This window comes from Streptomyces sp. NPDC043176 (assembly GCF_056436715.1).
The window spans coordinates 113,936-162,862 of sequence record NZ_JBWKCA010000019.1; the positions used below are offsets into that span (position 1 = coordinate 113,936).

A 48,927-nucleotide genomic window follows, 5' to 3' on the forward strand; every position below is an offset into this window, starting at 1 on the left:
TGTACTCGTCGGCCTCGAAGGCGTCGAGTCCCGGGCCGCCGAGGACCACGCGCACCATGTGCGGCGTGATCCGCTCGGTGCGCACCACGCGTGCTTGGGTGGCCTTGGGTGCCTTGCGGGGCTGGTCTGCCACGAGGGTCTCTCCTGACTCTGCGAACTTAGGTATGCCTAAGCTAGCACCTCGGGACGACGCGCCCCAGTGGGTATCCGGCCCCGTCAGCGCTCCAGGACTGGGAGCAGCCGTCCCACCGCGCCGCCGAGCCCCCAGCGCTTCACCAGCGCGTCCAGGGCCGCCGGGTCGCGGGGAGCCGAGGGCAGCGCCGGGTCGAAGTCGGGCAGCGGTACGTCCCCGGCGACCCGGACGACCGTCGGAGCCACGTCCAGATACGCGGCCGCCTCGACGATCCCGCGCCGCTTGGCCGGCGTCAGCTTCGACGTCCGGTCCTCCGCCGCCGCCCGCACCCCGGCGAGGTCGCCGTACTCCGTGACGAGCTGCGCCGCCGTCTTCTCGCCGATGCCCTTCACGCCCGGCAGCCCGTCGCTCGCGTCCCCGCGCAGCGCCGCGAAGTCCGCGTACTGGTCGGGGCGTACGCCGTACTTCGCGCGGATCATCTCCGCGTCCACCAGGTCGCAGTCCCCGACGCCCTTGCGGGGGTACAGCACCCGCACCCCGCGGGCGTCGTCGACCAGCTGGAAGAGGTCCCGGTCGCCCGTGACGATGTCGACGGGGCCCGAGGCCCGCCCCGCCAGCGTCCCGATGACGTCGTCCGCCTCGTACCCCGCGGCCCCGACCCGGGCGACGCCGAGCGCGGCGAGGACCTCCTCGATCACCGGCACCTGCGGGGACAGGGTGTCGGGGATCTCCTCCTCGTCCGGGCCGGTCTCCGTCACGACCGCCACCCGGTGCGCCTTGTACGACGGGATGAGGTCCACCCGCCACTGCGGCCGCCAGTCCTCGTCCCAGCAGGCCACCAGGTCGTCGGGGCGGTGGTCCTGGACGAGCCGGGTGATGAAGTCGAGCAGCCCGCGGACGGCGTTCACCGGCGTGCCGTCCGGCGCGCGGACCGAGTCCGGAACGCCGAAGTAGGCGCGGAAGTACAGGCTGGCGGTGTCGAGGAGCATCAAACGTCGGGTCACCCGACCGATCATGCCGCACACCACCGACAGACCCCCCGGTGACCGACGGGCGCGTCCTCCGGCGGTACGTCCCGAGCCGTGTCGTGACCCGTGTCACCTTTGCGTTTGCACCCGGTGGGGCCGGGCAGGCGGCAGCCCGGAGCGGACCCGGTACGGGATTCAACAAAGAAGTCCTCGTACGCGACGGGCCGCGGGCCGATCCCGCCCGCTCCACGGCCCGGCCGCGCGGGGGTGGCGGGGCCGTTCTTCATCGCTACCCGTGAGGTGTATGTGTCCAGGCTCCAGGCCGACCACCTGTACAAGGTGTTCGGCAGACGACCCGACGAGGCCGTCCGCAGGCTCGCCGACGGCGCCGACCGTGAGGAACTGCGGGCCGAGGGCACGACGGCGGCCGTCGTCGACGCGGGCTTCACCGTCGAACCCGGCCAGATCTTCGTCGTGATGGGCCTGTCCGGATCCGGGAAGTCCACTCTCCTGCGCATGCTCAACGGCCTGCTCGAACCCACCGCAGGCCGGGTCCTCTTCGACGGCCGCGACCTCACCGCGCTCTCCCCCCGCGAGCTCCGCGACGTCCGCGCCCGCAAGATCAGCATGGTCTTCCAGCACTTCGCGCTGTTCCCGCACCGAAACGTCCTGGAGAACGCCGCGTACGGCCTGGAGGTGCAGGGCGTCCCGCGCGCCGAGCGCGAGACCCGCGCCGCCGAGGCGCTCGAACTCTGCGGCCTCGGCGGCTGGGAGAAGTCCTGGCCCGACGAGCTCTCCGGCGGCATGCAGCAGCGCGTCGGCCTGGCCCGCGCGCTCGCCACCGACGCCGACCTGCTCCTCATGGACGAGTCGTTCAGCGCGCTCGACCCGCTGATCCGCCGTGACATGCAGGACCAGCTCCTCGTCCTCCAGCAGCGCCTGAAGAAGACCATCGTCTTCATCACCCACGACCTCAACGAGGCCATGCGCCTCGGCGACCGGATCGCCGTCATGCGCAACGGCCGGATCGTCCAGCTCGGCACCGCGGAGGACATCCTCGTCCGCCCCGCCGACGACTACGTCGCCTCCTTCATCCAGGACGTCGACCGCTCCCGGGTGCTCACCGCCTCCGCCGTCATGACGGACGGCGCCCCCGCGGCCGACTGTCCCGACGACTGCGCCTGCCGGGCCGTCGGACCCGACACGCTCGTCGCGGACCTGTGCGCCGTCGCCGCCCTGGCCCCGCACCCGGTGGCCGTCGAGGACTCCGACGGCACCGTCCTCGGAGTCGTACCGCCGGAACGCCTCCTCGCCGTCATGGGCGGTGGCGTTGCGACGGACGCCCCGTCGACCGGGGTGCGGGAGGTGGCCGCCCGTGCCTAGGCTCCCCCTCGGCGAGTGGGTCGACAGCTCGGTCGACTGGCTCCAGGCGCAGTTCTCCTGGCTCTTCGACGCCGTCAGCACCGGCGTCACCGGCCTGTACGACGGCATCGACACCGTCCTGTCCGCTCCTCAGCCGCTGCTGCTCGCCGGCATCCTCGCCGTCGTCGCCTGGTGGCTGCGCGGCCTCGCCGCCGCCGTCCTGGCGTTCGCCGGGTTCTGCCTCGTCGACTCGGTGCAGCTGTGGGACGAGGCCATGGCGACGCTCTCGCTCGTCCTCGTCTCGACCCTCGTGACCCTGGTGATCGCCGTACCGCTCGGCATCTGGGCGGCCCGCTCGAAGACGGTCAGCGCCGTGCTGCGGCCCGTCCTGGACTTCATGCAGACCATGCCGGCGATGGTCTACCTCATCCCCGGCATCATCTTCTTCGGCGTCGGTGTCGTCCCCGGCATCATCGCCACGATCGTCTTCGCGCTGCCGCCCGGCGTCCGGATGACCGAGCTCGGCATCCGTCAGGTCGACGGCGAACTCGTCGAGGCAGCCGAGGCCTTCGGCACCACTCCGCGCGACACCCTGCTGCGCGTGCAGCTGCCGCTCGCCCTGCCGACGATCATGGCCGGCGTCAACCAGGTCATCATGCTCGGCCTGTCCATGGTCGTCATCGCGGGCATGGTCGGCGGCGGCGGACTCGGCGGCGCGGTCTACCGGGCCATCGGCAACGTCGACATCGGCCTCGGTTTCGAGGCCGGCGTCTCCATCGTCGTGCTCGCCATGTACCTGGACCGGATGACCGGCGCGCTCGGCCGCCAGGTCTCCCCGCTGGGCCGCCGCGCCGCGGCCAAGGCCCGCGCCGCGCTGGGCGCGAAGCGGCCCGGGGCCAAGCTGTGGGCGCACCGCCCGCAGCCCGTCACCGCCCTGGTCGGCGTCGTCGTCCTCGCCCTCGTCGCGGGCGGCACGGGCTTCCTCGGCGGCTCCGGCGGCGCGGCCTCCGCCTCCGGCCCGAACGGCGGCCAGGGCAAGAAGATCAGCATCGGCTACATCCCCTGGGACGAGGGCATCGCCTCCACGTACCTCTGGAAGGAACTCCTGGAGCGGCGCGGCTACGAGGTCGACACCAGGCAGCTGGAGGCCGGGGCCCTCTACACCGGCCTGGCCGGCGGCCAGCTCGACTTCCAGACCGACGCCTGGCTGCCCGTCACGCACGAGCAGTACTGGGCCAAGTACCGGAACAAGCTGGAGGACCTCGGCTCCTGGTACGGCCCCACCTCGCTGGAGCTGGCCGTCCCCTCGTACGTGAAGGGCGTCGACTCGCTCGCCGACCTCAAGGGCAAGGCCGGGCAGTTCAAGGGCCGCATCGTCGGCATCGAGCCCAGCGCCGGAATGATGGGCATCCTCAAGGACAAGGTCCTGGACGACTACGGCCTGAAGGGCGAGTACCAGGTCGTCGACGGCTCCACGCCCGGCATGCTCGCCGAGCTGAAGCGCGCGTACGACCGCAAGGAACCGGTCGTCGTCACCCTCTGGTCGCCGCACTGGGCCTACTCCCAGCACGACCTGAGGAAGCTCGCCGACCCCAAGGGCTCCTGGGGCGAGGGCGACGGCGTCCACACCCTCGCCCGCAAGGGATTCGCCGCCGAGAACCCCGAGGTCGGTGCCTGGCTGAGGAACTTCGAGCTGACCGAGAAGCAGCTCACGGACCTCGAGGCCGTGATCCAGGAGACCGGCAAGGGCAAGGAGCAGCAGGCCGTCCGCACCTGGCTGGACCGCAACCCCGGCCTGGCGGACAAGCTCGCCCCGAGGTAGCCGTCGGAACCCGTCCCGAGGACGGTTCGTGACTCCTGTCCGAAAAGGGGTGGTCGCCGAGTGTGCTCGGCGACCACCCCTTTTCCACACGACGAGAAACCCCGCCCCAAAGCTGCGTAAGGTTCAGGTAACCGACCGGTACACCGGTCCGAGGACCGTGACGGGTACGAGGGAGGGAGCCGACATGGACGAGAAGGAATCACCCCGTGTGGGCGCGGCCGTCAAGAGGCGCCGCAGAGCGCTCCAGCTCACCCTGGCCGTCGTCTCCTCCCGCAGCGGCCTCTCCGTGCCCTTCCTCAGCCAGGTCGAGAACGACCGCGCGAGACCGAGCCGCCGCTCCCTGGAACTCGTCGCCGAGGCCCTGGAGACGACGGCCGGCGAGCTCCTCGCCGCCGCCGAGGCCTCCCGCACCGTCGACGTCGTGCGGTTCGGGGACCGCGCCGAGGACCCCGCACTGCCCTCCGGCATCCGGCAGCTCGTCCGGGGCCGCCACCAGCTGCACGCCCTGGAGTTCACCGGCGAGCAGGACGCCGGACGCGAGTTCCAGCACCGCAACGACGAGCTGCTGTACGTGGCCGACGGCGCCGCCGAGGTCGAGGCCGAGGGCCGCGCGTACCGGCTCGGCCGCGGTGACACCCTCTACCTCTCCGGCGGGGTACGGCACCGCTGGCGGGCCACGGAACCCGGCACGCGGCTGCTCGTCGTCGCCGTCGCCGAGCACGTCGAGGCCGAGGAGGAGTGAGCGCCCCCGACGACGACGCGGCGAACGTGCCTGCCGGCCCCCGCGGCCCCGGCCTGATCGGCAGGACGCCCCCGAGGGTCGTCTCCCTCGTCCCGTCCCTGACCGAGGCGGTCGCCGTCACCCTGCCCGGCGTCCTCGTCGGCGCGACGGACTGGTGCAGCCACCCCGCGGACCTCGACGTCGTGCGGATCGGCGGCACCAAGAACCCCGACGTCGCCGCGATCGCGGCACTCCGGCCCGACCTCGTCCTCGCCAACGAGGAGGAGAACCGGGCACCCGACCTCGCCGCGCTGCGGGCCGCCGGCATCGAGGTGCTCGTCACCGAGATCCGCACCCTCGACCAGGGACTGCGGGAGCTGGCGCGGGTCCTCGCCGCGTGCGGCGCGCCCCGCCGGCCCGGCTGGCTCGACGACGCCGAGGCCGCCTGGGAGGCCGTGACACCGGTGGGACCCGCACCGGACGGGGCGCCGCTGACCGCCGTCGTGCCCATCTGGCGCCGCCCGTGGATGGTGGTGGGACGCGACACCTTCGCCGGCGACCTGCTCGCCCGGCTCGGCGTCCGCAACCTGTACGGCGACCACCCCGAGCGCTATCCGCGGATCCCGCTCGACGAACTGCGGGCCACCGCCCCCGACCTCGTCGTCCTGCCCGACGAGCCCTACCGCTTCACGCCCGACGACGGCCCCGAGGCCTTCCCCGGGACCGCCGCCGCGCTCGTCGAGGGGCGCCTGCTCACCTGGTACGGGCCGTCACTGGCCGAGGCCCCGCGGGCGCTGGCCCGGGACCTGCGAGCAGCGTTCCGCTGATCAGCCCGCGCGCGGTGTGGAATCCGGCCACCAGCCAGGCCGCGACGAGGAACGCGTACAGGCCGATCGCGAGCCACCGGAAGGCGGCGAGGCCGGTGTGCTGGGCGAGCCCCCCGGCGCCGGTGACACAGGTGCCGACCGGGAAGGTGAACGCCCAGAAGGTCATCGCGAAGCCCATGCCCTTGCGCCGGGCCCGCAGCACCATCGCCCCCGCCAGCGCCAGCCACAGCAGCGCGAAGCCCATCACGGGGACCCCGTAGAGGACGGCGAAGGCGGCGAAGCCGTGGGCGTAGGGCTCGGGCAGCACGCCCGGGGCCGCGTCGGCGAACTTGTTCGCCGCGGTCGTCGACTGCCCCAGCGGGCCGAGGACCAGGAAGAGGGTCGGGGTCAGCGCGAGCGGCAGCGGGCCGCCGGTGACCAGCCGCCCGAAGACCAGGGGCAGCATCACCAGGGTCGCGAGCAGACTGACGCCGAACATCGCGTAACAGGCGATCAGCAGCGTCTGCTGGGCCTGCCCGGCGGGCAGATGGGGTACGAGGAGCGGGCCGAGGGCGGCCGAGACCATGGGCGCGACGACCGGAAGCAGCCACACCGGGGACGCGCTCTCGATCCGGTGGTGCACCACCATCAGGTACGGGACGGCCACCGCGGCCACCAGGCCGACCACCGTGCCCACGGTGAACAGGACGGTGTCGAGGGCGAGCGCCGCCGGGAGCCCGATCCAGTCCAGGCCCACGGTCACGGCCCCGCCGCCGACCGCGAGCAGTGCCATCGAGAGGCACCCGTAGAACGGCGCCACGGCCGGGTCCAGGAGGTGGGCGCGGGCCTGGTCCGGATGCCGGGCCCAGTGCAGTGCGCGGGCCGCGAGCAGGGCGGTCAGCATCGCCAGCGACAGCACCCACACCGCCGTGCAGGCCGTACGGAGACCCGGGACGCCCACCGGCAGCGTCGCGCCCGCGGTGGCGACGATCGCCGTTCCCATCACGGAGGCGTACCAGTTGGGTCCGAGGTGACGGACGGAGCGGGCCGGAGCGGTCGGCCGGGCGCCGGGGGTGGTGGCGAGGAGGGCCGGACGGGGGGCCGAGCGTGGTGTTGCGAGGCTTGCCATGCCTCCACCGTCGTCCCCTTCCGCCGCCCCCACCAGGGATCATGCGGCTATGACGTCATAAGCTGGCTTTATGAGCAGGGAGACGCGCGGCCCGCGAGAGGCCGACGGGGGACGCGGGACACACGGACGCCAGGGCGCACGTGAGCCCCACGGGGAGCAGGGTGTGCGCGGGGCCCAGGGGGAGCAGGGTGTGCGCGGGGCACAGACGGAGCACGGTGGTGAGCCGCGGGGGCATCTCTCCCACCGGGTGCCGGACCTGGGCGCGCTCGAACTGCTCCTCGCCGTCGCCCGGCACGGCAGCCTGGGCGCGGCGGCTCGCGAGGTGGGGATCACCCAGCCCGCCGCGAGCAGCCGGATCCGTTCCATGGAACGGCAGCTCGGGGTGGCCCTCGTCGACCGCTCGCCACGCGGCTCGCGACTCACCGACGCGGGCGCGCTCGTGACCGACTGGGCCCGGCGGATCGTGGAGGCGGCGGAGGCCTTCGACGTGGGCGCGCAGGCGCTGCGCGGACGCCGGGACTCGCGGCTCAGGGTGGCCGCCTCCATGACGATCGCCGAGTACCTGCTGCCGGGCTGGCTGATCGCGCTCCGCACCCAGCGCCCGGACACCGCCGTGTCGCTCCAGGCCGGGAACTCCGCCGCCGTAGCCGAACGGCTCTTCGCGGGCGACGCCGACGTCGGCTTCGTCGAGGGCCTCGCCGTGCCGGACGGCCTCGACGGGGTGGTCGTCGCGCGCGACCGGCTCGTCCTCGTCGTCGCCCCCTCGCACCCCTGGGCCCGCCGCCGGGGCGCCCTCGACCCGGCCGAACTCGCCGCGACCCCGCTCGTCCTGCGGGAACGCGGTTCCGGCACCCGGCAGGTCCTCGACGCGGCGCTCTCCGGCCACGGCGGCCTCGCCCAGCCGCTGCTCGAACTCGCCTCCACCACCGCGGTCAAGGCCGCGGCGGTGAGCGGAGCGGGCCCCGCCGTGCTCAGCGAGCTCGCGATCACCGAGGAACTGGCCTCGCGCCGCCTCGTCGCCATCCCGGTGGACGGCGTCCTCCTCCGCCGCGACCTCCGCGCGGTGTGGCCCGCCGGCCACCGCCCGACGGGCCCGGCGCGCGACCTGCTGTCGCTGACACGGGGCTGACCCCCCCGTCGTGGGCAGGCGTTCCGCGGGCGCGGAACACCTGCCCCCGCACCGGGCGTGCGGCCGTGCGGTCAGAGATCCGCAGCCCGGAACGTGATCCGGCCGTCCACGACGGTGAGGCGGACGGGGACGTCCGGAAGGTCCGTCGACGGCGTCGTGAGCGGGTCGGCGGCGAGGACCGTCAGGTCCGCGCGGCAGCCGGGGGCGAGGCGGCCCGCCTCGTGCTCCTCACCGGCGGCGTAGGCCGGCGCCGTCGTCATGCCGCGCAGCGCCTCGAGGGGGGTGAGGGCCTGCTCGGGCCCGTGCGGCGCCTGGGCGAGGTCGCGGCTGGGGCGGCGGTGACGGGCGCCGGCCATCACGCCGAGCGGGGGGAACGGGGCGATCGGCCAGTCGGAGCCGAGGACCACGGTGGCACCGGAGTCCGCGAGGTCGCGGCACCGCCAGGCACGCGAGGCGCGCTCCTCGCCGAGGCGGCGCGACCAGTTGTCGGTGTGGTCGGCGCGGGTGAAGTCGCAGCAGTGGGTGGGCTGCATCGACGCGAGGACGCCGAGTGCGGCGAAGCGGCGGAGCGTGTCGTCCGGCACCGTCTCGATGTGTTCGACCCGGTGCCGCACCGCGTCCAGGCGGCCACCGGTGGCCCGTGCCTTCTCGACGGAGTCCAGGACGTGCCGGACGGCCGCGTCGCCGATGGCGTGGGTCGCGGTGGCCACGCCGGCCCGGTGCAGCTCGCCCACGATGCGGGTGTACGCGGCGGGGTCCGGCCAGAACGCGTGCGTCGACTCCCCGTGGCAGTCGGGGCGCTCCAGCCACGCCGTGCCGTTGTCGACGGTCCCGTCCATGAAGAGCTTCACGCCCGCCACCCGCCACAGCGCCCCGCCCGTGCCCTGCTGCTCGATCAGGCCGCGCACGCCGTCCGCGTCGGTGCCCGGCTGGCACCAGGGCGCGACCCGCAGCCGCAGCGGAAGGTCGCCGGCCGCGTCGAGCTCCCCGTACAGCGCGAGGCTCTCGCCGTTCGCGTCCATCGCGTGCCCACCGGTCAGTCCGGCCGCCGCCATGGAACGCAGCGCCGCCGCGAGCCGCTCACGGCTCTCCTCGCGCGTCGGCCGCGGCGCGACCCGCTCGACGAGCTCGCAGGCGGCGTCCTCCTGGAGGAGACCGGTCGGGCGCCCCGCCGCGTCGCAGACGACCTCGGCCGACGCCTGGTCGAAGGAGCGCGGCCCGTCGATCCCGGCGAGTTCGAGCGCGCGGCGGCTGGCCAGGGCCGAGTGGGCGTCGAAGAGCAGCAGGAACGCGGGGATCCCGTCCAGCACGGAGTCGAACGGGGCGATCCCCACCGGCAGGCCGCCGAAGACGTTCGGGTCGAGGCCCCAGCCGAACAGCCACTCGTCGCGCCCGAGGGACCGGGCCTCCCGCGCGAGCGCCGCCCGTACGTCGTCGAGGCCGGCGCAGTACGACAGGTCGAGCCCGTGCGTCAGTTCCGCGCCCGAGACCGGGTGCACGTGCCCGTCGACGAGCCCGGGTGTGACCACGGCCCCCTTGAGGTCGACGACCGTCGTGGCGGGACCGGCCGTCGCCCTGATCTCCCGGTCGTCGCCCAGGGCCGCGATCCGGCCGTCGTCGGAGACGGCGAGCGCCGTCTCCGGCAGGAACGCCCCCGTCCCGGGGTCGAGCAGCCGGGCGGAGAGCAGGACGAGTCGGGTGCGCACGGGGGACTCCAGGGGTGCGGAAACGGGGGAGGGAGGGAGGGAGGGAGGTGAAGGGCGGGAGGGGGAGTGAGGTGAAGGGGGAGGCGGCGGGCCCGGTCGGCGCCGGTTCACACCAAGGTGGAAGGGGATCCGGGGCGCCGACCGGGCCTACGGGCACCGCGTACCGCGAGGATCCGACGGGCCCACGGGTCACGCGGGATCTGCCGGCTGCCGGGCCGCCCGGGCCCTCGGGCCACGTGGGATCCGTCGGCTGCCGAGCCGCCCGGGCCCTCGGGTCACACGGGATCTGCCGGCTGCCGGGACGCCGGCCCCTCGGGTCAAGCGGGATCCGGCGGCTCGGCGGCCGGCGTCGGCTCCGTGAGGGGTGGGGCCTCGGTGAGGGTTCCGTACGGCAGGCCGAGGACGCGTTCCGCCGTGGTGACGGCCATGCGGGTCACGGCCTCGGGGCGGTTGCTGCGGTCGGTGTTGGCGTGGGCGCCGAGGCCGTCGAGGACCACGAGGATCTGGATGGCGGCGGCGCGGGGGTCGTCGGTGCGGAACTCGCCGCTGTCGACGCCCTCCTGGATGACCGCCTGGAGGCGGTCGTCGGAGGCGAGCTCCTGCTCGGCGACGCGGTCGCGGAGGACGGGCCGGTAGCGGCTGAGGTGGCGCGCGTTGATCCACAGACGGCTGATGTCGTCGTACGCGTCGCCGGCGGAGAGGGCGAAGTAGCGGGCGAGGTACTGCGTGGGGGTGCCGTGCGGCCGCTCGGCGGGCAGCAGGGCCTCGAGCTCGCCGGTGGAGGCCACGCTGAAGGCCTCGGCCACCAGGTCCTCCGCCGAGGGGAAGTAGTGGCTGATCAGGCCGGGCCGCACGGCGAGCTCGTCGGCGATCCGGCGGAGGGTGACGCACTCGAGCCCCTCCGTCAGGGCGACGCGGGCCGCGGTCTCCACGATCTCGGCCCGCCGGGCTTCCGGGGATTTCCGGATTCGCTTGCGCTGGACGCTTGACGACATACCCGGGATGTTATTGAGTGTGCGACCAATAAGCAACCAGGTGGGCACCACACGCATCCGGAGGGCCGCATGGCTTCCACGATTCCCGACCCGCTCCCACGCTCCCAGGGCGCCGGGGACACCCCGTCGGCCACCGACCGGCCCGGCCGCATCGAGGCCCACGGCATCGACCGCATCCCCGACGACGAACGCCACGGACACCCCCGCGAGCTCTTCTCCGTGTGGGCCGCGGCCAACGTCAACTACCTCAGCCTCGTCATCGGCGGCGCCCTCGTCCTGATGGGCCTCACCCTGTGGCAGGCCGTCGCCGTGATCGTCGTCGGCAACCTGTTCTGGCTGCTCACCGGCCTCCTCGCCACCTCGGGACCGGCGGCGGGCGCGCCCAGCGAGGTGATCACCCGCGCCCTGTACGGCGTCATCGGCAACCGCGTGAACAACGCGGTCGGCGGCTGGCTCGTCTCCGTCTGCTACTTCGCCCTCAACCTCGCCGCCGCGGCCACCGCCGCCTTCGCGCTCGTCGAGAAGGCCGGCGTCACGGCGAACACCCCCGTCCAAGTGGCCGTCATCGTGGGCATCGCCGCGGTCACCCTGGCCATCAGCGTCTACGGACACGCCCTGATCATCAGGCTGTACCTGCCGATCACGCTGATCCTGGCCGGCGTGTTCACGGTCGTCGCGTTCGCCGTCCTCCGGCACGCCGACTTCTCGTACGCCCCCGCCACGAGGCCCGAAGGCGCCGAGCTCTGGGGCCTCCTGCTCGCGGGCACCACGATGATCGCCTCGGGCCCGCTGTCGTACACCACGAGCGCCGACTTCTCCCGCTACCTGCCCCGGACGTCCTCGAAGAAGGCGATCACCGGCTGGACCGCCCTCGGGGCCTTCCTGCCCAGCGTCGTCGTCTGCTCCCTCGGCGCGTTCGCGGCCACCGCCGTCGACATGACCGACCCGCAGACCGCGCTCCAGGCCATCCTCCCCGGCTGGTTCACCCCCGTCTTCCTGCTGGCCCTGGTCCTCGGCACGATCTCCATCAACGCCCTGACCGCCTACAGCGCGGGCCTCGCCCTCCAGGCCGTCGGCCTCCGCATCCGCCGGACCGTCAGCGTCCTCTTCGACGGCGCGGTCGCCATCGCCCTGACCCTCTACGGCCTGCTGGTCTCCGACTTCCTGGACACCGTCAGCAACGCCCTCCAGGTGATCGTGGTCCTGATCGGTCCCCTGACGGCCGTCTACGCCACCGACATCGCGCTGCGCCGCGGCCGCTACGACGGGATCGCGCTCTCGGACGAGACCCCCGGCAGCCCGTTCTGGTACACCGCCGGCGTCAACCCGGCCGGCGCCCTCGCCGTCGCCCTGGGCGTCGCGGCGGCCTCCCTCTGCGTCAACACCCTCTACACGGGCCCGATCGCCGCCGCCCTCGACGGCGTCGACCTCTCCCTCCCCGTCGGCATGGTCGTCTCCGCGGTCCTCTACGCCGTCCTCATGCGCAACGACCCCACCGCCCTCGCCGCCCGGACGCGGGCGTGACCGGCCGAACGGTCCCCCGGATCACCGGGACCCCTCGCGGCGCCGAGGTCTGCTGCCACGCCCCCGCCCAGGGGGCCTCGGCAGCCGATGGGCCACGATCGCCGTCGGCCCGGCGGAGCCGCGCCTCCTCGCTCACGGCGGCGGCCCCTGCACCGCCGGCCCGTCGACCCGGACGCCGCTCACCGCTACCCCTTAGGGGGTAGCGGTGCCGATCAGGCCGGGCTCGCGGGGCTGATCGACAAGGCGTGCCCTGGCCCCTCCCCGCCGGGCGTCCGCCGCCTCCACGAGCCCCCGCATCACCCGCGGGTCCTCGCCCATCTCCGGGTGCCACTGCACGCCGAGGGCCCAAACCGGGGCGGCCAGTTCGACCGCCTCCACGGTGCCGTCCTCCGCGTGGGCGGAGACGGCGAGACCGGTTCCGAGCCGGTCGACGGCCTGGTGGTGATAGGTCGGGACCTCGGCGAGCTCGGGCACGAGGGAGGCGTACAGGGTGCCCGGCACGGGCTTGACCGCGTGCCTGCCGATCACGCCGACGGCCTCGACGTGCCCGTCGAGGTGCTGCACGAGCGTCCCGCCGAGCGCCACGTTCATCAGCTGCATCCCCCGGCAGATCCCGAGCAGCGGGGTGCCGGACGCCAGCGCCGCGTCGATCAGGGCCAGCTCCCAGGCGTCCCGGGCGCGGGCGGGCGGGCCGGTGCGGGGATCGGGCTCGGCCCCGTACCGTACGGGCTCGACGTCCGCGCCGCCCGCGACGACCAGGCCGTCGAGCCGGGCCACGACCGCCGCGGCGGCCTCCGGTCCGTCCGGCGGCAGCATCACCGCGAGCCCGCCGCCCTCCCGGACGAGCCCGGGGTAGCGGGCGGGGAGCAGTGCGGCCTCCATGTCCCACACGCCCCAGCGGGCCTGGTCCAGATAGGTGGTCACGCCGATGAGCGGCTTGGACACGTGCTTCCTCCACGGGTGCGGACAGGGGGGTGGGGCGCCGGGCGTTCAGTCGCGTTCGAGCTCGGCCTCCGCCGCGGCGAGCGCCGCGAACTCCTCCTCGGGCGCGCCGGCCACCAGGTGGTGCCGACTGTAGAACGCGAAGTAGGCGAGGGCGATCACGTACACCCCGAGCGCCATGAACGCGGCCGTCCGGTCCACCAGGAAGGTCGCGACGAGCGCGGACAGGGCGAGGACGAAGGCCACGGACGAGGTCACGATCCCGCCCGGCGTGCGGTACGGCCGGTGCAGCCCCGGCTCCCGGCGCCGCAGCACGATGTGGGAGAGCGCCATGAGCGCGTACGAGATGGTGGCGCCGAACACCGCGATGTTCAGCATCCGTGCCCCGTTCCCCGTCCCCGCGGCGAGCGCGAAGCCGATCGCGCCCGGGATGAGGAGCCCCAGGTACGGCGACTTGCGGCGGCTGGTCAGGGAGAGGAAGCGGGGCAGGTAGCCGGCGCGCGAGAGGGCGAACAGCTGGCGCGATCCGGCGTAGATGAGGGAGAAGAAGGAGGCGACCAGACCCGCGAGCCCCGCGTAGTTCACGAACCGGCTCAGCGCCGTCGGCTCACCGTCGCCCTGGAGCGCCACGACCAGCGGGTTCCCGGCCTCCTGGACGGCCGCCGAGCCGCGCGCCCCGGTGGCGGCGAGGAACGTCACGACGGCGAGCAGCGCCAGGATCCCCATGGAGATCGCGAGCGCCCTCGGCATCGACCGCACCGGGTCCTTCGCCTCCTCGGCGGCGAGCGGCACGCCCTCCACGCCGAGGAAGAACCACATGCCGAAGGGGAAGGCGGCCCAGATCCCGAGGAGGCCGAAGGGCAGCCAGGAGTTCGACCCGAAGGCCCCGCCGTCGACCGGGATGTCGTTCAGGCCGTCGACGTGGAAGTCGGTGAACGCGCCGAGCGCGAAGACGACGAGGGCCGCGACCGCGATCGCCGTGACGATCAGACTGAAACGCAGCGCCTCGCCCACGCCCCACAGGTGGATCCCGATGAAGAGCGCGAAGCAGACCAGGTAGACCGGCCAGCCCGACTCGAGCCCGAAGAGGCCGAGGGACTCGACGTAGTCGCCGATGAAGATCGAGATCGCGGCGGGCGCGAGGACGTACTCGATGAGGATGGCGGTGCCGGTGAGGAACCCGCCCCAGGTGCCGAGCGCCCGGCGCGCGAAGCCGTATCCGCCGCCGGCGGTGGGCAGGATCGCGGAGAGCTCGGCGAGCGCGAAGACCAGGCAGGCGTACATCGCGCCCATCAGGACGGTGGCGACGGCCAGTCCGCCGAAGCCGCCCTTCGACAGGCCGATGTTCCAGCCGGAGAAGTCCCCGGACACGACGTACGCGACGCCGAGTCCGGTGAGGAGCAGCCAGCCCGCGCTGCCGCGGCGCAGCGACCGCCGTTCCAGGTAGTCGTCCTTCGGCGGGGCGGTGTCCCCGGGCGTGTCTCCGGGGGTGCCCCCGGTCGTGTCTTCGAGCGTCATGGCAGCGTCAGCTCCCCGCAACGGACCCAATGGATTGGAGCCATACCTTTGCGGTGGTCGCCGGGGGAGCGCAAGCCCCGTGCGTTACTTTCGGGTTACGCGGCCGGGTGCCGGGTGCCGCGTGCCGGACGTCGGACGCCGGACGCCGGGTCCAGGTCGGGAGGCCCCGCCCCTCACGTCACGACCCCCGCCCCGGGCGTCAGACGCCGCCGCCCCTCACGTCAGGAACCCCCGCAGCAGCGCCGCCGTGCCCGCGCAGTGTTCCCGCATCACCTCGCGCGCCGCGTCCGCGTCCCCGTCGAGCACCGCCTCCACCAGTGCGGTGTGCTGGTGCTGGGAGTGCTCCAGATTGCGTACGAGCAGGGGGATGCAGTCCAGGAGGTCGTTCACCGTCGCCCGGACGGCGGCGTACTGCGCGGTCAGCGTCGGCGAGCCGGAGAGCTCGGCGAGCGTGAGGTGCAGCAGGGTGTCCTGACGGCGGTAATCGGCCAGCGGGGCGTCCCGGGTCGCCGCCACCGCGGTCCGCAGCCGCTCGGCGCCCGCCGCGTCGAGGCCGTGCGCCGCGCAGAGGCCGGCGGCCCCCACCTCCAGGACCTCACGGAAGCGCAGGGTGTCCTCCATGTCGACCGAGGCGATCCGGCGGCGCAGCTCGTCCTCGTCGGCGGTCTGGACGCGGGGCAGCACGAACGTTCCGCCGTACCGGCCGCGCCGGCTCTCCACGAGCCCCTGCTCCTGGAGGACCTTGAGGACCTCGCGCAGGGTCACCCGGCTGATCCCCATCCGGTCGGCGAGCTCCCGCTCGGCGGGCAGCCGCTCGCCGCCGGGCACCAGCCCGAGCCGCACCACCTGGAGGATCTGCTCCAGGGCCTCCTCGAAGCCGTTGCCCGCCCGCACCGGCCGCAGCACGGGCGTCAGCCGGTCCGCCGATTCACTCGTACTGGCCACGTTCTCGTTTCCCCTTCTCCAACACTTCCCAAGCAATGGTCTTCGGCAATACCTTATGGCTCCCGGCAGGCCGAAGGAGGAGCAATCCCGTGGCAGTCCGCACACCCCCGCTCACCGTCGAGGAGCTGCGAGCCCTCGTCGCGAGCGGCGAGATCGACACCGTCGTCCTGGCCTTCCCCGACATGCAGGGACGGCTCCAGGGCAAGCGGTTCGCCGCCCCGTTCTTCCTGGACGAGGTCCTCGGCCACGGCACCGAGGGCTGCAACTATCTTCTGGCAGTCGACACCGAGATGAACACCGTCGACGGCTACGAGATGTCCTCCTGGGACCGCGGCTACGGCGACTTCGCGATGCACCCCGACCTCACCACCCTCCGCCGCCTCCCCTGGAACGAGGCCACCGCGATGGTGACGGCCGACCTCGCCTGGGCCGACGGCACCCCCGTCGTCGCCGCGCCCCGCCAGATCCTCCGCCGCCAGCTGGACCGCCTCGCCGAGCTCGGCCTCACCGCCCACGTCGGCACGGAACTCGAGTTCATCGTCTTCCGGGACAGCTACGAGCAGGCCTGGGACGCGAACTACCGCGGCCTCACCCCCGCCAACCAGTACAACATCGACTACTCCGTCCTGGGCACCGGGCGCATCGAGCCCCTCCTCCGCCGCATCCGCAACGAGATGACCGGCGCCGGACTCACCGTCGAGTCCGCCAAGGGCGAGTGCAACCCCGGCCAGCACGAGATCGCCTTCAAGTACGACGAGGCCCTCGTCACCTGCGACCAGCACGCCGTCTACAAGACGGGCGCCAAGGAGATCGCCGCCCAGGAGGGCTGCTCGCTCACCTTCATGGCGAAGTACAACGAACGCGAGGGCAACTCCTGCCACATCCACCTCTCCCTCCAGAACGCGGCGGGCGAGAACGTGATGGCGGGCGACGACCCGCACGGCATGTCCGAGACCATGCGCCACTTCCTGGCCGGACAACTCGCCGCCCTCCGCGACTTCTCCCTCCTCTACGCCCCCAACATCAACTCCTACAAGCGCTTCCAGCCCGGCTCCTTCGCACCCACCGCCGTCGCCTGGGGCCACGACAACCGCACCTGCTCCCTCCGGATCGTCGGGCACGGCCGCTCCACCCGCTTCGAGAACCGCCTCCCCGGCGGCGACGTCAACCCGTACCTCGCCGTCGCCGGCCTCGTCGCCGCCGGCCTGTACGGCATCGAGCAGCGCCTCGAACTGCCCCCGCCGTGCACCGGCAACGCCTACACCGCCGAATACGCGCACGTTCCCACCACCCTGCGCGAGGCCGCCGAACTCTGGGAGACCAGCGAGATCGCCAAGGCCGCCTTCGGCGCCGAGGTCGTCGCCCACTACCGCAACATGGCCCGGGTCGAACTCGACGCCTACGACGCCGCGGTGACCGACTGGGAACTCCGCCGCTCCTTCGAGCGCCACTGACTCCGTGAGCAAGGAAAGGAAAGAGTTGCTCCAGGTACTGAACCCGGCGACCGAGGAGCCGGTCGCCACCGTCCCCGCCGCCACACCGGCCGACGTCGACGCCGCCGTCGCCCGCGCCACCGCCGCCCAGCGCGGCTGGGCCGCCGCCGCGCCCGCCGACCGCGCCCGGCTGCTCCGCCGCTTCGCCGCCGTCGTCGACGACCACGCCGAGGAACTCGCCCGCCTGGAGGTCACCGAGGCCGGGCACACCATCGGCAACGCCCGCTGGGAGGCCGGCAACGTCCGCGACCTGCTCGACTACGCCGCCGGGGGAGTGGAGCGGCTCAACGGCCGCCAGATCCCGGTCGCCGGCGGCCTCGACGTCACCCTCCTCGAACCGCTCGGGGTCGTCGGCGTCATCGCCCCCTGGAACTTCCCCATGCCGATCGCCGCCTGGGCCACCGCACCGGCCCTCGCCGCGGGCAACGCCGTCCTCCTCAAGCCCGCCGAGACGACCCCGCTCACGGCGCTGCGCCTCGCCGAACTCGCCCTGGAGGCCGGCCTGCCCGAAGGCCTCTTCCAGGTCCTCCCCGGCACCGGCCCCGTCGCGGGCAACGCCCTCGTCGAACACCCCGGCATCGCCAAGATCGTCTTCACCGGCTCCACGCGGGTCGGCAAGAGCATCATGGCGAAGTGCGCCGACCAGGTGAAGCGGCTCACCCTCGAACTCGGCGGCAAGAGCCCCAACATCGTCTTCGCCGACGCGGACCTGGAGGCAGCGGCCGCCGCCGCCCCGATGTCCTTCCTCGACAACAGCGGCCAGGACTGCTGCGCCCGCACCCGCATCCTCGTCCAGCGGAGCGTGTACGACCGCTTCCTGGAGCTGCTCACCCCCGCCATCGAGGAGATCGTCGTCGGCGACCCCAACGACGAGCGCACCCAGATGGGCCCGCTCATCTCCCGCGCCCAGCTCGACCGCGTCCGCTCCTACGTGGCGGACGCCACCGAGTACGCGGCCGGCATCCGGGGCAAGGCGCCCGAGGGCCCCGGCTTCTGGTTCCCGCCGACCGTCCTCACCGGCGTCGCCGAGGACGCGCCCTGCGCCGTCGAGGAGATCTTCGGACCCGTCGCCGTCGTCCTCCCCTTCGAGGACGAGGCCGACGCGATCCGCCTCGCCAACGCCACGGAGTACGGCCTGTCCGGCTCGATCTGGACCCGGGACGTCGGCCGCGCCCTGCGCGCCTCCCGCGCCGTCCGCGCCGGCAACCTCTCCGTCAACTCCCACTCCAGCGTCCGCTACTGGACCCCCTTCGGCGGCTACCGGCAGTCCGGCCTCGGCCGTGAACTCGGCCCCGACGCCCTGACCGCCTTCACCGAAACCAAGAACGTCTTCATCAGCACGGAGGGCCCCGCACTGTGAGCAACGAGATCATCTGCCGCCGCCTCGTCGGCCGTACCGCCGTCATCACCGGAGCCGGCAGCGGCATCGGCCTCGCCACCGCCCGCCGCCTCGCCTCCGAGGGCGCCCACGTCGTCTGCGGCGACATCGACGAGACCGCGGGCAAGGCCGCCGCGGAGGAGGTCGGCGGCACCTTCGTCCGGGTCGACGTCACCGACCCGGACGAGGTCGAGAACCTCTTCAAGGTCGCCTTCGACACCTACGGCTCCGTCGACATCGCCTTCAACAACGCCGGCATCTCGCCGCCCGACGACGACTCCATCCTGGAGACCGGCCTGGAGGCCTGGAAGCGGGTCCAGGACGTCAACCTCACCTCCGTCTACCTCTGCTGCAAGGCGGCGCTGCCCTACATGCGCCGCCAGGGCAAGGGCTCCATCATCAACACCGCCTCCTTCGTCGCGATCATGGGAGCGGCCACCAGCCAGATCTCCTACACCGCGTCCAAGGGCGGAGTGCTCGCCATGTCCCGCGAACTCGGCGTCCAGTTCGCCCGCGAGGGCATCCGCGTCAACGCCCTCTGCCCGGGACCGGTGAACACCCCGCTCCTCCGGGAGCTCTTCGCCAAGGACCCCGAGCGGGCCGCGCGCCGCCTCGTCCACATCCCCGTCGGCCGCTTCGCCGAGGCCGAGGAGATCGCCGCCGCCGTCGCCTTCCTCGCCAGCGACGACTCCTCCTTCGTCAACGCCAGCGACTTCCTCGTCGACGGCGGCATCTCCGGGGCGTACGTGACCCCCCTCTAGGCCCGCCCACCGCCGCCACCCATCCCCCCACCCACCCGACAGCCGGGCGTCGCAAGGCGCCCGGCTGTCGCGTACCCCCAGGAGAGTGCTCATGAACGCCAAGCTCCGCGCCTCCGCCGCGGCGGCCGCCCTCGCCCTCGCCGCCACCGCCCTCCTCCCCGCGGCGCACGCCGAGGCCGGGCCCGCCGCATGCCCCACCCTGAGGATCTCCGACGGCTGGTACGGCGAGAACAAGGCGCGCATCGACGCCCTGATCGCCGGCCACTGCGACGACAGGGACGGGCGCAGGCCGGTCGCGGTCTTCGACTGGGACAACACCGTCGTCAAGAACGACGTCGGCGACGCCACCTTCTACTGGCTGCTCCGCAACGACCGGATACGCCCGCCCCGCGCCGGCGACTGGTCCACCACCAGCCGCTACCTCACCCCCGAGGCCGCGACCGCCCTCGGCGACGCCTGTCCCACCGGCGTACGCACGCTCCCCACGGCCACCGACACCGCCTGCGCCGACGAACTGCTCTCCGTGTACGGAACGGGCGCGACCACCGGGAGGAAGACCGCCTTCACCGGCTACGACCACCGCCGCATGGAGCCCCAGTACGCCTGGCTCGCCCAGCTCCTGCACGGCTGGACCACCCGCCAGGTCGAGTCCTTCGCCGCCGCGGCCCGCGCCGAGAACCTCGCCGCCCCGCAAGGCGCCACGCAGCGCGTCGGCAGCGCCCTGGTCACCGGCTGGGTCCGCTACTACGACCAGCAGCGCGACCTGATCCGCGCCCTCCAGCGCGCCGGGTTCGACGTCCGGATCGTCTCCGCCTCGCCCGAACCCGTCGTCGACGTCTGGGCGAAGGGCGTCGGCGTCGACCCCTCCCACACCCTCGGCATCCGCAACACCACCGCCCACGGCCGCCTCACCACCCACCTCAAGGGCTGCGGCAGCGTCCGGGACGGCGAGGACACGATGATCACCTACATCGACGGCAAGCGCTGCTGGATCAACCAGGACGTCCTCGGCGTCCGCGGCCCCGCCGCCGAACGCGTCCAGCCCGCCGACCGCCGCCAGGTCTTCGCCGCCGGCGACTCCGACACCGACGTCTCCTTCCTGCGGGACGCCACCGGCCTGCGCCTCGTCCTCAACCGCAACAAGAACGAACTCATGTGCCGGGCCTACGACAACGGCGACGGCCGCTGGATCGTCAACCCCATGTTCATCGAACCCAAGAAGCCGAAGCCGACCCCCTACCCCTGCGCCACCACCGGCTACACCGCCGCCGACGGCACCCCCCAGCCGGTCCGCCGCGCGGACGGCAGCGTCGTGCCGGACCAGCGGGACACGGTGCACTGACCCGGCCACGGCAGCGGAACGCCCGGCAGCGCGGCGGGACCGCCGAGGAACGCCCCGGCCCCGCCGCCCTCGCTCCGCCGCAGCCCGTCGGACCGATCCCGCCGCGCCCTCCGGCGACCGGCTAGAGGAAGGTCATCCCCTCGCCCCGGTACGTGGGCACGGTCGCCGTGACGCGGTCGCCCTCGACGAGGTGCAGGCTGTCGAACCGCTCGCACAGCTCTCCGGCCTTCGCGTGCCGGAACCAGACCTTGTCGCCGATGCGCAGATCGTCGGCGGGCGAGCCGAGGAGCGGGGTCTGCACCTCGCCGGGACCCTCCTGGGAGTCGTACCGCAGTCCCTCGGGGAGGTACGGGACGGGCAGCCGGTCCGGGCCGGGCGCACCCGACGCCGGGTAGCCGCCGCCCAGCACCGTCACCACGCCCACACCGGGACGCCGGACCACGGGCTGGGCGAAGAGCGCGGCGGGGCGGCCGCTGAAGGACGTGTAGTTGTCGAAGAGGCGCGGCACGAACAGCCCCGAACCGGCGGCGATCTCGGTCACCGCGTCCTCGGCCGCCGTGTGCTGCACGCTGCCGGTGCCGCCGCCGTTCACGAACTCCAGGTCCGGCGCCACCGCACGGACGGCCCGCACCACGGCCGCCCTGCGGTCCGCGAGCTCCTTGCGCGCGGCGGACTGCATCAGCCGGATCGCCCGCGACCGCAGCGGCCGGCCCGCGACCGCGTCCCCGACACCCGCCACGTGCCCCTCGTACGCCATGATCCCGACCAGCCGGAAACCGGGGCGGCGCACCACGGACCGGGCCAGCTCGGCCAGCTGGGCCGGCTCCCGCAGCGGCGAGCGCCGCGCCCCGACCCGTATCCGCCCCCCGAGGAGGTGCAGCGCCGTGTCCAGCTCCAGGCAGACCCGGACCTCCTCCGTCCCGCCCGCGCGGGAGGCGTCGATCAGGTCGAGCTGCGCCACGTCGTCGACCATCACCGTCACGGCGGCCGCGAGCTTCGGGTCCCGCGCCAGCTCCCCGAACCCGGAGCGGTCGGCCGAGGGATACGCGAGCAGCACGTCCTCGAACCCGGCACGGGCCAGCCACAGCGACTCGTCGAGGGTGAACGACATGATCCCCGCGAAGCCCTCCCGCGCCAGCACCCGTTCGAGCAGCGCCCGGCACCGTACGGACTTGCTCGCCACCCGCACCGGCTTGCCCTTGGCTCTGCGCACCAGGTCCGCCGCGTTGGCGTCGAAGGCCTCCAGGTCGACGATCGCCACGGGCGCGTCGAATTCAGCGGTGGCCCGGTCGTAACGGGCCCGGTCGGCGGCACGCGGAGTCATGGCCCGAGCTTGCCAGACAGGTTTACGGGTGGGTAGCCCCTGGGTTCCCGCGCGGTGGGGAACAGCCCGTAGAGTGGCGGGCATTGTCGACACGAGCAGGACACGAGCAGGGGGACGGGCATGACCGCCGAACACCGCCCCACCCCCTCCCGCATCACCGACGCGCTCCTGCCCGCCTCACCGGCCCCGGCCGCCCCCCCGGCCCCCGGCCCGGCCCAGGCCGCCACCTCGGCCCCCGGCCCGATCCAGGCCACCGCCTCGGCCCCCGGCCCGGCCCCGGCTACCACCTCGGCCCCCGGCCCGGCCCCGGCCGCCCCGACTCCGGCCGTCCCCCAGATCCCGGCCGCCCCGCAGGCCCCCGCCGCCGCCCCGGCCCCCGGTCCGGCCCGGGCCGCCACCCCGGCCCCGGCCGTGGAGACGACCGCCCGCCTCCGTGCGATCCGTCCGACGGACCCCGACCCGCGCCAGGCGCCCGGCACCGGCCGGGTGGCCGCGCCGCGCCCGGCGCCCGTCTCCGCGACGGCGGACCCGGACCCCGCCGTCCGGCCGCCGGCCCGGCCCACCACTCCTCCCCGTCCCGCCCTCGTGCCCACCACGCGGCCCCGTGTCGCCTCCGCGCCCGCCGGGCCGGCGCCCGTCGTCCCGCCGCGGCCGGTGGCGACGCCCCTCGGGGCGACGCGGCAGCCGGGCGCACCGCTCGTTCGGGCCGTGGCGGGTCCGGGAGGGGCGTACGGGCTCGGGGGGCCCGGTGCGCTGCCGCCCGAGGCGCCGGTGGAGACGACCACGCGGCTGAGGCCGGTGCGGGAGCGGAGGACCGGGCGGACGGTGGCGGCGGCCGCGTGTGCCGTGCTGGGGACGGGGCTGATCGGCGGGGCGCTGGCGGGGGTGTGGCTGGCGGCGGCCGAACCGGGCGCACCCGTCGAGCCGCTGGGGTATGCGGAGGGCAGGGAGCTCTGGCACGACGCGCCGGTGGACACCCTCTTCCCGAGGACCGTCGCGGGACCGGGCGCGGGGCCGGGGGCGGCCGCGCGTACCTGGACGCGGATCGTCGTCGCCCCGGACGCCGCGTGTTCGCCCTCGGTCCTGGCGAAGGGCCTGCTCGCCACGCTCAAGCCGCTGGGCTGCGAGCGCGTGCTGCGCGCGACCTATACCGACGCCACCGCGACCGACGTGATCACGGTGAGCCTCGTGTTCACCCGGGCCGAGGCGACCGCGCAGCGCGACCTCGGCCGCGACCTGACCGCCCGGCTCGGACAGGACGTGCCGCCGGCCCTGGCCGGCCCCGGTACCGTCGCGGCCCGCTTTGGCGCCGGGCAGCGGGCGAGCTGGTGGACGACCGCACCCGCCGAACTGCCCGTCGTCGTCACCGCCGTCTCCGGCTTCGCGGACGGGCGGACCGTCGACCGTCCGATCCCCGCCGACCAGGCCATGGGCCAGGGCCGCACGGACCCCGTCGCCCAGTCCGGCCTCGGCCACGAGGCCAAGGGCATGGCGAAGCGCCTGGAGTTCCTGCTGCGCAACAGCGCCATCGCGGCGGTGGAGGAGAACGACCGGTGACCCGACCCTCCCCGCGCCGGGCGCGCGCCGCCGCGGCCGTCCTGTTGGCCGCCGGCTTCGCCGTGCTGCCCGCGACCACCGCACCCGCGTACGCCGACACCATCAGGGCCCGGCAGTGGGGGCCCGAGGCCCTGCACACGGACGAGGCCTGGCGGACCACCAAGGGCGAGGGCATCACCGTCGCCGTCCTCGACACCGGCGTCGACGCCGAGCACCCCGACCTCGAGGGCTCCGTACTGCCCGGCCACGACCTCATCGGCTTCGGCGCCGGCCGGGGCGACCGCGCGTGGGCCCGGCACGGCACCGCCATGGCCGGCATCATCGCCGGGCACGGCCACGGTCCCGGTGACGGGGACGGCGTCCTCGGCATCGCCCCCGACGCCCGGATCCTCCCGGTGCGCGTCATCCTCGAAGGCACCGACAAGGCCCGCGACAAGGCACGCAAGACCCGTGGCACCGCCCTCGCCCAGGGCATCCGCTGGGCGGCCGACCACGGGGCCGACGTCATCAACCTGTCGCTCGGCGACGACTCCAAGTCGGCCCACCCGGACGCCGGTGAGGACGCGGCCGTCCAGTACGCCCTCGCCAAGGGCGTCTCCGTCGTGGCCTCGGCCGGCAACGGCGGCGAGAAGGGCGACCACATCTCGTACCCCGCCGCCTATCCCGGTGTCATCGCGGTCACCGCCGTCGACCGCTTCGGCACCCGCGCCTCCTTCTCGACCCGCCGCTGGTACGCCACCGTCAGCGCCCCCGGCGTCGACATCGTCATCGCCGACCCCGACCGCCGCTATTACGAGGGCTGGGGCACCAGCGCCGCCGCCGCGTTCGTCTCCGGCGCCGTCGCCCTGGTGAGGGCCGCGCACCCCGACCTCACCCCGGCCCAGATCAAACAGCTGCTCGTCGACACCGCCCGCAGCCGTCCGAAGGGCGGCCGCAGCGACGCCAAGGGGTACGGCACGGTCGACCCGGCCGCCGCCATCAAGGCCGGTGCCCGACTCAAGGGCGCCGACCCCAAGAACGCCACCACCGGCTTCCGGGGCGCCCACTTCGGCCCCGGGCCCGTCGCCGCCCCCGAGGAAAGCCGCTCCATCGGCCTGCTCGCCCCCGTCGCCGGCGGCCTCGGCGCCCTCCTGCTCCTGACCGCCGTCGTCCTCCGCCGCAGCGCCCGCACCCCGTAGACGCCGGCCCGGCCCCGGCGGCCGGTGACCCCCGGCTCGGCGGTTAGGCTCGGGGCGTGGCGCTCAAGAACATTCCGGACCCCGGTTTCTCCGACGACGACGGCACCGCCGACCCGCGGCTCGCCGCGGCCCTCGCGGCCTGGGCGGAGGACAGAACCGCCCACGGCCCGGTCCTGGAGGCCCTCAAGGGGGCTCGGCTCCTGGTGCCGGTGGTCGCGGTCCTCGGAGAGGTCGAGACCGACGAGAACGGCCTGCGCCGCGAGAAGACCAGCGACATGGCGGTCCCCACCCTCACGGCCGGCGACCGGCGGGCGCTGCCCGCGTTCACCTCGATCGCCTCGCTCGCCCTGTGGGACCCGGAGGCCAGGCCCGTCGCCGTCCCGCTCCACCAGGCCCTCCAGGCGGCGGCGCACGAGAAGGCGGACACGGTCGTCCTGGACCTGGCCGGTCCGGTGCCGTACCAGCTGACGGGGCCGCTGCTGCTGGCCCTCGCCGAGGGGCGGTCCAGCGCCGACCCGCTCGACGACCCCGCCGTACGGGAAGCGGTGCGGGCCGCCGTGGCGGCCGAGCCGGCGGTGCTGCGGGCCTACCTGGGTCCGGGTGCCGCCGACGGCACCCTCGCCCTGGTCCTGGCCGGCGACGCCGCCCCGGCGGAGGCCGCCCAGCGCGTGGCCCGCTCCCTGGCCGCCGACGAGACGCTGAGGGCCCGCCTGGTGCGGGGCCTCGACCTGGCACTGCTGCCGGCCTCGGCCACCCCTCCGGGCGAGCCCTTCTACGTCAGGGAATAGGCGGTACGGGCTCAGCCGTACACGGGCCCGGTGTACTTCTCGCCCGGTCCCTGGCCCGGCTCGTCCGGGATCAGGGACGCCTCGCGGAAGGCGAGCTGGAGGGACTTCAGGCCGTCCCGCAGGGGAGCGGCGTGGAACGAGGAGACCTCCGTCGCACCGGCGTCCAGGAGGCCCGCCAGCGCGTGCACCAGCTTGCGCGCCTCGTCGAGGTCCTTGTGCTTGTCGCCCTCCTCGGTGAGCCCGAGCTTCACCGCGGCGGCGCTCATCAGGTTGACGGCGACGGTCACGATCACCTCGACCGCCGGGACCTCCGCGATGTCGCGGGTCATGGATTCGAAGTCGGGGGTTTCGGGGGAGTCCGCGGACTCGTTCTGGGGCGTCTCGCTCATGCCTCACACGATAAGCCGCCCGGAGCGCCTCTCCGCCGCCCCGTCCGCATTCGCGTATGGGCACGGCTCCTGCTAACCTTGTGTAACGACCGGCTGGACACCTGTGTGCCCGGCCCACAAGTGGAGGCTCCGTACTCCCACCTGACCGCCCTCACGGGTGGCGGGTCACCGGTCAGGTGGCGCCCATCGTTCCGTACGGACGATGGAGCCGCCCGATGTGCGCCCCGCGGTTGACCGCGGCGGTGCTCCGGTATTTCCGTGGAGCCCCGCCTGTGTCCCGTCCGGGGCGTTTTTCACGTCCCGGCTCGGTTGGTCAGAAACAGACAGTGCGCGTCCGTCCGCCAGGCGGTCGCGTGGTGCTACCGAGGAGGATCCATCAGCGCCGAGCCCCGCATCAACGACAGGATTCGCGTTCCCGAGGTGCGACTTGTCGGACCCAGCGGCGAGCAGGTCGGGATTGTTCCGCTTGCCAAGGCCCTGGAGCTCGCACAGGAGTACGACCTTGACCTGGTCGAGGTCGCGGCGAACGCCCGTCCGCCCGTGTGCAAGCTCATGGACTACGGGAAGTTCAAGTACGAGTCGGCCATGAAGGCCCGTGAGGCGCGCAAGAACCAGGCGCACACGGTCATCAAGGAGATGAAGCTCCGGCCGAAGATCGACCCGCACGACTATGACACCAAGAAGGGTCACGTCGTCCGGTTCCTCAAGCAGGGCGACAAGGTCAAGATCACGATCATGTTCCGTGGTCGTGAGCAGTCCCGCCCCGAGCTCGGTTTCCGGCTGCTTCAGCGGCTGGCGTCGGACGTCGAGGAGCTTGGCTTCATCGAGTCCAACCCGAAGCAGGACGGCCGGAACATGATCATGGTTCTCGGCCCGCACAAGAAGAAGACCGAGGCCATGGCCGAGGCGCGTGAGGCCCAGGCCGCACGCAAGGCCGAGCGCCAGGGTGTCGCCTCCGACGAGGCCCCCGAGGCCCCGGTCGCCGAGGCTCCGGTCGTCGAGGCCGAGGCTCCGGCCGAGACCCCCGAGGCGTGACCCGAGGGGCTGCCACCCAGGCAGCCCCGGGCCCCGCCCGGAACCACCAAACGAAGAACTGACGCTCCCGGATGTCCGGTGTCCGCACCGGACGGGAGCGCCACTGACGAGGAGATACGGCGCGATGCCGAAGAACAAGACGCACTCCGGTGCCAAGAAGCGCTTCAAGGTCACCGGCTCCGGCAAGATCCTGCGCGAGCGCGCCGGCAAGCGCCACCTGCTCGAGCACAAGTCGTCCAAGCTGACGCGTCGCCTCACCGGCAACGCCGAGATGGCCCCGGGTGACGCCGCCAAGATCAAGAAGATGCTGGGCATCTGATCTGATCTCCCGCCCCCGGCGACGGGGGCATCCGGCAGAGACCGGGATCCATTCGTTTTTCGGGTCGTGTGAGGACCACCACGACCCCGCTACAAGGAGTTAAAAGTGGCACGCGTCAAGCGGGCAGTCAACGCCCACAAGAAGCGCCGGGCGATTCTCGAGGCGGCCTCCGGCTACCGCGGTCAGCGTTCGCGCCTGTACCGCAAGGCCAAGGAGCAGGTCACCCACTCGCTGGTCTACAACTACAACGACCGCAAGAAGCGCAAGGGCGACTTCCGTCAGCTGTGGATCCAGCGCATCAACGCCGCTGCCCGCCAGAACGGCATGACGTACAACCGCCTCATCCAGGGTCTGAAGGCCGCCAACATCGAGGTGGACCGCAAGATCCTCGCCGAGCTGGCCGTCAACGACATCAACGCGTTCGCCGCGCTGGTCGAGGTCGCGCAGAAGGCCCTCCCGGCCGACGTCAACGCCCCGAAGGCCGCTGCCTGATCTTCCAGGCCGCAGTACTTCTGCCCGGACCCGCAGGCGCGCACGCGCCTGCGGGTCCGGGTGCTTCACCGCCCTGAGGGACCCGCCGCATCCGGTCCCCGACGCCCGCCCGGCCCCGAAGAGAGAACCGCCGCACCTCATGGTCACCCCCGAGCTGATCTCCCCGCGTTCCCCGCGTGTCGTCGCCGCCCGGCGGCTCGCCAAGCGCAACTTCCGGGGCAAGGACCGCCTCTTCATCGCCGAGGGCCCGCAGGCCGTCCGCGAGGCCGTCGAGCACCGCGGCTCCACCGGCGAGCCGACGCTCGTCGAGCTCTTCACCACCGTCGAGGCCGCCGAGCGCCACGCCCCGATCATCGAGGCCGCCCTCGCGTCCGGCGCCCGCGTCCACCACGCGTCCGACGCCGTCCTCGCCGAGGTGTCCCAGACCGTCACCCCGCAGGGCCTCGTCGGCGTCTGCCGGTTCCTCGACTCGCCCTTCGAGGACATCATCGCGGCCCGGCCCAAGCTCGTCGCCGTCCTCGCCCACGTACGCGACCCCGGGAACGCCGGCACGGTGCTGCGCTGCGCCGACGCGGCCGGCGCCGACGCCGTCGTCCTCACCGACGCCTCCGTCGACCTGTACAACCCCAAGTCCGTGCGCGCCTCCGTCGGCTCCCTCTTCCACCTGCCGGTGGCCGTGGGCGTCCCCGTCGAGCAGGCCGTCGCCGGCCTGAAGAGCGCGGGCGTGCGCATCCTCGCCGCCGACGGAGCCGGCCAGGACGACCTGGACGACGAACTCGACGCCGGCACCATGGGCGGCCCGACCGCCTGGGTCTTCGGCAACGAGGCCTGGGGACTGCCCGAGGAGACCCGGGCACTCGCCGACGCCGTCGTCCGCGTCCCGATCCACGGCAAGGCCGAGAGCCTCAACCTCGCCACCGCCGCCGCGGTCTGCCTGTACGCCTCCGCCCGCGCCCAGCGCCCCCGAACCTCCGCCTGAAGGGTCCATTCCGCCTCTCTCTCCCAGTAGAGTGACGCACTTGGGGACCCACTGCGCTACACGAAGGGGTGGGGTACGGGGATGACGGTCGGCACGGACAGTCCCGCACAGGCACGGAGCGCCGCGCCGCACGCCCCGGAGCCGCCGGGACCCGCACCGGACGCGGCCGCCGCCTTCGCCGGCCTCGCCCCCGACGACCTGCCCGACGGGCTCGTCATCGCCGACGAGACCGGCCGGGTCGTCTGCTTCAACGCCGCCGCCAGCCGGATCACCGCCGTCCCCGCCGGCCGGGCCCTCGGACTCCCGCTCGACCAGGCACTGCCCCTCGAAGACCTCAAGGGGCGCCGCTGGTGGACACTGACCGACCCGTACGGCGGGCTCGCCATCCGCCGCGGCCAGCCCGAACGCAACCTGCTGCTCCCCGGCGGCCGCGAGGTCCTCGTCTCCGCCCGGTACGTCCGCGAGCACCCCACCGGGCCCGTCCGCCGGGTCGTGGTCTCGCTCCGCGGCACCGAGGCCCGGCGCCGCACCGAGCGCAGCCACGCCGAGCTCATCGCCACCGTCGCCCACGAACTGCGCTCCCCGCTCACCTCGGTGAAGGGCTTCACCGCCACCCTCCTCGACAAGTGGGAGAGGTTCACCGACGAGCAGAAGCGGCTGATGCTGGAGACCGTCGACGCCGACGCCGGCCGCATCAAGAGGCTCATCGCCGAACTCCTCGACATCTCCCGGATCGACTCCGGCCGCCTCGAGGTACGCCGCCAGCCCGTCGACCTCGCCGCGGCGATCGGCCGCCACATCCAGGTCCACACCACCGGCGGCCAGCCCCCCGGCCGCTTCTTCGTCCGGATCAGGCCCCAGCTGCCCGCGCTCTGGGCCGACCCCGACAAGATCGACCAGATCCTCGGCAACCTCCTCGAAAATGCCGTGCGCCACGGCGACGGAACCGTCACCATCGAGGTGGCACCCGCCGCGGCGGGAGAGGACGGCGAAGAGGGGACGGAGGTCACCGTGAGCGACGAGGGCCCCGGCATCCCCGAGGCGTCGATGAACCGCGTCTTCACCCGCTTCTGGCGGGGCAGCAAACGCGGCGGCACCGGACTCGGCCTCTACATCGTCAAGGGCGTCGTCGAGGCCCACGGCGGCACCATCACCGTCGGACGCGGCCCCCGCGGCGGGGCCGAGTTCCGATTTATCCTGCCCGTCGGCACCCCGGCCCACCTCCTCTGACGTCTCAGCAGACGAGACCGCACGAGATCAGAGGCCGCCCGGGTCGCCCACGGGCTCATTCGCGTCCCCGCGCCCCGTTAGACTCGTCCTTTGGCACGTTTGCGCCCTTGACGTCGAGCGGGGCCGCCCAGCCAGCCAACGGAAGCACGGGAAGAGATGTCCGCACCCAATAAGTCGTACGACCCGGTTGAGGTCGAGGCACTGAAACCGGAAGAGATCGAGCGCATGCGGGACGAGGCGCTCGCCGCCTTCGCCGCCGCGGGCGACCTCGACGCGCTCGCGCAGGCGAAGACCGCGCACACCGGTGGCACCTCGCCGTTGGCGCTCGCCAACCGCGAGATCGGCGCCCTGCCCCCGCAGGCCAAGGCCGCCGCCGGAAAGATCGTGGGCCAGGCCCGCGGCGCCGTCTCCAAGGCGCTCGCCGCCCGCCAGGCGGAGCTCGAGGCCGAGCGCGACGCCCGCGTCCTCGTCGAGGAGGCCGTCGACGTCACCCTGCCGTACGACCGCGTCCCGGCCGGCGCCCGCCACCCGCTGACCACGCTCATGGAGCGCGTCTCCGACGTGTTCGTCTCCATGGGGTACGAGGTCGCCGAGGGCCCCGAGGTCGAGGCGGAGTGGTTCAACTTCGACGCGCTCAACTTCGTGCCGGACCACCCGGCCCGCCAGATGCAGGACACCTTCTTCGTCCAGGGAACCACCCCGGAGGGAACGGGTGTCACCACGGGCGACGAGTCCGGCGTCGTGCTGCGGACCCACACCTCGCCGGTCCAGGCCCGCACGCTCATCGACCGGGAGCCCCCGGTCTACGTGGTGTGCCCCGGCCGCGTCTACCGCACCGACGAGCTCGACGCCACGCACACCCCGGTCTTCCACCAGATCGAGCTGCTCGCCGTCGACGAGGGCCTCACCATGGCCGACCTCAAGGGCACCCTCGACCACATGGTCCAGGCGCTCTTCGGCCCGGACATGAAGACCCGGCTCCGCCCGAACTTCTTCCCCTTCACCGAGCCGTCCGCCGAGATGGACATGCTCTGCTACGTCTGCCGCGGCGAGTCCGTCGGCGACCCGGAGCGTCCCTGCCGCACCTGCGGCAGCGAGGGCTGGATCGAGCTCGGCGGCTGCGGCATGGTCAACCCGAAGGTGCTCATCGCCTGCGGCGTCGACCCCGAGAAGTACAGCGGCTTCGCCTTCGGGTTCGGCATCGAGCGGATGCTGATGTTCCGCCACAACGTGGAAGACATGCGAGACATGGTCGAGGGTGACGTCCGGTTCACCCGGCCGTTCGGGATGGAGATCTGATGCGGGTCCCGCTTTCTTGGCTGCGGGAGTACGTCGACCTGCCGGCGACGGAGACCGGCCGAGACGTCCAGGCCAAGCTCATTTCGGCAGGCCTCGAGGTCGAGGCCGTCGAGCGGCTCGGCGCCGGCCTCTCCGGCCCGCTGGTGGTCGGCAAGGTCCTCACCATCGAGGAGCTGACGGAGTTCAAGAAGCCCATCCGCTTCTGCACCGTCGACGTCGGCCAGGCCAACGGCACCGGCGAGCCCCAGGAGATCATCTGCGGCGCGCGGAACTTCGCCGAGGGCGACAAGGTCGTCGTGGCCCTGCCCGGCGCCGTGCTCCCCGGGGACTTCCGGATCGCCGAGCGCAAGACGTACGGCCGGGTCTCCCGGGGCATGATCTGCTCCGGCGACGAGCTCGGCATGGGCAGCGACGGCACGCACGGCATCATCGTGCTGCCGCCCGAGCACGAGGTCGGCATCGACGCCACGGTCCTCCTGGAGCTGTTCGACGAGGTCCTCGACATCGCCGTCACCCCGGACCGCGGCTACTGCCTCTCGATGCGCGGCGTCGCCCGCGAGACCGCCACCGCCTACGGCCTGCCGCTGCGCGACCCGGCGCTCCTCGACGTGCCCGCGCCGAACTCGTACGGCTACCCGGTCCAGGTCTCCGACCCGATCGGCTGCGACCGCTTCACCGCGCGCACGGTCGTCGGCCTGGCGCCCGAGGCCCGCTCCCCGATCTGGCTGCAGCGCCGCCTCCAGAAGGCCGGCATGCGCCCGATCTCGCTGGCCGTGGACGTCACCAACTACGTGATGCTGGAGCTCGGCCAGCCGCTGCACGCCTACGACCGCAACCGGCTCGACGGCCCCATCGGGGTCCGCCGCGCCGAGGCCGGCGAGAAGATCACCACCCTCGACGGCACCGTGCGCGTCCTGGACGCCGCGGACCTGGTCATCACCGACAACCGCGGCCCGATCGGCATCGCGGGCGTCATGGGCGGCGCCCACACGGAGATCGCCGACCCGGAGACCGACGCGGAGACCGGCTTCGTCACCGGCACCTCCGAGGTCGTCATCGAGGCCGCGCACTTCGACCCGATCTCGATCGCGCGCACGGCCCGCCGCCACAAGCTGTCCTCCGAGGCGTCCAAGCGCTTCGAGCGCGGCGTCGACCCGCAGGCCGCCGCCGCTGCCGCGCAGCGCACCGTCGACCTCCTCGTGCTGCTCGCGGGCGGCACGGCCGAGGCCGGGGTCACCGAGGTCGCGGCCCCGTCCGCGCCCCGCACGATCGCCATGCCGGCGAACCACCCCGACAAGGTCGCGGGTGTCGACTACGGCCGCGAGACCGTCGTCCGCCGCCTCCAGGAGGTCGGCTGCGACGTCTACGGCCAGGACGAGCTCGTCGTCACCGTGCCCTCGTGGCGCCCCGACCTCAGCGAGCCGAACGACCTCGCCGAAGAGGTCATCCGGCTGGAGGGCTACGAGAACCTGCCCTCCACGCTGCCGAAGCCCCCGGCCGGCCGCGGCCTCACCGAGCGCCAGCGCACCCACCGCCGCGTGGGCCGCGCCCTGGCCGGCGCCGGCTACGTCGAGGCGCTGAACTACCCGTTCATCGGCGAGCAGGCGCTCGACCACCTCGGCCTGGACGCGGACGACGCCCGCCGCCGGGTCGTGACCCTGGTCAACCCGCTCTCCGACGAGGAGCCCGCGCTCCGTACGACGCTGCTCCCGGGCCTGCTCGGCGCGCTCCGTCGCAACGACAGCCGCGGCAGCCACGACCTGGCGCTCTTCGAGACCGGTCTGGTCTTCCGGCCCGAAGGGGAGCAGGGCGCCGCCGTCCGCCTGCCCGTCGACCGCCGTCCCACCGACGAGGAGATCGCCGGCGTCAACGCGGTGCTGCCCCGGCAGCCCCGCCGCGCCGCCGTCGTCCTCGCCGGTGCGCGCGAGCAGGCCGGCTGGTGGGGCAAGGGCCGCCCGTCCGACTGGGCGGACGCCGTCGAGGCCGGCCGGACCGTGGCCGCCGAGGCCGGTGTGGAGCTGATCATCAGCGCCGACCAGCACGCCCCGTGGCACCCGGGCCGCTGCGCCGCCTTCCACGTCGAGGTGAACGGCGAGAAGGTCCTCGTCGGTCACGCCGGCGAGCTCCACCCGCGGGTGGTGAAGGCCTTCGGCCTGCCGGCCCGCAGCTGCGCGATGGAGATCGACCTGGACCTGCTGGAGCAGGCGAACGAGGGCCCCCTGCGGGCTCCCCGCATCTCCGCCTTCCCGGTCGCCACCCAGGACGTCGCCCTGGTCGTCGCCGCCGAGGTCCCGGCCGCCGACGTCGAGTCCGCGTTGCGCGAAGGCGCCGGTGAACTCCTCGAGTCCATCCGGCTCTTCGACGTCTACACCGGCGACCAGCTCGGTGAGGGCACCAAGTCCCTGGCGTACGCACTGAAGTTCCGCGCCACGGACCGCACCCTCACGGTCGACGAGGCCAGCGCGGCCCGCGACGCGGCCGTCGCCCTGGCATCGGACCGCACGGGAGCCGTCCTGCGCGGCGCCTGACCCACGAGCACGACACCAGGAGGGCCGCCCCGGGTACGCATCCGGGACGGCCCTCCGCCGTTTCCCGGTCCCCCTTCCGCCCGTAACCGGCGTACACCAGAGCGGGTCTCGTCCTGCTGTGCGCGTGGCGGAGGCCTGGCGAAGCGCGGCGCGCCGGGGATGCTCACTCCTTCGGGTGAGATCCGCGGCGGGTGTTCCCCGGTGACGCGTGCGGTCGGCAGAATCGACGCGGCCACAGGGGCGGACCTGTGGGCCGCAGGGCCCGCGGGCGCTGTCGGGGGCTCGGGAAGGGCCGTGCATGATCCGTACCAGGTCGTTGCTCGCCGATGGCTCCCGGCTCCGCCGGCTGGCCCCGCTCGCCCTGCCGTCCGCTTGGGGTGCGGTGGCGGTGGCATGGAAGTTCTGGTGTCCGCTGGCCCGGCAGCCGGGACTTCCGATGAGGATCGCCACGAGCGTCGTCTTCCTGACCGTGGGCACCGGCCTGGTCGTGGGACTCCGGCGGGGGCTCGCCCGGGAACTGGCCCGGGTGCGGGCCGTCGCGGCCGCCACCCAGCTCGTGCTGCTGCGCCCGCCGCCCGGCCGGCTGGACGGACTGGTGCTGGCCGCGGGGCAGTTGTCCGCCACCCGGGGCGCGTCCGTGGGCGGCGATCTGTACGAGGCGGTGGCCACGCCCCAGGGCGTGCGGATCCTCATCGGAGACGTCAGGGGCCACGGCCTCGCGGCGCTCGGCGCGGTGGTGGCGGTGCTCGGCAGTTTCCGCGAGGCCGCCCATGACGAGCCCGAACTCGGTGGGGTTCTGCGGCGGTTGGAGCGGGCCCTCGAACGGCACCTGAGGGAACGGGCGCGGGACGAGCACCCGGCACGGGCCGGTTCGGAGCCGCGGCACCCGGCGGCGGAGGAGTTCGTGACGCTGCTGCTCCTGGAGATCCGGTCCGACGGGCGGCTGTCCGTGTTCAACTGCGGTCATCCCGGCCCGTACCGCCTCGGCCGGAGGGTGGAGCGGCTCCCGGTCGGGGACCCGCTCCCGCCGCTGGGGGTGCTTCCGCTGCCCGCCGTCCTCGTCCCCCACACGGCGGCCCGGCTGCTGCCCGGCGAGACGCTGGTCCTGCACACCGACGGTGCCGAGGAGGCCCGAGACCACCGGGGCCGGTTCTTCGCGCTCGACGCCGCCCTGGCCGGGACGGCCGCCGAGACGCCCGCGGCCCTGGTCCGCCGGGTCCACGCGGCGCTGCTGCACCACACGGGCGGCCGGCTCGCGGACGACGTGGCGCTGCTCGTCGTGCGCAACGACCGTGTCCGGGTGCCGGCGCAGCCCGCCGAACCCGGGCTGCGCCGCTCCCGGCCCGCGCCCTCCTCCCACTGTTGAGCGGAGGCCGCGGGGCCGGCGCCGCCCGCCCCGCCACGGAGTGTCGGGCAGATCAGCGGGGCGGGCGACGCGGACCGGGCGGCCGCACTGTTCGAGGGGGAGCCGGCGGCCCGGTCGTCGCCTTGCGGCGAGAAGCACAGTCAACCGGGGGCGGGGCGGGCGCGGCAGAGTACGCGGACCTGCGGCACGGGTACTTCGTTCACACCCCGTGCGAAACCGGCCCGCGTGACGTCGGCCCGTCCGGAGCCGGCCCGCGCGAGACCGTCCTGCGTGACGCCGGCCCGTGCGAAACCGGTCCGTGCGTCGTCGGCCCTTCCGGAGCCGGCTCGTACGGGCACGGTCCGCGTGGCTCCGAAGTCCGCTCATACGAAAACACCCCGTAGGGCGTCGACCCGTATGAATTCGGCCACCTGGGGGCCCGCCCGGCCCTAGGGTGTGTGCACCGAGTCACCGGAGGGGCCATGCAGCCCAACACCCTGCTCGACGCCCTGCTCGACGAGGCGGGCGTCTCCCACGCCGGCCTCGCCGCCCGGGTGAACCGGGCCGGCCGGGCGAGGGGCCTCGCCCTGCGCTACGAACACACCGCCGTGGCCCGCTGGTTGAAGGGCCAGCGGCCGCGGGGCCAGGTGCCGGACCTGCTCTGCGAGGTGCTCTCGGCCCGGCTGCACCGGCAGGTGACCCTGGACGACATCGGCCTCGGCGTGCCGGGCGGGCCGCCCCCGGCGCTCGCCGCGCCGCTCTCCGGCTTCGTGGAGCGGGCGCCCGCCCTGTGGCGCTCCGACGAACAGCGGCGACCGCACACGCTCGGGGCGCAGGCCGTGACCGGCACGCCCGCGGTGATGCCGGTGTGGGAGTGGGAGAACCCGCCGGAGGACGCCGACGTGTCCCGCGCCGGGCGGGGGACGAGCGTCTCGGCGGCGGACATCTCCGTGCTGAGCGCGGCCCGTTCGCACTACGAGCAGATGTACCGCAGGGCCGGGGGCATCGCGACCCGGGCCCGGATCGTCGGCTTCCTCACCACCGAGACCGCCCCGCTGCTCCGGGGCGCGTACAGCGACGCCCTCGGCCGGCAGCTGCACCGGGCCACCGGCGGCCTGGTCGCGGTGGCCGGAATCTGCGCGTACGACGCCGACGCGCACGGTCTCGCCCAGCGTTACTTCCATCAGGCGCTGCGGCTCGCGAAGGCCAGCGGGGACCGGGGCCTCGGTGCCTACGTGATCGCGCTGCTCGTCAACCAGGCGCTGTTCATGGCGGAGTACCGGCAGGCGGTCGCCTTCGCCGAGGCGGCGCTGCGGGCCGCGGGCCGCCAGATCACCCCCGCGCTCGCCGCCGATCTGACGGCGATGCAGGCGAAGGCGTACGCGCATCTCGGTGACGGGACGGCCGCGCTCGCCTGCATCCGGCGGGCCGAGGCGGCGGCGGACCGGATCAGTCCGGGGGAGGAGCCGGCCGAGACGGGTTACGTCCAGCCGGGGTTCGTCAACGTACAGGTCGCCGAGGCCCTGCTCAGTCTGGGTGATCTTCCGGCGGCGCACGAACACGCGTCGGCCGCGGTCGGCACGCCCTCGCACGACCGGGGCCGGGTGCACCGGCTCGCCATGCTGTGTCAGATCGAGCTGCGGCAGGGGGAGGCGGACGGGGCCGCGCGCATCGCGGTCGAGATGACGGAGCGGGCGCGGGGGATGGAGTCGCGGCGGCTCCGGGACCGGATGCGCCAGGTGCGGGAGCACCTGCTGGCCAGCGGCGGACACGACGCCCTGGAGGCGGCGGCGCTGATCGAAGGGACGCTGCGCGTTCCCCTGTGAGCCTCCAGCTGCTGCGATATTGCCACCAAACGAGCACCGACCAGTCGGAAGGTGGCAAGAACGTGCAGTGGACGAAACTGAGTGAACGCTCGGTCTATGAGAATCGCTGGTTCCAGGTGAACCTCGCGGACGTCGAACTCCCGGACGGCCGCCACCTCGACCACTATCTGATCCGGCTCCGTCCGGTCGCCGTCGCGACCGCGGTCAACGACGCGGACGAAGTCCTGATGCTCTGGCGCCACCGCTTCATCACCGACAGCTGGGGCTGGGAGCTGGCCGCCGGCGTCGTCGAGGACGGCGAGGACATCGAGGCCGCTGCCGCCCGCGAGATGGAGGAGGAGACCGGCTGGCGGCCGGGCCCGCTGCGGCACCTCCTCACCGTCGAGCCCTCCAACGGCCTCAGCGACGCCCGGCACCACCTCTACTGGGCGGATCGGGCCACCTACACCGGACCGCCCGAGGACGCGTTCGAGTCCTCGCGGCGGGCCTGGGTCCCGCTGAAACAGGTCCCCGAGATGATCGGCCGGGGTGAGATCCCGGCCGCCAACATGGCCGCCGGCCTGCTGATGCTCCACCACCTGCGCCTCGGCTGAGGACTCCCGGCGCGGACATGCCGGACGGCCCGTACCTGTGCGGGTGTACGGGCCGTCCGGGGTTCGGGGGAGCCGTCAGGCGGGGTACGGGTAGAAGCCCCAGCCCGTCTTGCGGCCGAGCCGGCCCGCGTCCACCATCCGCTGGAGCAGCGGGGGAGCGGCGTACAGCGGCTCCTTGAACTCGGCGTACATGGAGTCGGCGATCGACGCGATCGTGTCCAGGCCGATCAGGTCGGAGAGCTTCAGCGGGCCCATCGGGTGGGCGCAGCCGAACTCCATGCCGTTGTCGATGTCCTCGCGGCTGGCGATGCCCGACTCGAACATGCGGATCGCGGAGAGCAGGTACGGCACGAGGAGCGCGTTGACGACGAAGCCCGACCGGTCCTGCGCGCGGATCGCGTGCTTGCCGAGCGCCTTCTCCGCGAAGGCCTGGGCGCGGCTGATCGTGCCCTCGGAGGTGGTGAGGGCGGGGATCAGTTCGACGAGCTTCTGCACCGGGGCCGGGTTGAAGAAGTGGATGCCGATGACCTGGTCGGGGCGGGAGGTCGCCACGGCCAGCTTCACCAGCGGGATGGAGGAGGTGTTCGAGGCCAGGATGGCGTCCGGCCGGGTCATCACCTGGTCGAGAACCTGGAAGATCTCGGTCTTGACCTGCTCGTTCTCCACGACCGCCTCGATGACGAGGTCGCGGTCGGCGAATTCGCCGAGGTCGGTGGTGAAGCTGAGGCGCGCGAGCGTCGCGTCCCGCTCCTCCTCGCTGATCTTGCCGCGTTCGGCGGCCTTCGACAGCGAGTTGTAGAGCCGTGTGCGGCCGATCTCCAGCGCCTCGCCGGTGGTCTCGGCGACCTTCACCTCGAGCCCGCTCCGGGCACACACCTCCGCGATGCCCGCGCCCATCTGGCCGCAGCCCACCACTCCGACGCGCTCAATGTCGGCCATGGAGTCCGTCACCTCGTGCCTTTCGCTCTTCTCCGGCGGCGGGGTCCGTGTGATTCCGGTGTGTCCGCCTCTACCCCCACGACGTTACCGCTCATTAACCGATGATCGATCGTCCGGGGCGGGCATGCTGTCCGGGTGCGTGTGACGTATCCGACAGGGGAGGGGTACAAGTGCCGCCTATCGGCAGAAGAGGGCTCGTGGCCGGCGCCGCCGGGACCGCGCTCGCCGTGACGGGAACGACAGGGGCGGCGCCGACGGCCGCGTCCTCGGCGGGAGCCGCACCGGAGACGGCCGGCGCCACGACGCCGGCGCGGGGGAGACCGCGCCGCCGGCGGGAGTTCCGCGGGATGTGGGTGGCGACGGTCGCCAACCGGGACTGGCCCTCGCGTGCCGGGCTGACCGCCGAGGCGCAGCGCACCGAACTCCTCGCCCACCTCGACACGGCCGTCGCGCGCCGCCTCAACACGGTCGTGCTCCAGGTCCGGCCCACCGCCGACGCGCTGTGGCCCTCGCCGTACGAGCCGTGGGCGCAGTGCCTGACCGGCACGCAGGGCCGCGATCCCGGCTGGGACCCGCTGGGGACGGCCGTCACCGAGGCCCACGCGCGGGGCCTGGAGCTGCACGCCTGGTTCAACCCGTACCGGGTGGCGAACCACACCGACCCCGCCCGGCTCGTCGCGGACCACCCGGCCCGGCTCCACCCGGAGTGGGTGCTCCCGTACGGCGGGAAGCTGTACTACAACCCGGGCCTGCCCGAGGTCAGGGAGTTCGTTCAGGACGCGATGCTGGACGCGGTGCACCGGTACGACGTCGACGCCGTGCACTGGGACGACTACTTCTACCCGTACCCGGTGGCCGGGCAGGTCTTCGCCGACGACGACGCGTACGCGCGCCACGGCGGCGACTTCCCCGACAGGGCGTCCTGGCGGCGGAACAACACCGACCTGCTGGTCTCCGGGATGTCCGCCCGGATCAAGGGCCTCCAGAGGCACGTGGCCTTCGGGGTGAGCCCCTTCGGTGTCTGGCGGAACCGTGCCACCGACCCGGAGGGCTCGGACACCCGGGCCGGTGTCCAGACCTACGACGACCTGTACGCCGACACCCGCAAGTGGATCCGCGAGGGCTGGATCGACCACGTGGTGCCGCAGCTCTACTGGAACATCGGCCTGCCCGCGGCCGACTACGCCAAGCTGCTGCCCTGGTGGGACGCGGTGGTACGCGGGACGGGCGTCGGCCTGTACATCGGCGAGGCGCTGTACAAGGCGGGCGACCCGGCCCAGTCCGTCGCGTGGCAGGACCCCGAGGAGCTCTCACGTCACCTCGCGCTCGCCGCCGGGTACCCGGCGGTCGGCGGTCACTGCTTCTTCGCGGCGAAGGAGGTGACGACGGACCGGATCGGGGCGATGGCCGCCGTGGTGGCCGATCACTACCCGACCAGGGTCCGTCCGCCGAAGGCGTGAGGGCTCAGCGGGCCCCTTCCTCCGGGTGATGACGTACGACGGTGTCGGGGCCCGGCGACATCAGGGCCTCGTGCCCGTCGTCGTCGAACTTCACGCGGTACGGGGGAGTGCCGTTCTCCCCCAGTACCTGAAGGACCTCGGCCGTACGGTCGTGGTGACCGACGGTCCGGCCGTGCACCAGCAGTTTGTCGCCCACGCTCGCCTGCATCGGGTGACCTCCTCGCGACCGGGCTTGACCTGGTTGGGCCGTACAAATGCCATTGTGGCCCGCTTCGCCCCGATGCGTCATGTGGGCCCCCGCGGTCCGCCGTCCTCCGCGTCCGGCCGGTCCCCCGCGGGACGGCACACGGAGGCCCCGCGCGGCGCCGTGCGTCAGCTCCTCGCGCGCTGGGTCACCGCGATGCAGACGAGGACGCCCACCGCGGCGAGCGGGGCGGCCAGCGGCAGCGTCTCGCCGAGCAGGAAGACCGACCAGAACAGGGTGAGGAGCGGCTGCGCGAGCTGGAGCTGGCTCGCCTTCGGGATGCCGATCGACGCCATGCCCCGGTACCAGACGTAGAGACCGAAGAACGTGGAGCCCGCCGCGACCCACAGGAGGCCGATGACCCCGTGGGCGTTCAGGCGGACCGGCTCGATCGACAGCGCGACCGCTGAGGCCGCCACCATCAGGGGCATGCAGAGGACCAGGGCCCAGCCGATGACCTGCCAGCCCGGCATCAGCCGCGCGAGCCGCCCGCCCTCGGTGTAGCCGGCGGCGCAGACGAGGAGCGCGCCGAAGAGGTACAGGTCGCCGCGCGACACCGCCCCGCCGCTCTGCTGGAGCGTGAACGCGATCACCACCACCGCGCCGGAGACGGCCGCGAACCAGAAGGTGCGGGACGGGCGCCGGCCCGTCCGCAGTGCGGCGAAGGCCGCCGTGCTGAGCGGCAGCAGGCCCACCACGACGGCGGCGTGCGAGGTGGTGGAGGTCTGCAGCGCCAGGGTCGTCAGGAGCGGGAAGCCGACGACGACACCGCCGGCGACCACCGCGAGACCCGCCCAGTGGCGCCGGTCCGGCAGCCGGACCCGGCCGACGAGCAGGAAGGCGCTCGCGACGAGGGCGGCCAGGGTGGAGCGCACGGCCACCAGGGACCAGGGGCCGAAGCTCTCCAGGCCCCACACGGTCGACGGGAAGGTCAGCGAGAACGACACCACGCCCAGGACGGCGAGCAGCGTGCCGCGGCCGACCGGGTCGGCGGGGGCCGCCGAGGTCGCCGCGCCGGGCGTCGCCGGGCTCGTCGGGGTGCTCGGGGCCGCGGGGCCCCGGCCGGCGGTGGCCGGGGGGCCGGTGACGGTCTGCCCGGTGACGGGGACCGCTATCGTCGAGGTGGTAGTAGCGCTATCCTTTGCTCTCATGCAAGAGCGTAGCAGTGGGGCGGAACTGGCGGCATCCCTGCGAGTGGAGCTGAACCGCTACTCCCCGGGTGAGAAACTGCCATCGAGTCGTGCCCTCGTCGAGCGGTACCGGGTCTCGCCGGTGACCGTCACCCGGGCCCTCGCCCAGCTCGCCGCCGAAGGCCTGGTCGTCACCCGCCCCGGCGCCGGGGCCTTCCGCGCGGAACCCCGGACCCCCGCGCCCGTCACCGGCGACACCTCCTGGCAGGAGGTCGCGCTCAGCGCCGACACCGCCACCGAACTCGTCCCCCGGGCCGTGGACGCCTCCGGAGTCCTCGTCACGCTCTCCGCCCCGCCGCCCGGCGTGATCGAGTTCAACGGCGGCTACCTCCACCCCTCCCTCCAGCCGCAACAGGCCCTCGCCGCCGCCCTCGCCCGCGCCGGACGCCGCCCGGGCGCCTGGGGCCGACCGCCCACCGACGGTCTGCCCGAACTGCGCGAGTGGTTCGCCCGCGAGATCGGCGGCAGCGTCACCGCCGCCGAGATCCTCATCACGGCCGGCGGCCAGTCCGCCATCACCACCGCCCTGCGCGCCCTGGCCCCGCCCGGCACGCCCGTCCTCGTCGAGTCGCCCACCTACCCCGGCATGCTCGCCGTCGCCCGCGCCGCCGGGCTCCGCCCCGTCCCCGTGCCCGCCGACTCCGACGGCGTCCGCCCCGAACTCCTCGAAGCCGCCTTCCGCGCCACCGGCGCCCGGGTCTTCGTCTGCCAGCCGCTCTTCCAGAACCCGACCGGCGCCGTCCTGGGACCCGAACGGCGCCGCGAGGTCGTCCGCATCGCCCGCGCCGCCGGAGCCTTCGTCGTCGAGGACGACTTCGCCCGCCGGCTCGTCCACGAGGACGCCCCGGCCCTGCCCGCCCCGCTCGCCGCCGACGACCCCGACGGCGTCGTCGTCCACGTCTGCTCGCTCACCAAGGCCACCTCGCCCAGCCTGCGCGTCGGCGCCCTGGCCGCCCGCGGCCCCGTCCTCGAGCGCCTGCGCGCCATCCAGGTCGTCGACAGCTTCTTCGTGCCGAGGCCCCTCCAGGAGGCCGCCCTCGAACTCGTGGGGGCGCCCGCCTGGCACCGCCATCTGCGCGCCGTCTCCCAGGAGCTCAGGAACCGCCGCACGGTGATGACCGGCGCCGTCGCCCACGACCTGCCCGGCCTGGCCCTGCCCCACATCCCCTACGGCGGCTACCACCTCTGGCTCCGCCTCCCCGACACCCTCCCCGAGGCCTCCCTCCTCGCCGCCGCGCTGCGGGCCGGCGTCGCCGCCGCCCCCGGCCGCCCCTACTTCTGCGCCGAACCCCCCGCCGGGCACATCCGGCTGAGTTTCGCGGGTGTCGCGGGCCCCACCGAGATCGCGGAAGGGGTGCGCCGCCTGCGGACGGCCGTCGACGAGCTCACCACGTGAGCACCCGGGCCCGGCCGCCCGCGTGACCCGGCCGGGCCACGAACCGCCCTGGCCCCGGGCAAATTCGCCTGACAACCCCCACCCCTCCTGGAACCCTTCGGCCATGACCGACAGCGCACTCCCCGCCGCCCGCGCCGCCTCCGTCATGCACGGGGCGTACGAGATCTCAGCCGACCCCGCGCGGATCGACGCCGCCCTCGTCCATCACTGGCTCTCCACGGACGCCTACTGGGCCCTCGGCCGACCTCGGGAGAAGCAGGACAGCGCCATCGCGGGCTCGCTCAACCTCGGGGCCTACCACCGCGAGACCGGCGGGATGAGCGCCTACGCGCGCGTCGTCACCGACTACGCCACCTTCGCCTGGCTCTGCGACGTCTACGTCGACCGCCCGGCCCGCGGCACCGGACTCGGCACCGCGCTCGTCGCCGCCGTCCGCGACCACCTCGCGCCCTTCGGCCTCCGCCGCATCCTGCTCGCCACCGCCGACGCGCACGGCGTGTACGAGAAGGTCGGTTTCACGCCACTGCAGAATCCGGACAAGTGGATGGCTCTCGGGCAGCAGTGAGCCGCACCCCCGCGGGCCCCGGAAATCGACCCCTTGACCTGCGGGGCCACCGGCCTCACGATCGCGGCCATGAGTCTTCGGGTGACGCTCGTCACGGCGGCACGCAGCTCCTCCCTGCTCGCCGAACGCTTCGATGACGACCGGCCGCTCGACGAGGCCGGCTGGTACGAGGTGCAGCAGGCCGCGCCCGCGCTCATCCCGCTCGGCGCGGCCGAGCTGCGCTACTGCTCCCCGACGCCCCGCAGCCGCGCCACCGGCACCGCCCTCGGCTACGCGCCCCTCGCCCAGCCCGCGCTGCGCGACTGCGACATGGGCCGCTGGCGCGGCCTGACCCTCGCCGAGGTCGCCGCCCTCGAACCGGCCGCCGTCGACGCCTGGCTCACCGACGCCCGCACCGCCCCGCACGGCGGCGAACCCCTCCTCGCCTTCATCACCCGGATAGGGAACTGGCTCGACACCCGCCCCGCCGACGACGGCGCCATCGTGGCCGTCGCCGAACCCTCCGTCGTACGGGCCGCCCTCGTGTACGCCCTGAAGGCACCGCCCGCCACGTACTGGAACGTCGACGTCCGCCCCCTCTCCACCGTCACCCTCACCGGCCGCCCCGGCCTCTGGCACCTCCACCTCGACACGGCCCTGCGCTGAAGGCCCGGCACGCCGTGCGCCGGAACCCGACGCGTCCCTCAGCCGACGGCCCGACACCGTACTTCGCCGGAACCCGACGTGTCCCTCAGCCGACGGTCCGACACCGCCCTTCGCCGACACCCGACGCCGTCTTGCGCCGATCGGACGAGCGTCCGGCGAGCCGGAAGCCGGCGACCGGCTAGCCTGAGGGCACGATGAACCGTTTGACCACGTCATGGGGCGCCTTCACGCTGACCCGCTTCCCCGAGGACCCGCGCGACCAGCTGCGCGCCTGGGACGCGTCCGACGAGTACCTCCTCGCCGACCTGGCGGAGGCCGGCGTCGACCTGTCCGGCACCGTCGCCGTCGTCGGCGACCGCTGGGGAGCCCTCGTCACCGCCTTGCAGGCCGCCGGTCCCGCCGAACTCGTCCAGATCTCCGACTCGTACCTCGGGCGCCGGGCCACCCAGGCCAACCTGGCCCGCGCCGGAGTCGCGCCGGACGCCGTCCGTCTGCTCACCACGCAGGACCCGCCGCCCGAGCGGGTCGACGTGCTCCTCGTCCACGTCCCCAAGAGCCTCGCGCTCCTGGAGGACCAGCTCCACCGGCTCCGGCCGGCCGTGCACGAGGGCACCGTCGTCGTCGGCACCGGCATGGTCAAGGACATCCACACCTCCACCCTCAGGCTCTTCGAGCGGATCATCGGCCCCACCCGCACCTCACTCGCGGTGAAGAAGGCCCGACTGATCCACGCCACCCCCGACCCGGCCCTCACGCCGGGCCGGAACCCCTGGCCGTACCGGTACGACCTCCCGGCCGACACCCCCGCCCCGGGGCTGCCCGGACTCACCGTCACCAATCAGGCGGGCGTGTTCTGCGCCGACCGCCTCGACATCGGCACCCGCTTCCTCCTCGCGAACCTCCCTGGTGGCTTCGGCCGGGCCCGCGTCGCCGACCTCGGCTGCGGAAACGGCGTCGTCGGCCTCGCCATCGCCCTGCACGAACCCCAGGCGGAGCTGGTGTTCGCCGACGAGTCGTACCAGGCGGTCGCCTCGGCCGAGGAGAACTTCCGCACCCACGTGGGCGGCGGGCGCACGGCCGAGTTCCTCGTCGGCGACGGCCTCTCGGACCTGCCCGCCGGCTCCGTCGACCTGGTCCTCAACAACCCCCCGTTCCACAGCCACCAGGCCACCACCGACCGCACCGCCCGCCGCATGTTCGCCGACGCGCGGCGCGCCCTGCGACCCGGTGGCGAACTCTGGGTCGTCGGCAACCGTCACCTCGGCTACCACGTCACCCTCCGGCGCATCTTCGGCAACAGCGACCTCGTCGCCAGCGACAGCAAGTTCGTGGTCCTGCGCGCCGTACGCCAGCCCTAGGAACTCCGGACCCCGGCGCGTGCGGGGCCTGCTCGAGCGGGGCCCGGCGCGTGCGGGGCCGTGCCTGAGCGGGGCCCGACGCGCGGGGGCCTTTGCCCGGGCGGGGGACCGGTCCGAGCGGAGGCCCGGGGCGGCCGGGCTCCGGCTGCGGCTATCTGCCCCAGTCGCGGGAGCAGAGGACGAGCCGGTAGCCGTCCGGATCGACGACGGTGACGCCCCACTCGTCCCAGTACGGATTGTGCGCGGGCACCCGGGTGCCGCCGGCGGCGAGCAGTCGCTCCACCTGCGCGTCCTCGACGGGCGAGCCGAGGTAGACGACGAACAGGTCGTCGACGGTCGGGGCGGGGTCCAGCGGATCGCGGGGGTCACGGGTCAGCTCGAAGTGCCAGCTCCCGTCGGCGGGCCCGACCATGAGCAACTCGTGCTTCCCCGGCTCCGGTTCGGTGCTGCGCCACAGCACGTCGAGTCCGAGCCCTTCGACGTGGAACCGCTCGGCGGCGGCGAGGTCCCGCGAGGGGCGGGCGACCCGTACCCGGGTCTGCGCGTTGATCATCATGCCTTCAGGCTAGGTCCCGCCCTGGCCTCTCCTCCTCCGGGATTCCCCTGTCCCGCCACGGACTTGACCCTGACGCCGAAGTCAGGGTTCACGACCTGCCGACCTGTGCGGGCCCCGCCACCGGCCGCTTTGGCGGGCTTCCGGCGGCCCCCACCGGCCGCTGCGGCGAGCTCCCGACGGCCTCGACCACGGCCGCTGCGGCGGGCTCCCGACCGCCCCGTCACCAGTCGGGGAAGGCCAGGTCCAGCGCCCGGACCCGATCCTCCCCGGCGGTCACGGCGAGGGTGGCGATCCGCTCCTGGCGGAAGGTGAACATCAGAGCCGCGACCGGACGGCCGTCGACGAAGGCGACCGCGCCGACCGCTCCGTCGACCAGCGCGGGTCGCGACACGTCGGCGAACCGGGCGAACGCGGCGGCACCCTCGGCCACGGCCGGCGCGCCGTGCACCGGACCGCGATCCGAGTAGGCCACCACGTCCGGATCGAGGACGGCCGCCAGCGCGCGGGGATCACGCGCGCGTGCCGCCGTCAGGAACCGGTCCACCACCACCCGCTGCCGTCCCGGATCGTCGCCGCCCCGGACGGCCCCGACCCCCCGGACCCGGTCCCGCGCCCGCCGCGCCCGCCGCGTCACCTGCGCTTCCGACGCCCCGGTGATCCGCGCCGTCTCCGACGCAGGCAGCCCGAACGCGTCGTGCAGGACGTACGCGAGGCGCTCCTCGGCACCCAACGACTCCAACATGACCAGCAGGGCCAGCCACACGGCCTCGACACCGGCCCCTGCCACGTCTCCGACGGTCCAGCCGGTCGGCGCCCCCGCCGTGCCGCCGACGGCCCCGCCCACCGGCGCCCCGGCGTCGTCCTCCTCCACCTCGTCCGCGGGTCTCTCCGTCGCGGCCGCCCCGGCTCCCCGGTCGCGCCCTCGCCCGGCCGTTCCCCGCTCCTGGAGGCCGCGTACGCAGGTCTCGCCCACGAGCGCCGTCAGCCAGGCCCGTAGGGCGGCCCCGTCGTCGCGGCCGAGTCCCGCCCTCGCGGCCACGAGCATCTCCTCCGCCTCCACCGGGGAGCCCATCATCCGGAGGGCCACGCCCCGCAGCCGGTCCTCGTGGGCGTCGAAGCGGTCGGTCAGGGCCGTCAGAAACGCGTCCTCGTGCATGGCGCCTCACTCCTCCTCGGTTGCGTCACCCCGTTGACGCGAGCGCCCACCGGGATGTGACAGCGACCGCGCACGAGTCCGGCGCGGCCGGCCCCGGGTTCGGCCCCGCACGGGCTTCCGTGCCGCACTCCGCGCGGAGCCGGGTTCGGCCCCGCACGGGCTCCCGTGCCGCACTCCGCGCGGGCCGGGTTCAGCCCCGCACGAGTTCCCGCGCCACACTCCGCGCGGGCCCGGCGAGCTCCGCCTCGACCTCCGCGGACCTCTCCGGACCGAGCACGATCCGGGCCGCGACCTGCTCGCCGCGGGCCAGTAGGCGGTGACGCAGGTGGGTCGGGGGATGTGTGGAGTCGACCTGGTGCCCGCGCCGCTCCGCGACGCGGCGCAGTCGTTCGTACTCGTACGCCGGGATCGACGCGCCGTACGCGGCGACGCGTTCCCACAGTTCCTCCGCGGGTTCCCCGCGGCGCGCGCCCCCGATCCGGGTGCGCGAGGCGACGATCTCCCGGCGGAGTTCCCCCTCGACGCCGGCCGCGACGAGGAGCCGGTCCATCAGGCCGGCCGCCGCGACCGTGCCCCCGACGCGGGCGGCGGACGAGTCGGCGAGGTACTCGGCGCGCTGCGAATCGGCGAGGGTCAGGTGCTCCAGGAGGACGAGCACGCCGTCGACGAGCATCCGGGGCGGAGCGGTCATCAGGTTGACGAGGTCGTCCATCAGGCCGTCGGGGTCCTTCGCGGCCAGCGTGTAACGCCAGGTCGCCAGGGAATCGAAGGCGCTGCCGACGAGGAGGCCGCGGCGGGTGTCCCCGTGGGCGTAGTGGCCGAACTCGTGGCCGAGGACGGCGACCCGCTCCTGCGGGGACATGATCTGCCACAGGCCGAGACCGAGGCGGAGCACCCGATGCTGGCGAAGGCCGTACGTGGTCACCCCCGCGTTGGCCTCGGCCCCGATCACCACGGCCCGCACCCCGACCGTGCCGACCTGCTCCGCGATCTCGTCGAGCAGCGCGAAGAGCCGCGGCGCGTCCTTGCGCCGCAGCACGGGCAGATCGCCGGCCAGCCGTCCGAGCCTGCGGAACCGGGGCCGCAGCACGACGGCGAGCCCGATCAACAGGCCCCCGCAGAACGGCAGGAGACCGTGCCCCCACCGCGCGACGAGCAGCCACAGCCCGCCCGCGAGGAGCCCGGCCGTCACGCCGTGGACCGCCACGGCGAGCCCCGCCGCGAGCCGCCCCGCGGTCCCGGCCCCTCGCCGTGCGGCCGCGGGTCCGTCGGCCGCCCCTGACCCCCGCGGTGCGGCCGCGGGTCCGTCGGCCCTCCCCGTCCCCCGCCGCGCCGCCGGCACGGCCGCGTCCGGTGCGTCCGCGCCCCGGCCCGGTGCGCCCCCGGCGTCCGGCGAGTCGGCCTGGGCGGGGGACCGCGGGCCGGCGGGAAGACCCGCCTCGCCCGAGAGTTCGGCGAAGAGCCGCTCTCCGTGCCGGCGCGCCAGGCCGCGCCGCAGGCGCTCGATCCGCCCCGGGGTCTCCTCGTCGCGCACCTCGGGGTCCACGTTCCAGTCGCAGGCCGCACACCACACGACGTACCGTCCGCCGCCCGTCACCGGTGTGCCGCACGCGGGGCAGTCCTGCTCCGCCGCCCGGTCGGCCGCCTGTACCGTCTCTGTCACTCTGCCCTGCCCCCCGGGGGACCTCTCGCGGTCCCGCCCGTCCTGTTTCGTCCTCGTACGCGGCACCACGGAAGGGGCCGGGGGGGGCGGCCCCGGGGGGGGGCCGCCCCCGCCGGGGGGGGGGGGGGGGGGGGGGGGGGGCGGACAAAAACACGGCGGGGGGGCCGCAAACAAAATAGTGGGGGTGAGCGGCGCGGGG

General features: G+C 74.0%; 44 protein-coding genes (1 of these 44 running past the window's edge). 28 read left to right on the top strand and 16 right to left on the bottom strand.

The genetic code is table 11. From position 1 onward, the window contains the following. Together AC067A_RS27530 and AC067A_RS27535 are read right to left on the bottom strand one after the other, a co-directional pair. Positions 1-133: the start of a siderophore-interacting protein gene (locus AC067A_RS27530; RefSeq protein WP_479245175.1), read on the bottom strand. 701 nt of this gene lie to the left of the window's left edge; the window shows 133 of its 834 coding nt (coding positions 1-133); its start codon is at positions 131-133; its stop codon lies off the left edge, out of view. An 83-nt stretch (positions 134-216) separates the two neighbouring features. Then, a complete protein-coding gene (locus tag AC067A_RS27535) occupies positions 217-1,122 on the bottom strand; it encodes a 5'-3' exonuclease (RefSeq protein ID WP_479245216.1) in 906 nt (301 codons plus the stop codon). A 285-nt stretch (positions 1,123-1,407) separates the two neighbouring features. Here AC067A_RS27535 and AC067A_RS27540 point away from each other — a divergent pair, with 285 nt between their 5' ends. The 4 genes from AC067A_RS27540 (at position 1,408) to AC067A_RS27555 (ending at position 5,833) form a co-directional block, all read left to right on the top strand. Continuing rightward, positions 1,408-2,484, top strand: a complete 1,077-nt coding sequence (locus AC067A_RS27540) for a quaternary amine ABC transporter ATP-binding protein (RefSeq protein ID WP_479245176.1) — start codon at positions 1,408-1,410, stop codon at positions 2,482-2,484. Beyond that, on the top strand, positions 2,477-4,285 hold the full coding sequence (locus AC067A_RS27545) for an ABC transporter permease/substrate binding protein (protein WP_479245177.1): 1,809 nt from the start codon (positions 2,477-2,479) through the stop codon (positions 4,283-4,285). Before AC067A_RS27540 ends, AC067A_RS27545 begins: the two co-directional genes overlap by 8 nt. A 184-nt stretch (positions 4,286-4,469) precedes the next feature. Beyond that, on the top strand, positions 4,470-5,027 hold the full coding sequence (locus AC067A_RS27550) for a helix-turn-helix domain-containing protein (RefSeq protein WP_479245178.1): 558 nt from the start codon (positions 4,470-4,472) through the stop codon (positions 5,025-5,027). 56 nt (positions 5,028-5,083) lie between these two features. Next, entirely contained in the window at positions 5,084-5,833 is a 750-nt protein-coding gene (locus AC067A_RS27555; RefSeq protein ID WP_479245217.1) for a helical backbone metal receptor, read from the top strand. On the opposite strand, the gene AC067A_RS27560 is transcribed toward AC067A_RS27555, so the two are convergent. Further along, entirely contained in the window at positions 5,760-6,941 is a 1,182-nt protein-coding gene (locus AC067A_RS27560; protein WP_479245179.1) for a TDT family transporter, read from the bottom strand. The two genes, AC067A_RS27555 and AC067A_RS27560, sit on opposite strands and share 74 nt — an antisense overlap. Before the next feature lie 70 nt (positions 6,942-7,011). Here AC067A_RS27560 and AC067A_RS27565 point away from each other — a divergent pair, with 70 nt between their 5' ends. Then, positions 7,012-8,070 (top strand): LysR family transcriptional regulator, encoded by a 1,059-nt coding sequence (locus AC067A_RS27565; protein ID WP_479245180.1) that lies wholly within the window; start codon positions 7,012-7,014, stop codon positions 8,068-8,070. 71 nt (positions 8,071-8,141) lie between these two features. Here the strand turns inward: AC067A_RS27565 and AC067A_RS27570 are convergent, their stop codons facing one another. Continuing rightward, positions 8,142-9,776, bottom strand: coding sequence for an amidohydrolase (locus tag AC067A_RS27570; protein WP_479245181.1), 1,635 nt, complete (start codon positions 9,774-9,776; stop codon positions 8,142-8,144). A 317-nt stretch (positions 9,777-10,093) separates the two neighbouring features. Next, complete coding sequence (locus AC067A_RS27575; RefSeq protein ID WP_479245182.1) at positions 10,094-10,771, bottom strand: TetR/AcrR family transcriptional regulator; 678 nt, start codon at positions 10,769-10,771, stop codon at positions 10,094-10,096. A 69-nt stretch (positions 10,772-10,840) separates the two neighbouring features. Here AC067A_RS27575 and AC067A_RS27580 point away from each other — a divergent pair, with 69 nt between their 5' ends. After that, complete coding sequence (locus AC067A_RS27580) at positions 10,841-12,295, top strand: purine-cytosine permease family protein (protein WP_479245183.1); 1,455 nt, start codon at positions 10,841-10,843, stop codon at positions 12,293-12,295. 192 nt (positions 12,296-12,487) lie between these two features. Here AC067A_RS27580 and AC067A_RS27585 read toward each other — a convergent pair whose 3' ends face one another. The 3 genes from AC067A_RS27585 to AC067A_RS27595 form a co-directional block, all read right to left on the bottom strand. Continuing rightward, positions 12,488-13,240: a gamma-glutamyl-gamma-aminobutyrate hydrolase family protein gene (locus AC067A_RS27585; RefSeq protein ID WP_479245184.1), complete on the bottom strand. Its 753-nt coding sequence runs from the start codon at positions 13,238-13,240 to the stop codon at positions 12,488-12,490. A gap of 45 nt (positions 13,241-13,285) precedes the next feature. After that, entirely contained in the window at positions 13,286-14,755 is a 1,470-nt protein-coding gene (gene eat, locus AC067A_RS27590; RefSeq protein ID WP_479245185.1) for an ethanolamine permease, read from the bottom strand. Between the two features lie 216 nt (positions 14,756-14,971). Beyond that, a complete protein-coding gene (locus AC067A_RS27595) occupies positions 14,972-15,700 on the bottom strand; it encodes a FadR/GntR family transcriptional regulator (protein ID WP_479245186.1) in 729 nt (242 codons plus the stop codon). An 89-nt stretch (positions 15,701-15,789) separates the two neighbouring features. Between AC067A_RS27595 and AC067A_RS27600 the strand changes: the two genes are divergently transcribed. The 4 genes from AC067A_RS27600 to AC067A_RS27615 all read left to right on the top strand — a co-directional run bounded on the left by AC067A_RS27600 (position 15,790) and on the right by AC067A_RS27615 (position 20,674). Further along, on the top strand, positions 15,790-17,154 hold the full coding sequence (locus tag AC067A_RS27600) for a glutamine synthetase family protein (RefSeq protein ID WP_479245187.1): 1,365 nt from the start codon (positions 15,790-15,792) through the stop codon (positions 17,152-17,154). Between the two features lie 4 nt (positions 17,155-17,158). Then, positions 17,159-18,553: an aldehyde dehydrogenase family protein gene (locus tag AC067A_RS27605; protein ID WP_479245188.1), complete on the top strand. Its 1,395-nt coding sequence runs from the start codon at positions 17,159-17,161 to the stop codon at positions 18,551-18,553. After that, complete coding sequence (locus tag AC067A_RS27610; RefSeq protein ID WP_479245189.1) at positions 18,550-19,332, top strand: 3-oxoacyl-ACP reductase; 783 nt, start codon at positions 18,550-18,552, stop codon at positions 19,330-19,332. Before AC067A_RS27605 ends, AC067A_RS27610 begins: the two co-directional genes overlap by 4 nt. Before the next feature lie 91 nt (positions 19,333-19,423). Next, the gene (locus tag AC067A_RS27615) at positions 19,424-20,674 is read left to right on the top strand and encodes a haloacid dehalogenase-like hydrolase (protein WP_479245190.1); all 1,251 of its coding nucleotides are present in this window, start codon (positions 19,424-19,426) and stop codon (positions 20,672-20,674) included. A gap of 121 nt (positions 20,675-20,795) precedes the next feature. On the opposite strand, the gene AC067A_RS27620 is transcribed toward AC067A_RS27615, so the two are convergent. After that, positions 20,796-21,998, bottom strand: coding sequence for an amino acid deaminase/aldolase (locus AC067A_RS27620; protein ID WP_479245191.1), 1,203 nt, complete (start codon positions 21,996-21,998; stop codon positions 20,796-20,798). Positions 21,999-22,118: 120 nt separating this feature from the next. Between AC067A_RS27620 and AC067A_RS27625 the strand changes: the two genes are divergently transcribed. Genes AC067A_RS27625 through AC067A_RS27635 form a run of 3 tightly spaced genes read left to right on the top strand, consistent with a single transcriptional unit; the run spans position 22,119 to position 25,521 of the window. Continuing rightward, positions 22,119-23,555, top strand: coding sequence for a hypothetical protein (locus AC067A_RS27625; protein WP_479245192.1), 1,437 nt, complete (start codon positions 22,119-22,121; stop codon positions 23,553-23,555). Beyond that, entirely contained in the window at positions 23,552-24,733 is a 1,182-nt protein-coding gene (gene mycP / locus AC067A_RS27630; protein WP_479245193.1) for a type VII secretion-associated serine protease mycosin, read from the top strand. Before AC067A_RS27625 ends, mycP begins: the two co-directional genes overlap by 4 nt. A 56-nt stretch (positions 24,734-24,789) precedes the next feature. Continuing rightward, entirely contained in the window at positions 24,790-25,521 is a 732-nt protein-coding gene (locus tag AC067A_RS27635) for an SseB family protein (RefSeq protein ID WP_479245194.1), read from the top strand. Positions 25,522-25,532: 11 nt separating this feature from the next. Here AC067A_RS27635 and AC067A_RS27640 read toward each other — a convergent pair whose 3' ends face one another. After that, a complete protein-coding gene (locus AC067A_RS27640; protein WP_384885322.1) occupies positions 25,533-25,910 on the bottom strand; it encodes a DUF1844 domain-containing protein in 378 nt (125 codons plus the stop codon). Between the two features lie 309 nt (positions 25,911-26,219). On the opposite strand from AC067A_RS27640, the gene infC reads away from it, so the two are divergent. The 10 genes from infC (at position 26,220) to AC067A_RS27690 (ending at position 37,556) form a co-directional block, all read left to right on the top strand. Then, positions 26,220-26,945 (top strand): translation initiation factor IF-3, encoded by a 726-nt coding sequence (gene infC / locus AC067A_RS27645; protein ID WP_479245195.1) that lies wholly within the window; start codon positions 26,220-26,222, stop codon positions 26,943-26,945. 124 nt (positions 26,946-27,069) lie between these two features. Then, positions 27,070-27,264: a 50S ribosomal protein L35 gene (gene rpmI, locus AC067A_RS27650; RefSeq protein ID WP_015032399.1), complete on the top strand. Its 195-nt coding sequence runs from the start codon at positions 27,070-27,072 to the stop codon at positions 27,262-27,264. Positions 27,265-27,369: 105 nt separating this feature from the next. Then, entirely contained in the window at positions 27,370-27,756 is a 387-nt protein-coding gene (gene rplT / locus AC067A_RS27655; protein WP_017241732.1) for a 50S ribosomal protein L20, read from the top strand. A gap of 139 nt (positions 27,757-27,895) precedes the next feature. Further along, positions 27,896-28,735, top strand: coding sequence for a TrmH family RNA methyltransferase (locus AC067A_RS27660; protein ID WP_479245196.1), 840 nt, complete (start codon positions 27,896-27,898; stop codon positions 28,733-28,735). A gap of 81 nt (positions 28,736-28,816) precedes the next feature. After that, entirely contained in the window at positions 28,817-29,965 is a 1,149-nt protein-coding gene (locus tag AC067A_RS27665) for a sensor histidine kinase (protein ID WP_479245197.1), read from the top strand. A 156-nt stretch (positions 29,966-30,121) separates the two neighbouring features. Further along, the gene (gene pheS / locus AC067A_RS27670; protein ID WP_479245198.1) at positions 30,122-31,264 is read left to right on the top strand and encodes a phenylalanine--tRNA ligase subunit alpha; all 1,143 of its coding nucleotides are present in this window, start codon (positions 30,122-30,124) and stop codon (positions 31,262-31,264) included. Then, on the top strand, positions 31,264-33,792 hold the full coding sequence (gene pheT, locus AC067A_RS27675) for a phenylalanine--tRNA ligase subunit beta (protein ID WP_479245199.1): 2,529 nt from the start codon (positions 31,264-31,266) through the stop codon (positions 33,790-33,792). Before pheS ends, pheT begins: the two co-directional genes overlap by 1 nt. A gap of 298 nt (positions 33,793-34,090) precedes the next feature. After that, entirely contained in the window at positions 34,091-35,158 is a 1,068-nt protein-coding gene (locus AC067A_RS27680) for a PP2C family protein-serine/threonine phosphatase (protein WP_479245200.1), read from the top strand. Between the two features lie 461 nt (positions 35,159-35,619). Further along, positions 35,620-36,963, top strand: a complete 1,344-nt coding sequence (locus AC067A_RS27685) for a transcriptional regulator (protein ID WP_479245201.1) — start codon at positions 35,620-35,622, stop codon at positions 36,961-36,963. A 62-nt stretch (positions 36,964-37,025) separates the two neighbouring features. Further along, on the top strand, positions 37,026-37,556 hold the full coding sequence (locus AC067A_RS27690) for an NUDIX hydrolase (protein ID WP_479245202.1): 531 nt from the start codon (positions 37,026-37,028) through the stop codon (positions 37,554-37,556). Positions 37,557-37,631: 75 nt separating this feature from the next. Here AC067A_RS27690 and AC067A_RS27695 read toward each other — a convergent pair whose 3' ends face one another. Then, positions 37,632-38,495, bottom strand: coding sequence for a 3-hydroxybutyryl-CoA dehydrogenase (locus tag AC067A_RS27695; RefSeq protein WP_479245203.1), 864 nt, complete (start codon positions 38,493-38,495; stop codon positions 37,632-37,634). Between the two features lie 170 nt (positions 38,496-38,665). Here AC067A_RS27695 and AC067A_RS27700 point away from each other — a divergent pair, with 170 nt between their 5' ends. After that, complete coding sequence (locus AC067A_RS27700; RefSeq protein WP_479245204.1) at positions 38,666-39,955, top strand: glycoside hydrolase family 10-like protein; 1,290 nt, start codon at positions 38,666-38,668, stop codon at positions 39,953-39,955. Positions 39,956-39,959: 4 nt separating this feature from the next. Here AC067A_RS27700 and AC067A_RS27705 read toward each other — a convergent pair whose 3' ends face one another. Together AC067A_RS27705 and AC067A_RS27710 are read right to left on the bottom strand one after the other, a co-directional pair. Continuing rightward, entirely contained in the window at positions 39,960-40,163 is a 204-nt protein-coding gene (locus AC067A_RS27705) for a DUF1918 domain-containing protein (protein ID WP_017241746.1), read from the bottom strand. Between the two features lie 164 nt (positions 40,164-40,327). Continuing rightward, on the bottom strand, positions 40,328-41,350 hold the full coding sequence (locus AC067A_RS27710) for a DMT family transporter (RefSeq protein WP_479245205.1): 1,023 nt from the start codon (positions 41,348-41,350) through the stop codon (positions 40,328-40,330). Here AC067A_RS27710 and AC067A_RS27715 point away from each other — a divergent pair. The 4 genes from AC067A_RS27715 (at position 41,349) to AC067A_RS27730 (ending at position 45,353) form a co-directional block, all read left to right on the top strand. After that, complete coding sequence (locus AC067A_RS27715) at positions 41,349-42,785, top strand: aminotransferase-like domain-containing protein (RefSeq protein ID WP_479245206.1); 1,437 nt, start codon at positions 41,349-41,351, stop codon at positions 42,783-42,785. The two genes, AC067A_RS27710 and AC067A_RS27715, sit on opposite strands and share 2 nt — an antisense overlap. A 103-nt stretch (positions 42,786-42,888) precedes the next feature. After that, entirely contained in the window at positions 42,889-43,350 is a 462-nt protein-coding gene (locus tag AC067A_RS27720; protein ID WP_479245207.1) for a GNAT family N-acetyltransferase, read from the top strand. Positions 43,351-43,419: 69 nt separating this feature from the next. Continuing rightward, positions 43,420-43,995 (top strand): histidine phosphatase family protein, encoded by a 576-nt coding sequence (locus AC067A_RS27725; RefSeq protein WP_026058682.1) that lies wholly within the window; start codon positions 43,420-43,422, stop codon positions 43,993-43,995. 194 nt (positions 43,996-44,189) lie between these two features. Next, the gene (locus AC067A_RS27730) at positions 44,190-45,353 is read left to right on the top strand and encodes a methyltransferase (protein ID WP_479245208.1); all 1,164 of its coding nucleotides are present in this window, start codon (positions 44,190-44,192) and stop codon (positions 45,351-45,353) included. Positions 45,354-45,504: 151 nt separating this feature from the next. Here AC067A_RS27730 and AC067A_RS27735 read toward each other — a convergent pair whose 3' ends face one another. From AC067A_RS27735 to AC067A_RS27745, 3 genes are all read right to left on the bottom strand, one after another. After that, positions 45,505-45,909 carry a VOC family protein gene (locus AC067A_RS27735; protein ID WP_479245209.1) on the bottom strand — a complete coding sequence of 135 codons (405 nt, stop codon included), beginning with the start codon at positions 45,907-45,909 and terminating at the stop codon, positions 45,505-45,507. A 220-nt stretch (positions 45,910-46,129) separates the two neighbouring features. Continuing rightward, positions 46,130-47,065, bottom strand: a complete 936-nt coding sequence (locus AC067A_RS27740; RefSeq protein ID WP_479245210.1) for a sigma factor-like helix-turn-helix DNA-binding protein — start codon at positions 47,063-47,065, stop codon at positions 46,130-46,132. 190 nt (positions 47,066-47,255) lie between these two features. Beyond that, entirely contained in the window at positions 47,256-48,728 is a 1,473-nt protein-coding gene (locus tag AC067A_RS27745; RefSeq protein WP_479245211.1) for a M48 family metalloprotease, read from the bottom strand. Between the last annotated feature and the right edge of the window lie 199 nt (positions 48,729-48,927).

What these genes read in the sequence shown, in the direction of transcription:
- AC067A_RS27535 (WP_479245216.1), bottom strand. Translation starts at nt 1,122, where the DNA reads ATGCTCCTCGACACCGCCAGCCTGTACTTCCGCGCCTACTTCGGCGTT.
- AC067A_RS27550 (WP_479245178.1), top strand. Translation starts at nt 4,470, where the DNA reads ATGGACGAGAAGGAATCACCCCGTGTGGGCGCGGCCGTCAAGAGGCGC.
- AC067A_RS27560 (WP_479245179.1), bottom strand. Translation starts at nt 6,941, where the DNA reads ATGGCAAGCCTCGCAACACCACGCTCGGCCCCCCGTCCGGCCCTCCTC.
- AC067A_RS27565 (WP_479245180.1), top strand. Translation starts at nt 7,012, where the DNA reads ATGAGCAGGGAGACGCGCGGCCCGCGAGAGGCCGACGGGGGACGCGGG.
- AC067A_RS27575 (WP_479245182.1), bottom strand. Translation starts at nt 10,771, where the DNA reads ATGTCGTCAAGCGTCCAGCGCAAGCGAATCCGGAAATCCCCGGAAGCC.
- AC067A_RS27580 (WP_479245183.1), top strand. Translation starts at nt 10,841, where the DNA reads ATGGCTTCCACGATTCCCGACCCGCTCCCACGCTCCCAGGGCGCCGGG.
- eat (WP_479245185.1), bottom strand. Translation starts at nt 14,755, where the DNA reads ATGACGCTCGAAGACACGACCGGGGGCACCCCCGGAGACACGCCCGGG.
- AC067A_RS27615 (WP_479245190.1), top strand. Translation starts at nt 19,424, where the DNA reads ATGAACGCCAAGCTCCGCGCCTCCGCCGCGGCGGCCGCCCTCGCCCTC.
- AC067A_RS27620 (WP_479245191.1), bottom strand. Translation starts at nt 21,998, where the DNA reads ATGACTCCGCGTGCCGCCGACCGGGCCCGTTACGACCGGGCCACCGCT.
- AC067A_RS27625 (WP_479245192.1), top strand. Translation starts at nt 22,119, where the DNA reads ATGACCGCCGAACACCGCCCCACCCCCTCCCGCATCACCGACGCGCTC.
- AC067A_RS27640 (WP_384885322.1), bottom strand. Translation starts at nt 25,910, where the DNA reads ATGAGCGAGACGCCCCAGAACGAGTCCGCGGACTCCCCCGAAACCCCC.
- rpmI (WP_015032399.1), top strand. Translation starts at nt 27,070, where the DNA reads ATGCCGAAGAACAAGACGCACTCCGGTGCCAAGAAGCGCTTCAAGGTC.
- AC067A_RS27660 (WP_479245196.1), top strand. Translation starts at nt 27,896, where the DNA reads ATGGTCACCCCCGAGCTGATCTCCCCGCGTTCCCCGCGTGTCGTCGCC.
- AC067A_RS27665 (WP_479245197.1), top strand. Translation starts at nt 28,817, where the DNA reads ATGACGGTCGGCACGGACAGTCCCGCACAGGCACGGAGCGCCGCGCCG.
- pheS (WP_479245198.1), top strand. Translation starts at nt 30,122, where the DNA reads ATGTCCGCACCCAATAAGTCGTACGACCCGGTTGAGGTCGAGGCACTG.
- pheT (WP_479245199.1), top strand. Translation starts at nt 31,264, where the DNA reads ATGCGGGTCCCGCTTTCTTGGCTGCGGGAGTACGTCGACCTGCCGGCG.
- AC067A_RS27680 (WP_479245200.1), top strand. Translation starts at nt 34,091, where the DNA reads ATGATCCGTACCAGGTCGTTGCTCGCCGATGGCTCCCGGCTCCGCCGG.
- AC067A_RS27685 (WP_479245201.1), top strand. Translation starts at nt 35,620, where the DNA reads ATGCAGCCCAACACCCTGCTCGACGCCCTGCTCGACGAGGCGGGCGTC.
- AC067A_RS27695 (WP_479245203.1), bottom strand. Translation starts at nt 38,495, where the DNA reads ATGGCCGACATTGAGCGCGTCGGAGTGGTGGGCTGCGGCCAGATGGGC.
- AC067A_RS27705 (WP_017241746.1), bottom strand. Translation starts at nt 40,163, where the DNA reads ATGCAGGCGAGCGTGGGCGACAAACTGCTGGTGCACGGCCGGACCGTC.
- AC067A_RS27715 (WP_479245206.1), top strand. Translation starts at nt 41,349, where the DNA reads ATGCAAGAGCGTAGCAGTGGGGCGGAACTGGCGGCATCCCTGCGAGTG.
- AC067A_RS27710 (WP_479245205.1), bottom strand. Translation starts at nt 41,350, where the DNA reads ATGAGAGCAAAGGATAGCGCTACTACCACCTCGACGATAGCGGTCCCC.
- AC067A_RS27720 (WP_479245207.1), top strand. Translation starts at nt 42,889, where the DNA reads ATGACCGACAGCGCACTCCCCGCCGCCCGCGCCGCCTCCGTCATGCAC.
- AC067A_RS27725 (WP_026058682.1), top strand. Translation starts at nt 43,420, where the DNA reads ATGAGTCTTCGGGTGACGCTCGTCACGGCGGCACGCAGCTCCTCCCTG.
- AC067A_RS27730 (WP_479245208.1), top strand. Translation starts at nt 44,190, where the DNA reads ATGAACCGTTTGACCACGTCATGGGGCGCCTTCACGCTGACCCGCTTC.
- AC067A_RS27735 (WP_479245209.1), bottom strand. Translation starts at nt 45,909, where the DNA reads ATGATGATCAACGCGCAGACCCGGGTACGGGTCGCCCGCCCCTCGCGG.
- AC067A_RS27740 (WP_479245210.1), bottom strand. Translation starts at nt 47,065, where the DNA reads ATGCACGAGGACGCGTTTCTGACGGCCCTGACCGACCGCTTCGACGCC.